Source organism: Campylobacter sp. IFREMER_LSEM_CL908 (genome assembly GCF_025771545.1).
Classification (GTDB): Bacteria; Campylobacterota; Campylobacteria; order Campylobacterales; family Campylobacteraceae; genus Campylobacter_D; species Campylobacter_D lari_D.
This window is the reverse complement of sequence record NZ_JAKMQK010000011.1, coordinates 1-57,671: the sequence shown is the minus strand read 5'-3', so window position 1 is coordinate 57,671 and position 57,671 is coordinate 1. Positions and strand designations below refer to the sequence as shown.

The 57,671-nt window shown below is 29.7% G+C and carries 63 protein-coding genes and 1 tRNA gene (1 of these 64 running past the window's edge); 40 read left to right on the top strand and 24 right to left on the bottom strand.

Translation table 11 applies throughout. The features are described from left to right. Positions 1-483, bottom strand: partial view of a DUF305 domain-containing protein gene (locus L8U04_RS05790; protein WP_214115518.1) — the 5' portion only. It extends 138 nt beyond the left edge of the window; 483 of the gene's 621 nt are visible here — the first part of the coding sequence; its start codon is at positions 481-483; its stop codon lies off the left edge, out of view. A 121-nt stretch (positions 484-604) separates the two neighbouring features. Here L8U04_RS05790 and L8U04_RS05785 point away from each other — a divergent pair, with 121 nt between their 5' ends. Next, a complete protein-coding gene (locus L8U04_RS05785) occupies positions 605-1,237 on the top strand; it encodes a hypothetical protein (protein WP_133319079.1) in 633 nt (210 codons plus the stop codon). A 2-nt stretch (positions 1,238-1,239) separates the two neighbouring features. Here the strand turns inward: L8U04_RS05785 and ruvC are convergent, their stop codons facing one another. Next, a complete protein-coding gene (gene ruvC / locus L8U04_RS05780) occupies positions 1,240-1,716 on the bottom strand; it encodes a crossover junction endodeoxyribonuclease RuvC (RefSeq protein ID WP_039627288.1) in 477 nt (158 codons plus the stop codon). Positions 1,717-1,838: 122 nt separating this feature from the next. On the opposite strand from ruvC, the gene dnaA reads away from it, so the two are divergent. The 13 genes from dnaA to L8U04_RS05715 all read left to right on the top strand — a co-directional run bounded on the left by dnaA (position 1,839) and on the right by L8U04_RS05715 (position 13,430). After that, positions 1,839-3,167, top strand: coding sequence for a chromosomal replication initiator protein DnaA (dnaA, locus tag L8U04_RS05775; RefSeq protein ID WP_220566951.1), 1,329 nt, complete (start codon positions 1,839-1,841; stop codon positions 3,165-3,167). A 131-nt stretch (positions 3,168-3,298) separates the two neighbouring features. After that, entirely contained in the window at positions 3,299-4,366 is a 1,068-nt protein-coding gene (gene dnaN / locus L8U04_RS05770; RefSeq protein ID WP_263681052.1) for a DNA polymerase III subunit beta, read from the top strand. A 9-nt stretch (positions 4,367-4,375) separates the two neighbouring features. Then, positions 4,376-6,694, top strand: coding sequence for a DNA topoisomerase (ATP-hydrolyzing) subunit B (gene gyrB, locus L8U04_RS05765; protein ID WP_263671557.1), 2,319 nt, complete (start codon positions 4,376-4,378; stop codon positions 6,692-6,694). 275 nt (positions 6,695-6,969) lie between these two features. Then, positions 6,970-7,149, top strand: a complete 180-nt coding sequence (locus L8U04_RS05760; protein ID WP_263665300.1) for a hypothetical protein — start codon at positions 6,970-6,972, stop codon at positions 7,147-7,149. A 64-nt stretch (positions 7,150-7,213) separates the two neighbouring features. Continuing rightward, positions 7,214-7,885 (top strand): urease subunit beta, encoded by a 672-nt coding sequence (gene ureB, locus L8U04_RS05755; protein ID WP_263709610.1) that lies wholly within the window; start codon positions 7,214-7,216, stop codon positions 7,883-7,885. After that, positions 7,882-9,579, top strand: coding sequence for an urease subunit alpha (ureC, locus tag L8U04_RS05750; protein ID WP_133319085.1), 1,698 nt, complete (start codon positions 7,882-7,884; stop codon positions 9,577-9,579). Before ureB ends, ureC begins: the two co-directional genes overlap by 4 nt. Then, positions 9,579-10,046 carry an urease accessory protein UreE gene (locus L8U04_RS05745; protein WP_263709608.1) on the top strand — a complete coding sequence of 156 codons (468 nt, stop codon included), beginning with the start codon at positions 9,579-9,581 and terminating at the stop codon, positions 10,044-10,046. The genes ureC and L8U04_RS05745 overlap by 1 nt, the downstream gene beginning before the upstream one ends. Before the next feature lie 2 nt (positions 10,047-10,048). Beyond that, positions 10,049-10,717 (top strand): urease accessory protein UreF, encoded by a 669-nt coding sequence (locus L8U04_RS05740; RefSeq protein WP_263709607.1) that lies wholly within the window; start codon positions 10,049-10,051, stop codon positions 10,715-10,717. A 10-nt stretch (positions 10,718-10,727) separates the two neighbouring features. Continuing rightward, the gene (gene ureG / locus L8U04_RS05735) at positions 10,728-11,327 is read left to right on the top strand and encodes an urease accessory protein UreG (RefSeq protein WP_039617044.1); all 600 of its coding nucleotides are present in this window, start codon (positions 10,728-10,730) and stop codon (positions 11,325-11,327) included. 1 nt (position 11,328) lies between these two features. Further along, the gene (locus tag L8U04_RS05730; protein ID WP_220566958.1) at positions 11,329-12,081 is read left to right on the top strand and encodes an urease accessory protein UreD; all 753 of its coding nucleotides are present in this window, start codon (positions 11,329-11,331) and stop codon (positions 12,079-12,081) included. Positions 12,082-12,127: 46 nt separating this feature from the next. Beyond that, entirely contained in the window at positions 12,128-12,514 is a 387-nt protein-coding gene (gene queF, locus L8U04_RS05725; protein WP_039617048.1) for a preQ(1) synthase, read from the top strand. A 52-nt stretch (positions 12,515-12,566) separates the two neighbouring features. Beyond that, complete coding sequence (locus L8U04_RS05720; protein WP_263660416.1) at positions 12,567-13,211, top strand: porin family protein; 645 nt, start codon at positions 12,567-12,569, stop codon at positions 13,209-13,211. Between the two features lie 9 nt (positions 13,212-13,220). Beyond that, positions 13,221-13,430 (top strand): alkylphosphonate utilization protein, encoded by a 210-nt coding sequence (locus L8U04_RS05715; RefSeq protein ID WP_263709606.1) that lies wholly within the window; start codon positions 13,221-13,223, stop codon positions 13,428-13,430. A gap of 14 nt (positions 13,431-13,444) precedes the next feature. Here L8U04_RS05715 and thyX read toward each other — a convergent pair whose 3' ends face one another. After that, positions 13,445-14,077, bottom strand: coding sequence for an FAD-dependent thymidylate synthase (gene thyX / locus L8U04_RS05710; protein ID WP_039617054.1), 633 nt, complete (start codon positions 14,075-14,077; stop codon positions 13,445-13,447). Between the two features lie 100 nt (positions 14,078-14,177). Between thyX and L8U04_RS05705 the strand changes: the two genes are divergently transcribed. The 3 genes from L8U04_RS05705 (at position 14,178) to L8U04_RS05695 (ending at position 18,023) form a co-directional block, all read left to right on the top strand. Next, a complete protein-coding gene (locus L8U04_RS05705) occupies positions 14,178-15,815 on the top strand; it encodes a CTP synthase (protein WP_263661397.1) in 1,638 nt (545 codons plus the stop codon). Continuing rightward, positions 15,805-17,376, top strand: coding sequence for a single-stranded-DNA-specific exonuclease RecJ (gene recJ / locus L8U04_RS05700; RefSeq protein WP_263659219.1), 1,572 nt, complete (start codon positions 15,805-15,807; stop codon positions 17,374-17,376). The genes L8U04_RS05705 and recJ overlap by 11 nt, the downstream gene beginning before the upstream one ends. Before the next feature lie 68 nt (positions 17,377-17,444). Next, the gene (locus tag L8U04_RS05695; protein ID WP_263709605.1) at positions 17,445-18,023 is read left to right on the top strand and encodes a lytic transglycosylase domain-containing protein; all 579 of its coding nucleotides are present in this window, start codon (positions 17,445-17,447) and stop codon (positions 18,021-18,023) included. 8 nt (positions 18,024-18,031) lie between these two features. Here L8U04_RS05695 and prfA read toward each other — a convergent pair whose 3' ends face one another. From prfA to rsmA, 5 genes are all read right to left on the bottom strand, one after another. After that, positions 18,032-19,099 (bottom strand): peptide chain release factor 1, encoded by a 1,068-nt coding sequence (gene prfA, locus L8U04_RS05690; RefSeq protein ID WP_263666489.1) that lies wholly within the window; start codon positions 19,097-19,099, stop codon positions 18,032-18,034. 3 nt (positions 19,100-19,102) lie between these two features. Beyond that, complete coding sequence (gene rpsT, locus L8U04_RS05685) at positions 19,103-19,366, bottom strand: 30S ribosomal protein S20 (protein WP_039617063.1); 264 nt, start codon at positions 19,364-19,366, stop codon at positions 19,103-19,105. An 89-nt stretch (positions 19,367-19,455) separates the two neighbouring features. Then, the gene (locus tag L8U04_RS05680) at positions 19,456-20,217 is read right to left on the bottom strand and encodes a pseudouridine synthase (RefSeq protein ID WP_263709604.1); all 762 of its coding nucleotides are present in this window, start codon (positions 20,215-20,217) and stop codon (positions 19,456-19,458) included. 9 nt (positions 20,218-20,226) lie between these two features. Then, positions 20,227-22,185: a ribonuclease J gene (locus L8U04_RS05675; RefSeq protein WP_263728425.1), complete on the bottom strand. Its 1,959-nt coding sequence runs from the start codon at positions 22,183-22,185 to the stop codon at positions 20,227-20,229. Continuing rightward, positions 22,151-22,972, bottom strand: coding sequence for a 16S rRNA (adenine(1518)-N(6)/adenine(1519)-N(6))-dimethyltransferase RsmA (gene rsmA / locus L8U04_RS05670; RefSeq protein ID WP_263709603.1), 822 nt, complete (start codon positions 22,970-22,972; stop codon positions 22,151-22,153). Before rsmA ends, L8U04_RS05675 begins: the two co-directional genes overlap by 35 nt. A gap of 90 nt (positions 22,973-23,062) precedes the next feature. Here rsmA and L8U04_RS05665 point away from each other — a divergent pair, with 90 nt between their 5' ends. The 4 genes from L8U04_RS05665 (at position 23,063) to L8U04_RS05650 (ending at position 25,791) form a co-directional block, all read left to right on the top strand. Beyond that, positions 23,063-23,596: a purine-nucleoside phosphorylase gene (locus tag L8U04_RS05665; protein ID WP_263660411.1), complete on the top strand. Its 534-nt coding sequence runs from the start codon at positions 23,063-23,065 to the stop codon at positions 23,594-23,596. 8 nt (positions 23,597-23,604) lie between these two features. After that, positions 23,605-24,675 (top strand): 23S rRNA (adenine(2503)-C(2))-methyltransferase RlmN, encoded by a 1,071-nt coding sequence (gene rlmN, locus L8U04_RS05660; protein ID WP_263661401.1) that lies wholly within the window; start codon positions 23,605-23,607, stop codon positions 24,673-24,675. Beyond that, positions 24,672-24,782, top strand: coding sequence for a hypothetical protein (locus L8U04_RS05655; RefSeq protein WP_087699086.1), 111 nt, complete (start codon positions 24,672-24,674; stop codon positions 24,780-24,782). Before rlmN ends, L8U04_RS05655 begins: the two co-directional genes overlap by 4 nt. 304 nt (positions 24,783-25,086) lie before the next feature. Then, positions 25,087-25,791: a hypothetical protein gene (locus L8U04_RS05650; RefSeq protein WP_263709602.1), complete on the top strand. Its 705-nt coding sequence runs from the start codon at positions 25,087-25,089 to the stop codon at positions 25,789-25,791. On the opposite strand, the gene L8U04_RS05645 is transcribed toward L8U04_RS05650, so the two are convergent. After that, positions 25,788-26,690 (bottom strand): RluA family pseudouridine synthase, encoded by a 903-nt coding sequence (locus tag L8U04_RS05645; protein WP_263709601.1) that lies wholly within the window; start codon positions 26,688-26,690, stop codon positions 25,788-25,790. The two genes, L8U04_RS05650 and L8U04_RS05645, sit on opposite strands and share 4 nt — an antisense overlap. 79 nt (positions 26,691-26,769) lie before the next feature. Here L8U04_RS05645 and purB point away from each other — a divergent pair, with 79 nt between their 5' ends. From purB to L8U04_RS05610, 7 genes are all read left to right on the top strand, one after another. Then, positions 26,770-28,098, top strand: coding sequence for an adenylosuccinate lyase (purB, locus tag L8U04_RS05640; RefSeq protein ID WP_258107746.1), 1,329 nt, complete (start codon positions 26,770-26,772; stop codon positions 28,096-28,098). Positions 28,099-28,115: 17 nt separating this feature from the next. After that, on the top strand, positions 28,116-30,491 hold the full coding sequence (locus L8U04_RS05635) for a ribonucleoside-diphosphate reductase subunit alpha (protein WP_263709600.1): 2,376 nt from the start codon (positions 28,116-28,118) through the stop codon (positions 30,489-30,491). Between the two features lie 15 nt (positions 30,492-30,506). Next, a complete protein-coding gene (locus tag L8U04_RS05630; RefSeq protein WP_220566972.1) occupies positions 30,507-32,492 on the top strand; it encodes an OPT family oligopeptide transporter in 1,986 nt (661 codons plus the stop codon). Beyond that, entirely contained in the window at positions 32,489-33,295 is an 807-nt protein-coding gene (locus L8U04_RS05625; protein WP_220566973.1) for an undecaprenyl-diphosphate phosphatase, read from the top strand. Before L8U04_RS05630 ends, L8U04_RS05625 begins: the two co-directional genes overlap by 4 nt. 106 nt (positions 33,296-33,401) lie before the next feature. Next, entirely contained in the window at positions 33,402-35,213 is a 1,812-nt protein-coding gene (gene thrS, locus L8U04_RS05620; protein WP_263709599.1) for a threonine--tRNA ligase, read from the top strand. Further along, entirely contained in the window at positions 35,210-35,731 is a 522-nt protein-coding gene (infC, locus tag L8U04_RS05615; RefSeq protein ID WP_039617082.1) for a translation initiation factor IF-3, read from the top strand. The genes thrS and infC overlap by 4 nt, the downstream gene beginning before the upstream one ends. Before the next feature lie 34 nt (positions 35,732-35,765). Then, positions 35,766-36,857, top strand: coding sequence for a DNA adenine methylase (locus L8U04_RS05610; RefSeq protein ID WP_263709598.1), 1,092 nt, complete (start codon positions 35,766-35,768; stop codon positions 36,855-36,857). Here the strand turns inward: L8U04_RS05610 and L8U04_RS05605 are convergent. The 7 genes from L8U04_RS05605 to L8U04_RS05575 form a co-directional block, all read right to left on the bottom strand. Continuing rightward, positions 36,854-37,720, bottom strand: coding sequence for a helix-turn-helix transcriptional regulator (locus tag L8U04_RS05605; RefSeq protein WP_263709597.1), 867 nt, complete (start codon positions 37,718-37,720; stop codon positions 36,854-36,856). The genes L8U04_RS05610 and L8U04_RS05605 overlap by 4 nt on opposite strands. Before the next feature lie 22 nt (positions 37,721-37,742). After that, positions 37,743-38,048 (bottom strand): hypothetical protein, encoded by a 306-nt coding sequence (locus L8U04_RS05600; RefSeq protein ID WP_039625032.1) that lies wholly within the window; start codon positions 38,046-38,048, stop codon positions 37,743-37,745. 3 nt (positions 38,049-38,051) lie between these two features. Then, on the bottom strand, positions 38,052-38,477 hold the full coding sequence (locus tag L8U04_RS05595; RefSeq protein WP_214135730.1) for a hypothetical protein: 426 nt from the start codon (positions 38,475-38,477) through the stop codon (positions 38,052-38,054). A gap of 10 nt (positions 38,478-38,487) precedes the next feature. Beyond that, positions 38,488-40,398: a hypothetical protein gene (locus L8U04_RS05590; protein ID WP_263709596.1), complete on the bottom strand. Its 1,911-nt coding sequence runs from the start codon at positions 40,396-40,398 to the stop codon at positions 38,488-38,490. A gap of 35 nt (positions 40,399-40,433) precedes the next feature. Next, on the bottom strand, positions 40,434-41,432 hold the full coding sequence (locus tag L8U04_RS05585) for a hypothetical protein (protein WP_263672947.1): 999 nt from the start codon (positions 41,430-41,432) through the stop codon (positions 40,434-40,436). 1 nt (position 41,433) lies between these two features. Then, entirely contained in the window at positions 41,434-41,739 is a 306-nt protein-coding gene (locus tag L8U04_RS05580; protein ID WP_139471045.1) for a YkgJ family cysteine cluster protein, read from the bottom strand. 67 nt (positions 41,740-41,806) lie between these two features. Continuing rightward, complete coding sequence (locus tag L8U04_RS05575; RefSeq protein ID WP_263672948.1) at positions 41,807-42,028, bottom strand: hypothetical protein; 222 nt, start codon at positions 42,026-42,028, stop codon at positions 41,807-41,809. A 147-nt stretch (positions 42,029-42,175) separates the two neighbouring features. Here L8U04_RS05575 and rpmI point away from each other — a divergent pair, with 147 nt between their 5' ends. From rpmI to L8U04_RS05560, 3 genes are all read left to right on the top strand, one after another. Continuing rightward, positions 42,176-42,367, top strand: a complete 192-nt coding sequence (gene rpmI / locus L8U04_RS05570; RefSeq protein ID WP_039617094.1) for a 50S ribosomal protein L35 — start codon at positions 42,176-42,178, stop codon at positions 42,365-42,367. Positions 42,368-42,464: 97 nt separating this feature from the next. Then, positions 42,465-42,818: a 50S ribosomal protein L20 gene (gene rplT, locus L8U04_RS05565; protein ID WP_039617097.1), complete on the top strand. Its 354-nt coding sequence runs from the start codon at positions 42,465-42,467 to the stop codon at positions 42,816-42,818. After that, on the top strand, positions 42,796-43,695 hold the full coding sequence (locus L8U04_RS05560; RefSeq protein ID WP_412175296.1) for a DNA ligase: 900 nt from the start codon (positions 42,796-42,798) through the stop codon (positions 43,693-43,695). Before rplT ends, L8U04_RS05560 begins: the two co-directional genes overlap by 23 nt. Here the strand turns inward: L8U04_RS05560 and L8U04_RS05555 are convergent. From L8U04_RS05555 to L8U04_RS05540, 4 genes are read right to left on the bottom strand one after another with little or no spacing between them, the layout of a single operon-like run. Further along, positions 43,672-44,487, bottom strand: a complete 816-nt coding sequence (locus tag L8U04_RS05555) for a metal ABC transporter permease (RefSeq protein ID WP_263659196.1) — start codon at positions 44,485-44,487, stop codon at positions 43,672-43,674. The two genes, L8U04_RS05560 and L8U04_RS05555, sit on opposite strands and share 24 nt — an antisense overlap. Continuing rightward, positions 44,480-45,229 (bottom strand): metal ABC transporter ATP-binding protein, encoded by a 750-nt coding sequence (locus L8U04_RS05550; protein ID WP_263660398.1) that lies wholly within the window; start codon positions 45,227-45,229, stop codon positions 44,480-44,482. Before L8U04_RS05550 ends, L8U04_RS05555 begins: the two co-directional genes overlap by 8 nt. Further along, positions 45,229-46,557, bottom strand: a complete 1,329-nt coding sequence (locus L8U04_RS05545; RefSeq protein ID WP_263660397.1) for a DUF1007 family protein — start codon at positions 46,555-46,557, stop codon at positions 45,229-45,231. The genes L8U04_RS05550 and L8U04_RS05545 overlap by 1 nt, the downstream gene beginning before the upstream one ends. Then, a complete protein-coding gene (locus L8U04_RS05540) occupies positions 46,554-47,399 on the bottom strand; it encodes a metal ABC transporter solute-binding protein, Zn/Mn family (protein WP_263659193.1) in 846 nt (281 codons plus the stop codon). Before L8U04_RS05540 ends, L8U04_RS05545 begins: the two co-directional genes overlap by 4 nt. Positions 47,400-47,526: 127 nt before the next feature. Here L8U04_RS05540 and L8U04_RS05535 point away from each other — a divergent pair, with 127 nt between their 5' ends. Together L8U04_RS05535 and L8U04_RS05530 are read left to right on the top strand one after the other, a co-directional pair. Beyond that, entirely contained in the window at positions 47,527-47,874 is a 348-nt protein-coding gene (locus L8U04_RS05535) for a Fur family transcriptional regulator (protein ID WP_220566989.1), read from the top strand. Beyond that, positions 47,874-48,572, top strand: a complete 699-nt coding sequence (locus tag L8U04_RS05530) for a class I SAM-dependent methyltransferase (RefSeq protein ID WP_263662707.1) — start codon at positions 47,874-47,876, stop codon at positions 48,570-48,572. The genes L8U04_RS05535 and L8U04_RS05530 overlap by 1 nt, the downstream gene beginning before the upstream one ends. A gap of 9 nt (positions 48,573-48,581) precedes the next feature. Here L8U04_RS05530 and pyrC read toward each other — a convergent pair whose 3' ends face one another. The 4 genes from pyrC to L8U04_RS05510 are packed head-to-tail and all read right to left on the bottom strand — an operon-like array spanning position 48,582 to position 51,716. After that, a complete protein-coding gene (pyrC, locus tag L8U04_RS05525; protein ID WP_263709593.1) occupies positions 48,582-49,574 on the bottom strand; it encodes a dihydroorotase in 993 nt (330 codons plus the stop codon). Between the two features lie 8 nt (positions 49,575-49,582). Beyond that, positions 49,583-49,813, bottom strand: a complete 231-nt coding sequence (locus tag L8U04_RS05520; RefSeq protein ID WP_012660796.1) for a helix-turn-helix domain-containing protein — start codon at positions 49,811-49,813, stop codon at positions 49,583-49,585. After that, positions 49,798-50,169: a diacylglycerol kinase gene (locus L8U04_RS05515; protein WP_263709592.1), complete on the bottom strand. Its 372-nt coding sequence runs from the start codon at positions 50,167-50,169 to the stop codon at positions 49,798-49,800. The genes L8U04_RS05520 and L8U04_RS05515 overlap by 16 nt, the downstream gene beginning before the upstream one ends. Next, positions 50,169-51,716 carry a phosphoethanolamine transferase gene (locus tag L8U04_RS05510; RefSeq protein ID WP_263709591.1) on the bottom strand — a complete coding sequence of 516 codons (1,548 nt, stop codon included), beginning with the start codon at positions 51,714-51,716 and terminating at the stop codon, positions 50,169-50,171. Before L8U04_RS05510 ends, L8U04_RS05515 begins: the two co-directional genes overlap by 1 nt. A 99-nt stretch (positions 51,717-51,815) precedes the next feature. Here L8U04_RS05510 and L8U04_RS05505 point away from each other — a divergent pair, with 99 nt between their 5' ends. The 7 genes from L8U04_RS05505 to L8U04_RS05475 all read left to right on the top strand — a co-directional run. After that, the gene (locus L8U04_RS05505; protein WP_039617114.1) at positions 51,816-52,574 is read left to right on the top strand and encodes an exodeoxyribonuclease III; all 759 of its coding nucleotides are present in this window, start codon (positions 51,816-51,818) and stop codon (positions 52,572-52,574) included. A 69-nt stretch (positions 52,575-52,643) separates the two neighbouring features. Beyond that, positions 52,644-52,718 (top strand) — tRNA-Glu (locus L8U04_RS05500). A gap of 217 nt (positions 52,719-52,935) precedes the next feature. Then, complete coding sequence (locus L8U04_RS05495; protein ID WP_133319126.1) at positions 52,936-53,550, top strand: BspA family leucine-rich repeat surface protein; 615 nt, start codon at positions 52,936-52,938, stop codon at positions 53,548-53,550. Positions 53,551-53,682: 132 nt separating this feature from the next. After that, a complete protein-coding gene (locus L8U04_RS05490; RefSeq protein ID WP_263709590.1) occupies positions 53,683-55,962 on the top strand; it encodes an anaerobic ribonucleoside triphosphate reductase in 2,280 nt (759 codons plus the stop codon). Beyond that, positions 55,934-56,443 (top strand): anaerobic ribonucleoside-triphosphate reductase activating protein, encoded by a 510-nt coding sequence (gene nrdG, locus L8U04_RS05485; protein ID WP_165955263.1) that lies wholly within the window; start codon positions 55,934-55,936, stop codon positions 56,441-56,443. The genes L8U04_RS05490 and nrdG overlap by 29 nt, the downstream gene beginning before the upstream one ends. 68 nt (positions 56,444-56,511) lie before the next feature. Then, positions 56,512-57,165: a superoxide dismutase [Fe] gene (gene sodB / locus L8U04_RS05480; RefSeq protein WP_263662701.1), complete on the top strand. Its 654-nt coding sequence runs from the start codon at positions 56,512-56,514 to the stop codon at positions 57,163-57,165. A 297-nt stretch (positions 57,166-57,462) separates the two neighbouring features. Beyond that, the coding region (locus L8U04_RS05475; RefSeq protein WP_263709588.1) for a hypothetical protein at positions 57,463-57,671 on the top strand (209 nt) is incomplete at its 3' end.

Genomic DNA, 57,671 nt, shown 5'->3' with positions numbered 1-57,671 from the left:
ATGTGCTATCATCGCTTCTAAAAAGTCTTTATTGATGTTTTTGCTTTCTTTAACCGAACTCATTAAAATCATCATTTTTTGCATTAACTCTTTCTCTTCTTGAACGAATTTTTTATAAGTTTCTTCATCAATTTGAGTTTTTGTATAAAGATTTTTATCTAGAATTTCTTGAAATTCTTGGATTTCTTTTTCTTGAGCTTTTATGATATTTTGAGCGATTTTTTTCATCTCTTCACTTTTTGTATGTTCTAACAAAATCTTAGATGAATCAATAGCACCTTGGTGATGTGGAATCATATTAGCTAAAAAATCTCTTTCTATGTCATTGCTTTGTACTAAAGGATTTTTCATCATAGGTTCATGCATACTCATCATGATTTGTGATGAAATACTTCCAGAAGCTCCATGATGAGCATGATGAGAATTTGCAGCAAATAAAGCACTTGCTAAAACTAAACTTGAAACTATAGTTTTAATTTTCATTTTTTTCCTTTTTTTAAAATAACTTTGGAATGTTATAAAAATTATATAAACTAAAATTAACAAAGAAAAAAACATTTTTTTGTTATAATCTATAATACTAAAAAAATAATAAGGATGTTATATGCTAAAAGAACTACTTGAAATAAAAAAAGAAATGGAACCTATAATTCATGATTGTTCAGTAAAAATTCAAGTAGCCGCAAGAGAAGTGATCGTAAGGAAAAGAGAATATGAAATCTATGGTCCTATGATAGATAGAGTATATCTTGATAATGCTATATATATAAAAGTTTTTGGTAGTGGGCGTGATACTAAAAGCACTAAAGTAGATATTAAAAATGGACTTTATATGGTTTATGTAGCACCTGATAAACCTACTAATCAAGAAATTATGAATAAACTAAAAATAGCATTTGAAAGTATAGATAATAAATTCATCTCAAGAATTTTAGAACTCAATAGAAGAATGAAAGAAGTGATTAACAAAACTCAAGCAACCCTAGCAAAAGCATCAAATATGAATGTTTTGATAGAAACAAATCTAGGCGAAGCTACCGCGGCACATAAATTTGTAATAACTATTAAATATTTAAAAGATAATCAAAAATTAGAATTAAAAAATTCAAAATCTGCAGGAAGTTTTAGAGATACCAAAAATCATATCAACCTAGTAGTAGAAAAAAATACTGATTCTGCTGTATGTGAAAAACTTCTACATGATGTTGAAATTTATTTTATAGGAAATGGAAAGTAAAATCACTTTTTTACTCTCAAATTTGCTAAATGCGTCAAAGCTACTGCGATAGCATCGGTAATATCAAGTGGCTTGATGTCTTTTGAAATTCCAAGTAATCTTTTTACCATAAAAGCTACTTGCTCTTTAGTAGCTTTTGCTTTACCTGTTACGGTTTTTTTCACTTGTAAAGGTGTGTATTCTGCAAATTCTCCATGAATTTGTAAGATTTTTAAACTCAAAGCTCCACGAAATTGTGCTAGTTTTAGAACCGTTTTTGGATTATAAGCAAAAAATATATCTTCTATAGCTACCTCATCAAACTGATGATTTTTAAAGATTAGATCAAGTCCTTCACATAATTCTGTAATTTGATACTGTAAATCATTGGGTTTGATTTTGATAAGTCCTGCTTCTATGAGTTGATTTTTATTATTTATTCTTTCTACAATAGCATATCCACAATATCTAGAACCAGGATCTATCCCTAAAACTTTCAAACTTTTCACCTTTTTATTCACATAGATGTGAAATTTAAATTTTTATGTGAATAATTTTAACCATTTTTTATAAAAAATAAGCTAGAATTTTAAGTTTTACATCATAATTTATAAGAATAATAATGAATATAAAAGATTTTTTATTTGAATTTAAAACTGAAATTAGCAATAACGAATACAATACTTACATTTCTCACTTACAATTTAGTGAAAAATTAAGTAAAAATAATATCTTAGTATTTATCGCACCAAATCATTTTTTGGCTAAATTTATACAAACAAAATACGCACAAAAACTAGCTTATTTTTATGAAGTAAAAACAGGGATTAACCCTCAAGTTAAAATCATAACAAATGATCAAAAGATAGAGAAAAAACATTTTTCTACAGATATTTCACAGATTAAATTTCAAAGTACTATTTTAAATCCTTCTTTTACTTTTGAAAGCTTTGTTGTAGGAGATTCTAATCAATTTGCCTATGCAACTTGCAAAGCCATTACCGATAAAAGCAAACTTGGAAAATTATACAACCCTATCTTTATCTATGGCCCTACAGGACTTGGAAAAACTCACTTGCTTCAAGCTGTCGGAAATGTGTGCTTGGATAATGGATATAAGGTTATTTATGCTACAAGTGATAATTTTATCAATGATTTTACCATGCATTTAAATAACAAAACCATGAGTAAATTCCATGAAAAATACAAAAATTGCGATGTTTTACTCATCGATGATGTGCAGTTTTTAGGTAAAACAGACAAAATTCAAGAAGAATTTTTCTTTACTTTTAATGAAATCAAAGAAAAATTTGGACAAATCATCATGACAAGTGATAATCCTCCAAATATGCTAAAAGGCATAACAGAACGCTTAAAAAGTCGTTTTGCAAATGGGATTATCGCAGATATCACTCCACCTCAGCTTGATACAAAAATCGCAATTATCAAGAAAAAATGCGAATTTAATGCTATTTATCTCAAACCTGAAGTCATAAGCTACATCGCTACTTCAATGGGAGATAATATCCGAGAAATAGAAGGTATGATTACAAATTTAAATGCTCAAGCAAGGCTTTTTAACCAAGAAATCACTTTAGAAATCGTTAAAAGCTTTATGAAAGATCACATTAAAGAAACAAAAGAAAATATTAGTGTTGAAGATATACTTGCTGATGTTTCAAAAAGCTATAATCTTAAATCAAATGATATAAAATCAAACAAAAAAACACAAAATATCGTTATGGCAAGAAGGGTTGTGATATATTTAGCAAGAGAGCTTACAACTATGTCTATGCCTCAACTTGCTAGATTTTTTAATATGAAAGATCACACTGCCATTTCACATAATATTAAAAAAATTCAAGAGTTAATGAGCGAAAATGAAAACCTAAAAGCCATAGTAGAAGAATTAAGAAATAAAATTTTAACAAAAATAAAAAGCACCCTGTGAATAAAAGTGAAAAATAAAAAATTTTATTCTATGAGTAAAATTTCTATAAAAAAAGGCTTTTAAAAAGCATTTCACATTTTCACATTGCTTATTATTATGATAAAATAAATTTAAAAAACAAAGGAAGTAAAATGAAAATTAGCATTAATAAAAACACTTTAGAATCTGCCATAGTTTTAACTAACTCTTATGTAGACAAAAAAGACTCAAGCAACATCGCTTCTCACTTACTTTTTGAAGTAGTTGAAGATAAATTAATCATAAGGGCAAGTGATTATGAAATAGGTATTAACTATAAAATCAAAAAAATTAAAGTTGAAAGTACAGGTTTTGCAACTGCTAATGCTAAAAGTATTTTAGATATCATTAAAAGTTTAAATAATGAAGATGTAGTTTTAGAAACTATAGAAAATTTCCTTTTTATTAGACAAAAAGGAACTAAATATAAACTTCCTATGTTTAATTATGAAGATTTTCCAAATTTCCCAAGCACCGAAGGAAAAGATAAATTTGATATTGATTCGAGTGATTTAAGTAGATCTTTGAAAAAAATCCTACCTGCAGTTGATACAAATAATCCAAAGTATTCTTTAAATGGTGCTTTACTTGATATAAAAACAACCCACATTAGCTTTGTAGGAACAGATACTAAACGCTTAGCGGTTTTTACACTAAATAAAACAAACGAAAAAGAATTTAATCTTTGTATCCCTAAAAAAGCTATTTTAGAAATGCAAAAAATCTTTTTTGAAAAAATTGAAATTTATTATGATGAAAATATATTGATTGCAAAAAATGATAATTTTGAGTTTTTTACAAAACTTATTAATGATAAATTCCCTGATTATGAAAGAGTAATTCCAAAAAATATCACAAAAGAATTTATTTTTAAAACAGAAGAATTTATGGATGCATTGAAAAAAATCAATGTAATCACTGAAAAAATGAAATTAAATTTTCATAAAGATAAACTTGTATTTGAAGGTATTAGTTTAGATAATATGGAAGCAAAAACTGAACTTGAAATGGAACTTAATATAGATGAAGAATTTAATCTTTGCATTAAAAATAAATTCATCACTGACTTTTTAAATTCTATTGAAAGTGAAACATTCAAACTTAGCATAAATGAACCTCATATGGCATTCTTAGTTTCAAGTGAAGAATTACAAACTGTAATTATGCCAGTTATTTTATAAGGAAAATAAATGCAAGAAAATCAAAATTATGGCGCAGGAAATATTAAAGTTTTAAAAGGCTTAGAAGCTGTTAGAAAACGCCCTGGTATGTACATAGGTGATACCAACATAGGCGGTCTTCATCATATGATTTATGAAGTAGTGGATAATTCTATTGATGAAGCTATGGCAGGTTTTTGTGATACGATTAATGTAGAAATTACTACAGAAGGCTCTTGTATAGTAAGTGATAATGGTAGAGGAATTCCTGTGGGAATTCACCCTACTGAAAATATCCCTACTTTAACTGTAGTTTTAACCGTGCTTCATGCAGGTGGAAAATTTGATAAAGATACTTATAAAGTTTCAGGTGGTTTACACGGGGTTGGTGTAAGCGTTGTAAATGCTTTATCAAGAAAATTAGTTGCTACAGTGCATAGAGATGGAGAAATTTATCGCCAAGAATTTTCAGAAGGTAAAGTTACAAGTAATTTTGAAACCATAGGTAAAAGTAAAAAAACAGGAACAATCATAGAATTTTGGCCAGATGATCAAATTTTTGAAGTGACTGATTTTGATTATGAAATTTTAGCTAAAAGATTTCGTGAACTTGCATATTTAAATCCAAAAATTACTATAAATTTTAAAGATAATCGTGTAGGAAAAGCAGAAAGCTTTCATTTTGAAGGTGGTATAAGTCAATTTGTTACAGATTTAAATAAAAAACAAGCTCTAACTAAGGCAATATTTTTCAATGTAGATGAAGAAGATGTAAATGTTGAAGTAGCATTGCTTTATAATGATAGTTATAGTGAAAATTTACTTTCTTTTGTTAATAATATAAAAACTCCAGATGGTGGAACGCACGAAGCAGGTTTTAGAATGGGTTTAACTCGTGTTATTAGCAATTACATTGAAGCAAATGCTAGTGCTAGAGAGAAAGACTCTAAAATCACAGGTGATGATGTAAGAGAAGGTTTAATAGCAGTTGTAAGTGTTAAAGTACCTGAGCCACAATTTGAAGGACAAACTAAAGGAAAATTAGGTTCAAGCTATGTTAGACCTATAGTTTCTAAGGCTTCTTTTGAATATTTGACAAAATATTTTGAAGAAAATCCTATCGAAGCAAAAGCTATCATGAATAAAGCTTTAATGGCAGCTCGTGGTAGAGAAGCAGCTAAAAAAGCTAGAGAATTAACCCGTAAAAAAGAAAGTTCAAGTGTAGGGACTTTACCAGGAAAATTAGCTGATTGTCAAAGTAAAGATCCAAGTGAAAGCGAAATTTATTTAGTTGAGGGTGATAGTGCAGGAGGTTCTGCAAAACAAGGTAGAGAAAGAACTTTCCAAGCGATTTTACCTTTAAGAGGTAAAATACTCAATGTTGAAAAAGCAAGACTAGATAAAATTTTAAAAAGTGAACAAATTCAAAATATGATCACAGCTTTTGGTTGTGGGATCGGTGATGAGTTTGATATAGAAAAACTAAGATATCATAAAATCATCATTATGACAGATGCTGATGTAGATGGTTCTCACATACAAACTTTGCTTTTGACATTTTTCTTCCGTTTTATGAATGATCTTGTAACAAATGGACATATTTATTTAGCTCAACCACCTTTATATCGTTATAAAAAAGGTCAGAAAAAAGAAATTTATCTAAAAGATGAAAAAGCTTTAAATGATTATTTGATCGAAACAGGTATAGAAAGTTCTACTTATGAGGGCATAGGATTAAATGATTTAAAAGATTTTCTAAAAATCGTTGCAGCTTATAGAAGTGTTTTAAAAGAATTAGAAAAAAGATTTAATGTAATTTCAGTGATTAGGTATTTGATAGAAAATCCTGATTTGATAAAAGCTTCTAATGAAGAATTATTTAAAGTCATAAAAGAATTTTTAGAAAAACAAAATCACAATATCTTAAATTCATATATCAATGAAAATGAAATTCGTGTTTATGTGCAAACTGAAAATGGTTTAGAAGAGCTTATCATCAATGATGATTTGTTTGCTAATCCTTTATATGAAGAGGCAAATTATATTTATCAAAAAATTAAAGATAGAGATTTAAAATTTGATAAAGATATTTTAGAAATTTTAGATGAAGTTGAAAAAAATGCTAAAAAAGGTGCTTATATACAACGCTATAAAGGTCTTGGTGAGATGAATCCTGAACAACTTTGGGAAACAACTATGGATCCAAGTAATCGTCGTTTGTTAAAGATCACCATAGAAGATGCTCAAAGAGCAAATGATACTTTCAACCTTTTCATGGGTGATGATGTAGAACCACGCCGTGAGTATATACAAGCTCATGCTAAAGATGTTAAACATTTGGATGTTTAATTTTTAAATGATTTTTTTAACTGGAGGGCAAGGTCATAGTGGAAAGACCTTGCTTGCTCAAAGACTTCTTGAAAAATTGTCCTTTTAGAGTAGATGAGGATGAAAAAATAACTGATTTTTTATTTCCTATTGTAGATGGTATGATTTAAATTTGTATAGAAAATAAACAAAATTTAATCATTGAAGGATTTTATCTTACTCCAAAAAAGTTACAAAAATTTCAAAATCATTCTGATATTAAAATACTTTATATCGTTTTTTCAAAAGAATATATTTTGCAAAATTATGAATTAATCTATCAAAATGAAAATGTTATAGAAAAGCGTTTATTTAGTGAAAAAGAAGAAATAAACACTCTTATTTTAAATCATCAAAAATTTAAAGCTCAATGTGAAAATTTAAATCCTCCTTTTATAGAAATCCAAAAAGACTATAAAATAGAATTAAAAATGTAATAGAATTTTTGCTTAAAAGCAAGCAAATAGTTATATAATATCTAAAAAATTTATAAGGATTAAAATGCATTTTACTCAGCAGCAATTGCAACGATTAATGCTTCATTATGCAGGGAAAATCGCTAAAGATAGAAAAGAGCAAAAAATAAAATTAAATTATAATGAAGCTTTAGCTTATATATGTTATGAATTAATGGAACTTGCAAGAAAAAATTTAAGTGTGAGTGAATTGATGAGCATAGGGAAAACTTTACTTACAAGTGAAGATGTGATTGATGGTGTTGCAAGTATGCTTGAAGAAATTCAAATAGAACTTCCTTTTGAAGATGGCACAAAATTAGTTACTATACATGAGCCTATAGCAAATGATGATAAAATAAAAGCTGGAGAGATATTTTTATCATCAGAATTTATTGTGCTTAATGAAAATAAAACTTCTATAGAAATTAAAGTAAGCAATAAAAGTGATCGTCCTATACAAGTTGGTTCGCATTTTCATTTCTTTGAAGTTAATCGCTTTTTGTCTTTTGACAGAGAAAAAGCTTATGGTAAAAGGTTAAATATCGCTTCAGGAACAAGTGTGAGATTTGAACCAGGTGAAGAAAAAACAGTAAGTTTAATAGAATTTGGTGGTTTAAAAAAGGTTTTAGGTTTTAATAATCTTTGTGATGATTTTATCAATGATGAAAATAAAACTAAAGCTTTATCAAAAGCAAAAGAGAAAGGATTTCTTTGATTAAGATTAGCAAAAAAGACTATGTGAATATGTATGGTCCAACAACTAATGATAGAGTAAGATTAGCAGATACAGATTTGATTTTAAGAGTAGAAAAAGATTATACTTTATATGGCGAAGAAGTTAAATTTGGTGGTGGTAAAAATATTAGAGATGGTATGGCTCAAAGTGTAAGTGAGGGAGAATTTCCGGATTTAGTTTTAACTAATGCTTTGATTGTTGATTATACCGGTATTTATAAAGCAGATATTGGGATAAAAAATGGCTATATAGTAGGTATAGGAAAAGCAGGCAATCCTGATATACAAGATGGAGTTGATCCTAGCTTAGTTATAGGCACAAGTACAGATATTATCGGTGCAGAAGGTTTAATAGTAACTGCAGGTGGTATTGATACTCATATACATTTTATCTCCCCAACTCAAATTGAATGTGCCTTATATAGTGGTGTTACTACTATGATAGGAGGTGGCATAGGACCAAGTGAGGGAACAAATGCTACAACTTGCACAAGTGGGGCTTATCATATACATTCTATGTTAAAAGCTACGCAAAATTACCCTATGAATTTTGGCTTTTTAGGTAAAGGAAATTCAAGTAATAAAAATGCTTTAAAAGAGCAAATCATAGCCGGTGCATGCGGCTTAAAAATTCATGAAGATTGGGGTGCTACTTCTAGTGTGATTGATGCTAGTTTAAATATAGCTGATGAAATGGATATACAAGTAGCTATCCATACAGATACTTTAAATGAAGCAGGTTTTGTAGAAGATACGATTAAAGCTATTAATGGTAGAGTTATCCATACTTTTCATACTGAAGGTGCAGGTGGTGGCCATGCTCCTGATATTATTAAAATGGCAGGTTTTGAAAATGTTTTACCTGCAAGTACTAATCCTACTATGCCTTTTACTAAAAATACCATTGATGAACATTTAGATATGCTTATGGTTTGTCATCATTTAGATAATAAAATCAAAGAAGATGTTGAATTTGCAGATAGTAGAATTCGTCCTGAAACTATAGCAGCAGAAGATAAACTTCATGATATGGGTGTTTTTAGCATTATGAGTAGTGATTCTCAAGCTATGGGACGCGTAGGTGAGGTGATTTTAAGAACATGGCAAAGTGCTGATAAATGTAAAAAAGAATTTGGTGCCTTGAAGGAAGATAATGATTTAGATGATAATTTCCGTATTAAACGCTACATAGCAAAATATACTATAAATCCTGCTATTGCACATGGGATTGATAGTTATGTTGGTTCTATTGAAGTAGGAAAATTTGCTGATTTAGTACTTTGGCAACCTAAATTTTTTGGAGTAAAACCAAAGCTTATTTTAAAAGGTGGCTTGATAGTAGGTGCAAAAATAGGCGATGCTAATGCTTCTATCCCAACACCTGAGCCTATTATCTATGAAAAAATGTTTGGTGCAAATTTAAATGAAAATGCTTTACATTTTGTTTCTAAAGCTTCTTTAGAAGCTAATATGCCTGAAAAATTAAGCTTAAAAAGAAAATGTGTTGCAGTAAAAAATTGTAGAAATATCACTAAAAAAGACTTAAAATTTAATGATAAAGTTCAAGATATAGAAGTAAATCCACAAACTTATGAAGTAAAAATAAATGGTGAGCTTATTAGCTCTAAGAGCGTTGATTCTTTAGCTTTAGCTAGAAAATATTTTATGATTTAATGATTTTACTTCAAAATAAAATAACGCATTATGATTTAAACAAAGAATGCGATTTTTTAGAGCTTAGTTGGTTTGATACTTTTAAAAAGATATTAAGAATAACGACTTTAAAAGGACTAGATGTCGCTATAAAAATGCCTGATAATAAAGGTTTAAATCATAATGATTGTTTATATGATGAGGATTTTTTGATTTTAGTGAAGATTAAACCTGAAAAGGTTTTAAAAATTCACATAGAAAATGAATACAACCTTGCTTTAATAAGTTATCAAGTGGGTAATATGCACTTAAATTTATTTTATAAAGATCATAAACTTCTTACTTTAGAACAAAACTCTATCATAAGGTTTTTAGAAAAATTTAATATAAAATACGAAAAATGTGAGGAAATTTTAGAGCCAAAATATATGCTTGATATGCCAAGTTTTATCCAAGTTGATCCAAATTTTAAACTTATCAAAGAGTAAAGATGAATAAATTAAATTTTTTACTTTTACAAATTAGTGATTCTTCTTTTCCTATAGGAGCTTTTTCACATTCTTTTGGTTTAGAATCTTATGTGAATTTTGCTTATATAAAAAATATAGAAGATGCTAAAAAAGTTTTAAAAACTCAGCTTTATTCTAATATTTTATATTTTGAGCTTTTAGCTTTGAAAATAGCTTATGAAAATGCAAATGATGTAAAAAATTTACTAGTCTTTCAAAGAAAATTTTTATCAAGTATAGTTGCAAAAGAACAAAGTCAAGCTTATGTTTTTTTAGCTAAACGCTTTGTAAAAAATGTCAGTCTTTATGGATTATCAAATCCTTTATTAAATCAATACATTAAAGAAAATCAAACTCCTATTTATCCTTTTGTGTATGCTTTATTTTGTAAAGATAATGAACTTGATTTTATGTATGAAAGTTTTTTATTTGCTTTAATGAGTAATTTTGTTAATATTCTTGTAAAAATCGTGCCTTTATCGCAAAATGAAGGGCAGATTTTACTTTTTCAATTACAGCAAGATTTTCAAAAGGTTCTTTCTAAATTACAAAATTTAACTTTAAAAGATTGGTGTGAAAATCACAATATCTTAAATGATTATTTGGGTATAAAACACCAAAATTTAGCATTTAAAATTTATATTTCTTAAAAGGGTTATAATGGTTAAAATAGGCATAGGTGGTCCTGTAGGTAGTGGTAAAACAGCTTTAGTATTAAATTTATGTCAAGCTTTAAAAGATGAGCTTTCTTTGGCTGTGATTACGAATGATATTTATACAAATGAAGATGCAAATTTTTTAATCAAACAAGGCGTTCTTGAAAAAGAAAGAATCATTGGAGTACAAACTGGAGGTTGTCCTCATACAGCCATTAGAGAAGATGCTTCTTGTAATCTTGAAGCTGTTGAACTTTTACAAGAGCGTTTTAGTGATTTAGATCTTATTTTTATAGAAAGTGGTGGAGATAATTTATCAATGACTTTTTCACCTGAACTTGTGGATTTTTTTATCTTTGTTATAGATGTTGCTCAAGGAGAAAAAATTCCACGCAAAGGTGGTCCTGCTATTTGTAGGTCTGATTTAATGATTATCAATAAAATAGACTTAGCTCCTTATGTAAATGCTTCTTTAAAAATCATGCAAGAAGATACTTTAAAAATGCGTGGAGATAGACCTTTTATCATGAGTAATCTTCAAACTAAAGAAGGTTTAGAAGAAATCATTACTTGGATTAAAAAATACACACTTTTAAAGGATTGATTTGTTTGCTCAAAAGAGTGTTTTTAAACTTACATTAGATACTATCAATGAAAAAACTATCATAAAAAATTCTTTTTTTACTCCTCCTTTTAAACTTATGAGGAATTTTTATGATAAAAAATTAACTAGTATATATGTTCTAAATTCTAGTGCCGGAATTTTTAAAGAGGATCATTTAAGTTTTGAAATCATATGTAAGAAAAGTACAAACACCGCTATACTCACACAAAGTTATGAAAAGGTATATGATACTAAAGATTCTTTTGCGAGTAAAAATATTGATTTTACTCTTGAAGAAAATGCAAGCTTTTTTTATATGCCAAAGCCACTTTTGCTTCAAGAAAATGCAAATTTTATACAAAATACAAAGATTAATCTAGCTTCTTTTTCAAGATTAGTTTATGTTGATTTTGTTATTTTTGGTAGAGTGGCTATGGATGAAAAATTTGCTTTTAAAAATTATGAGAGTTTAACTCAAATTTATAGAAATGATACTTTAATTTTAAATGATAAAATTAAAATCAATCCTTCTTATATGAAAGAAAATGATTTAAATTTTTTTGCAAATCATACGCATTATTTGAGTATTTATCTTTTTGGATATGATGAGTTTTATGAAGAATTAAAAGCTTCATTTGACGATATAAATCAACTTTTTTATGAGGGTTTGTGTATAAAAATTCTTAGTAATGAAAGTGAAAAATTACTTTCACTTCAAGATAAGCTTTTTAAATTTTGTCAAAATAAAATATAAAATATTGTGGTATTATAAAGTTTTAAAAACAAACTAAGGATTATAAATGCGATATGGTGAAAAAGAAATCAAAGAATTTAGTGTAGAAAATATGGAAGTTTGGCCAAATGATGCCAAAAATGATTATGTGATTAAAATCACTTTACCTGAATTTATGTGTTGTTGTCCGCGTAGTGGGTATCCTGATTTTGCTACAATTTACTTAGAATACATTCCAAATAAATTAGTAGTAGAACTTAAAGCAATCAAACTTTATATTAATACCTTTATGTATAGAAATGTTTCACATGAAGCAAGTATTAATGAAATTTATAATACTTTAAAAGAAAAACTTGATCCAAAATGGATAAAAGTAGTAGGTGATTTTAACCCTCGTGGTAATGTGCATACTGTGATTGAATGTAGATCTGATTTAGTGGTACCACAAAATTAAATTTTTATTAAAAATAAAAGGATATATTATATCTTATTTAAAGGAGGAAAATATGAAATTAAAATTATTTAGTTTAGTTGCAAGTATTGCTTTGGTTTCAAATTTAGCTTTAGCTGATGAAAATTCAGGAATATTATTAGGTATTGATGCTGGTTGGTTTCATACTAAGGTAAAATCTGATCTTGATCATACTAAAAATAATAAAAAATTTAATGGTGATTTAGAAGGAAATGTTCCTGTTTTTGGTTTAAGAGTTGGTTATCGTTTTAGTGAAAATCATAGAATTTATGGTGCTTATAATTATTCAAGCGAATTTAGTGATGTAATCAATACCACAAGATTAAAAATTGATGGAGAATTTACTACACATAAGTTTTTGCTTGGTTATGATTTTACTCCAAAAATCTTTGAAAAAACAAGAGCTGTTTTAGGTGTATATGGTGGCTATGCAAGAACGGATATTACTTTAAAAACAAGCTTTTTATCATTATCTCAAGATTTTGATGGTTATACTTATGGAGCAAAAATCGGTGCTTTATATGAGTTAAATCAAGCAAATGAAATTGAGTTTGGTTTTAAAGCCGAGCAAACTCATTATAATACAAGAAATTTCTACCAAAGCAAGGTAGGTTCAAACTTTTACGATCCTAAACAAACAAATTATGGTTTATATCTAGGATATACTTATAAATTCTAAGGAGAATATATGCCAAAAGATGCAAATGGAACTGAGCTTAATGCAGGTGATAGTGTAAGTGTTGTGAAAGATTTGAAAGTAAAAGGTGCAAGCACTACTTTAAAGCGCGGAACGACTATAAAAAATATTAAACTTACAAGCAAAGACACTGAAATTGAAGCTAAAGTAGATAAATTTGGTGTGATTGTTTTGAAAACTGAATTTCTTAAAAAAATATAAGTAAAAATTCCCAATTAATCTTGGGAATTTTCTTCTTGATAAACACAATGTTTAAAAATAAATTGATGTTCCTCAGGCAAGTTTTCAAATAAGGCATTTGCGAGTTGTCTTATCTCCCAAAGGGCTGATTTTGAGCTTCTTAGAGTGATAAAATTTTGCAAACTTCTTGCATTAATTGTTAAAGTTAATTCTGTTTTATAGCTTTCTGGTAAGCAGTATTTTGCTATGTCTAAACTAATGCTATTTTGCAAAATCAAACGCAGATTTTCTAAAGCTTTGATGCTTGCATTATCCACTACTTCATTTCCGGTTAATACTAAGTATCTTTTAGCATTTTCAAAGTCATTTTCTTTAAATTCGCTTTCATTTCTTAGTTCTTTTAAAGTATATCTTGTGCTTTTTACACTAGGACTAGTGTGGCGGTGTCTTGCAACTTCTTGTAAGCATGCTCTTGAAATACCTTGTATATAAAAAGTATAGTTTAAATGCTCTAAGGTTGAAGCATGTTTGAATTTATTTCCCACTCGATCGATTAATTCTTTGTCTTTCTCACCACCACAATCACCTTTGTCAAAACTTTGCCAACATGTTCTTGTTGCATGAGAGCATACAGAAAGTGGAGTATGATTTAATAATGTGATTTTCATCGAAAATTTCCTTCAAAAATAATTGAATTTTACACAAATGTTTATAAAAATAAAATTTTTTATTCGTTATAATTTTAAAAAAAGAAATTAAGGTTATTTTATGAAATTAAAACAAACTAAATATATTTTTGTAACCGGTGGTGTTTTAAGCTCATTAGGAAAAGGTATAGCAGCAGCATCTATTGCTACTATTTTAAAAAATTCAGGTTTAAAAGTAAGTATTTTAAAAGCAGATCCTTATATTAATGTAGATCCTGGCACGATGAGTCCTTTGGAGCATGGGGAAGTTTTTGTAACTGAAGATGGAGCTGAGACAGATTTAGACTTAGGACATTATGAGAGATTTTTAAATGAGAATTTAACTCAAGATAATAACTTTACCACAGGAAGAGTTTATCAAAGTGTTATAGAAAAAGAAAGAAGAGGAGATTACTTAGGAAAAACTATACAAGTAATCCCTCATATAGTTGATGAGATAAAAGATCGTATTAAAAAGGCTGGAGTTGATAAAGATATTTTAATTGTTGAAATAGGTGGTACGGTAGGAGATATAGAAGGCTTACCATTTTTAGAAGCTATTAGAGCTTTAAAACTTGAAGTGGGTAAATACAATGCTATTAATATTCACTTGACTTTAGTGCCATTTATCAAAGCAGCAGGAGAACTTAAAACAAAACCAACTCAACATAGTGTGGGAGAATTACGCCGTATAGGTATAAGCCCTGATATGATCATTTGCAGAAGTGAAAAATCTTTAGATAGAGAGTTAAAAGACAAAATCGCAATTTCATGCGGAGTTGAAAAAAACTGCGTTATAGAAAGTGTGGATGCAGCTAGTATTTATCAAATTCCACTAAATTTTTTAAAACAAGATATTTTAAATTCTATTGCAAGTTTATTAGATCTTCAAAATTTAAAGCCAAATATGAACGAATGGGATTCTTTAGTAAAAAGAGTCATCGCTCCAAGTAATGAACTTAGCATTGCTTTTGTAGGAAAATATGTAGATTTAAAAGAAAGCTATAAAAGCTTAACAGAGGCCATTATCCATGCAGGTGCAGCACTTGATGCAAGAGTAAATTTAAAATGGATTGATAGTGAAAAATTAGAAAATGCAAATGTCGAAGAAAGCTTTAAAGATGTAAATGGGATTTTAGTAGCAGGTGGTTTTGGCTACCGTGGAGTAGAAGGAAAAATCAAAGCCATACAATATGCAAGAGAAAATAAAATTCCATTTTTAGGAATTTGTTTGGGTATGCAGCTTTCTTTAGTGGAATTTGCACGCAATGTTTTAAAACTAGAAGATGCAAATTCTCATGAATTCAATCCAAATTGTAAAAATCCTATCATCTTTTTGATTGATGAATTTATTGACGCAAGTGGAGAAAAGCAAATTAGAACAAGTAAAACTCCACTTGGTGGAACTATGCGTCTTGGAGCTTATGAGTGTCATATCAAGCCAAATACACTTTTAAGTAAGGTTTATGATAATCAAAAAAGCGTAAAAGAACGCCACCGCCACCGCTATGAAGCTAATCCAAAATATAAAGAAATGTTTGAAAAAAATGGGCTTATTATAAGCGGGGAAAATGAAGGTTTAGTTGAGGCTGTAGAGCTTAAAGATCATCCATTTTTCTTAGCAGTGCAGTTTCACCCTGAATTTACTTCACGCTTAGTTAGGGTTAATCCGGCTATTTTTTCTTTTATCAAGGCATCTTTAACAAATCATGCTAAATAAAGCCAAAATAAAAGAAATTTTACACCAGCGTTTTATCAATGATACACATGTAAAGCTTTGTGATTTACCTATGCCATCTTGTTTAAAAGATGTCTATAAGGGTGCTTTGCGTATTAAAGAAGCGATTGAAAAAAATCAAAAGCTTGCTATTGTTGGAGATTATGATGTAGATGGGGTGATTTCTTGTGTGATTTTATCTGAATTTTTTGATGATATCGGATATGACTATGTGGTAAAAATTCCAAATCGTTTTAAAGATGGATATGGTCTAAATGAAGAAATCATCAATGAACTTAATGGGGTAGATTTAATCATCACTGTAGATAATGGTATAGCAGCTTTTGATGCAGCAGAGCTTTGTTTGCAAAAAGGAATTGATTTAATTATTACCGATCATCATATGCCTCCAGCTACTTTACCAAAAGCTTATGCGATCATTAATCCTAAACAACAAGATTGTGAATTTCCTGATATTGAAATTTGTGGTGCTCAAGTGGCTTGGTATTTAGTTGCTGCTATAAAAGAAGTATGTAAGATTAATTATAATATGTGTAAATTTATAGAGCTTTTATCTATCGCAATTATCGCAGATATGATGGAGCTTAGAGATTTAAATAGAGCCTTAGTTAGAAAAGGCATAGAGTGTATTAATGATTCAAAACGAGTTGCATTTAAAGCTATCAAACAGTATTTTGGTAAGGATAAATTTGAACTTGATAATATTAGTTTTTTAATTGCACCTTTGATTAATAGTGCAGGTAGAATGGATGATGCGATTATTTCTTATAAATTTTTGCATTCTAAAAATATTAATGAGGTTATGGGTTATTTAGAACAAATCATTACTTATAATAATAGCCGTAAAGATGAAGAGCGCGAGCTTTTTAAACAATGTTTAGAACAAGTTGATGAAAATGATCCTGTGATTATTGTCAATGGCCAAAATTGGCATGAGGGTGTTTTGGGTATAGTTGCAAGTCGTTTAGCAAAGCATTTTAACAAGCCTGCCTTTGTTTTTTCAGAATGTGAGCAAAAGGCTAAAGCTAGCGTTAGAAGCGTGGGTAGGATAGATATTTTAAATGTTATAGAACAAGCTAAAGAATTTGTTTTAAGCTATGGTGGACATAAAGGTGCAGCTGGAGTTTTAGTCGAGCTTGAAAAATTTGGTATTTTTAAAAATAAGCTTTATGAAATTTGTCAAAATATCCCTAAAGATGATTTTTACAATACTGATGAGGTTTTAGGTAGTATTGATCCAAATGAAGTTGATTTTGAACTTTTAGAGATATTGGAATTTTTTGAACCTTTTGGGCATAAAAACCCAAGGCCATATTTTAAATTTGATAAGCTTTTTGTAAAAAACAAAAAAAGACTTGGTAAAGATGAAAATCATATAAAACTTATTTTAACACAAGGAAATAAGACTTTAGAAGCTTTATTTTTTAATTTTGACTATGAGCCAGAAATTGGTGAAAATATTGATTTTATAGCTAGTATTTCTAAAAATAATTTTAGAGGATTAATCACCCCTCAACTTACTATAAAAGAAATTCTTAGATAATTTATTAACTTATTTGCATAATTTTTATTTATAAATTTGCTATAGCATAAGTACTATAAAGGAGTAAAATGTTAAAAAGGATTTTATTATTAGCAATATTTTTTAATTTTACTTTTGCTTTTGATACAAAAATTTTTATAGGTGATACTTATATACCTGAAAATTTTTATAAATATGATAAAGATTTTAAAATCGCGGCTAGAAAGTATAACATACCCATGGCATTACTTAAAGCCATAGCTTTGACAGAGAATGCAGCTTATGAACATAATATCATTGGTAGAAATAAAAATCAAACAAGAGATTATGGTTTAATGCAAATTAATAGCATTCATTTAAAGCGTTATGGTGTTAGCGAAAAAGAGATTGTAAAAGTTAGTGCAAATATAGACATAGCAGCAAGATTACTTTATGAAATTATACAACGATACGGGTTTAATTGGAATGCTATTGGAAGATATCATTCAGCAAATGATAAATATAAAAATATTTGGCTTGATAAAGTAATGAAAAATTTAGTTGCTATAGTTTTAAAAGATAGTAAAGATCTTTTTGTAATGGAAAAATTTAGAGTTTTTAAATTAGTTTCGCTTTTGATAAATGTTGATAAAGAACAATATAGAATTTTATTAGCAAGCAATAATTAAAACAAGAATTATAAATTTTCTTGTTTTAAAGCCTCTGCTTGATAATAAGCGATTAATGGCTCGATGATTTCATCAAAAAGTCCACCTTCTAAAATCGCATCAAGTCTATATAAAGTAAGATTTATTCTATGATCACTAATTCTATTTTGAGGGAAATTATAAGTGCGTATGCGTTCGCTTCTATCACCACTTCCAACTTGTGATTTTCTTGCCTCGCTTTCTTTAGCTAAGCGTTCTTGTTCTTGCATTTCAAAAAGTCTTGCCTTTAAGACTTTCATGGCACTTTCTTTGTTTTTATGTTGGCTTTTGCCATCTTGATTTACTACAACTATACCTGTTGGAATGTGAGTGATTCTTACAGCACTATCTGTGGTATTTACGCTTTGACCACCATGACCGCTACTACGCATTACATCGATTTTTAAATCATTTGGATTGATTTGAATTTCAACATCATCAACTTCAGGCATAATAGCCACTGTAATAGCTGAAGTATGAACTCTACCTTGAGATTCTGTTTCAGGTACTCTTTGAACTCTATGTGTGCCACCTTCGTATTTTAGCCTTGAATAAGCTCCATTTCCTTTGATAAGAATGATGATTTCTTTAAATCCACCTACGCTACCTTCACTTGAACTTACAATTTCATATTTGTAATCACGATTTTCAGCATAGCGTATATAAGCTTTTACTAAATCCCCAACAAATAAAGAAGCTTCATCACCACCTGTGCCTGCACGAATTTCTAAAAAGATATTCTTATCATCGTTTGGATCTTTAGGTAATAAGAGAATTTTTAATTTTTCTTCAAGTTGTGGCTTTAAAACTTCGAGATTTTTAAGTTCTTCTTTTGCAAGTTCACCTAGTTCAGGATCAGATAAAAGAAGTTTATTTTCTTCTATATCATCTAAGGTTTTGAGATATTCTTTTGCTTTTTCTACTATGGGTTCTAAATTTTTTTGCTCTTTAGATAGAGCTGTCATTTTAGAAATATCATTAGAGATATTAACATCACTAAGAAGAGTATTTAACTCATCAAAGCGTGCTAAAAAAGGTTTGAGTTTATCAGCTAACATTAATTATGCTAATTTGTTTACCAATAATGCTAATCTGCTAACACGGCGTGATGCAGTTTGTTTTTTCAAAAATCCGCGACTTACCATAGCGTGAATGCTTTTATTAGCTACTTTTAATGCATTTTGTGCAGCTTCTTTATCGTTATTTGCCGCTGCTTCACGAACCGCTTTTGTAATGTTTTTTAATCTTGTTCTATAAAATCTATTTCTTTCAGTTCTTTTGATAGTTTGTCTTGCTCTTTTTTCAGCAGATTTATGGTTTGCCATAATTTTCCTTTTTTATATAAATTAAATTGCTAATTATACAAAATTAAAATTAAATTTTAATTAATTTAAGTATTTTTAAAGTATTAATTTTAATACCTAATATCATTTATTTTTAAAAAATCGCGCAGTTTTTCATACTCACCATTTTCCAAATAACGATATTTGCCAGCTTTTAACATACCAAGATCTAATGCTCCAAATGCCACTCTTTTAAGATCCATCACTTCTAAATCAAAATGTCCAAAAAAGCGTCTTAGCTCCCTATTTTTACCTTCATTAATGATTACTTTTAGTTTCGTATAGCCTCCGCTTGAGCCAAAAATTTCAAAGCCTAAAAATGGAGCAAAACTCATTGAGGTTATTTTAGTTTTGGCGTGAGCCCCTTTTTTTTCATTTTGAATTTCTAAGCCATTTTGCATAGCTTCGATGACATTTTTATCTATATTACCTTTTACTTTTAAGTAATATTCTCTTTCTAAATCACTATGCATAAGTGCATCTGCTATTACAGGTGAATCAGTTAGTAAAAGTAATCCCTCACTTGCAAAGTCAAGCCTTCCTACGCTAAGCCAAGTGCTAAACTGTTTTGGTAAAGTATGATAGATGGTTTTTCTACCTCTATCATCTTTTTTGCCAACTATTTCGCCTTTTTGCTTGTGATAAATGATGACTGAAAATTGTGTTTTTTTATGGAGTTTTTTACCATTGATAAAAACTTTATCTTCAGTATTTACACTATCATTTAGCAAGGCTGTTTTTTTATTGATTTTTACTAAGCCTTGCTTGATTAGCTCATCAGCCTCACGGCGAGAATATTTGCTATTGTGTGAGATGAATTTATTAATTCTCATAATTTTACTTTACATCACAAAAATAGTTGGTACTATGGTTGGATATTTTTTGATTTTTCTAAAAATATGCTTTCTTAGTACTTGTCTAATTTGAGCTTCTAAAACTTTTGGATTATCTAAAATTTCATCTTTTACATTTGGGAAAAATTGACTTAAAACATCACTCATTTCTTTTGAGAATGCTCCATCTTGTTTATCAGCTACCAAGCCATAACTAAATACTCTTGGTTTATTAATTAGTGTTTTACTTGCTTTATCAAGCTGGGCGATGATGACAACTATACCGCTATCTGCTAGTTTTTGTCTATCAATTACCACATCATCTGCGATTTGTTTGTTGATTTGATTATCCACAAAGACTTTTCCTGTTTTAACTGTTTTTACACGTTTGATGTATTTTTGACAAAGCTCTACTTGATCCCCATCACTCATTAAGTAGATGTTTCTTTCAGGTATACCACATTTTAGAGCAGTTTCTTTGTGTTTATTGATATGATTATACTCTCCATGCACTGGTAAGAAAAATTTAGGTTTTACTAAAGTTAGCATGAGTTTTTGTTCTTCTATACTAGCATGTCCGCTTACATGAATTTCACTAAATTCTTGATAAGCTACTTTAGCTCCTGCTTTTAAAAGAAAATCAAGTACAGCAGAAACATTTGCTTCATTACCTGGTATTGCTTTAGCTGAAATGATAACTTGATCGCTAGGTTTGATTTTGATAAATTTATGCTCATCAGTTGCCATTCTATATAAAGCACTCATGGTCTCGCCTTGACTTCCTGTAGTGACAATTAGTACTTCGTTGTCTTTGTATTTGCTTACTTCATCAGCGTCAATGAAAATTTTCCTATCAAGTTTGATATAGCCAAGTTCCATAGTAGTATAGAGATTTCTTTCCATAGAACGCCCTATAACACACACTTTTCTGCCGTATTTTAAACCATAACTAATAGCTTGATATACGCGGTGGATATTAGAGCTAAAGGTGCTCATGATTACCCTGCCTTTAGTTTTGGCAAAAATTTGATCAAAAGTAGGTCCTACGGAGCTTTCACTTTTTGTATAACCTTCTTTATATGAGTTTGTACTATCACTTAAAAGACAAAGTACGCCTTCTTCGCCATATTGAGCTAAACGACTTAAATCTGTTGGATAGCCATCAATTGGTGTTTGATCTATTTTAAAATCGCCAGTGTGTATGATGGTTCCTGCTTTAGTTTTAATAGCCAAAGCACAAGCATCGATGATAGAGTGGGTTATGTGAATCCATTCTAAATTAAATTCACCTATTTCATAAATTTGTCTTTTTGTTATAGGTCTAAACCATTTACGCTCAGCCTTTAAACCATGCTCTTCAAATTTATTTGAAATCATACCTAGTGCTAAAGGTGTTGCGTAGATAGGAAATTGAAATTCTTTGAAAAAATATGGCACAGCACCGATGTGATCTTCATGAGCATGAGTGATGATGATAGCGCGAATTTTGTTTTTAATCTTTCTTACATAGTCAAAATCAGGTATGATAATATCTACTCCATGCATGGTTCCATCTGGAAAACTCATACCTATATCAACGATAATTGCATCGTTGTTGGTTTCAAAAACAGTGATATTTCCACCGATTTCCCCAAGCCCACCCAAAGGTGTAATACGAATTTTATGTTCGCTTGAGTTGTTGTGTTTTAAAGGGTGAAGTCTTAGCTCGTGCATGATTTTATTAGCTTCTATACTTTTGGCAAGTTCTATTTGCCATTCTTCATTACCGCTTAATTTAGATGGTAAATTTCTATTTTTTTTCTTTTTCTTTTTTTCTTCGCTAGCTTCAGTTTGAGCATTTTCTACTTTTGTTTCATTTTTAATTTCACTATTTTGCTCTTGATTTTGTGAATCTTTTTTTCTTTTGTTTCTAAATTTATTAAATCTTTTAGTTTTATTTTGTTCTTGAGTTTTGTTTTCTTCGCTCATAGTCATCCTTTAAATAGTCATAAATTTTAAGGTATGAATCAACGCTAATTTCATGAGCTCTTGAGGTAGAAGAGATGTTTAGTGCTTCAAATGCTTTTAGAATTTTTTCTTTTTTATTTTTAAAATTAGATAAGAGTTGTTTTCTAGGATTTTGAAAACAAGCTCTAAGAAATTCTTTAAAAGCTTCTATATTTTCACATTTTTGCTGATAATGAGTAGTTTTTATTAACTTCATTACAGCTGAAGTAACTTTTGGTGGAGGATTAAAGCTTTGTGGTTGTATATCAAAAAGCATTTGTCTTTGGCATATTAATGCACAAAGCACCCCTAAGGCCGAAAAATTACTTTCTTTTTCATTCGCACAAAATTTCTGTGCCACTTCTTTTTGCACCATTACTATAAGCCCAAGGCAATTTTGATCTTCTAGGGCTTTTAAAATCAAATTTGTAGCAATATAATATGGTAAATTTGCTACTAAAAAGTACTCTTTATCGCTTAAACTTCCTTGATCAAAAGCATCACTTGCATTTTGATGAATAAGCTCAAAATTTCCACCTTCAATCTCATTTTGAAATTTTTTATTTAAAATAGGAATCAAATCTTTATCAATCTCATAAGCTCTAATATAAGCTTGTGGAATTTTCAAAAGTTCTTGCGTTAAATCACCTAAGCCAGGCCCAATCTCAACTATATTTTTAGTATCTTTGGGTATGGCTTGGATGATTTTATCTACCACGCTTTTATCACATAAAAAATTTTGCCCAAAATGTTTTTTTGCTTTTATCATAAATTTATTTTATCTAAAAAATATTAATTATAGCATTATTTTAAGCGCTAATTAGATAAAATTTGAATTATTTTTTATAAAGGTTAATTTTTGAAAAATCTTATAGTGTGTGCAGGAGGAAATGAGGATTTTAAATTTGCACAAAGTATAGGCATAGGTTTAGTTAATTCTGCTTTTTATCTAGGTAAAATTTTAAGTCAAATAAAAGCAGATAGAGTGATTTTTATAGGTACATGTGGAATTTACCAAGAAGGAAAAATTTTAGACATTTATGAAAGTTCTAATGCTGCAAATTTAGAATACGCAGATTTATTTGATAGTTTTTATACACCTATAGCAAATGAGATTAGATTAAATGTTTCACATGAAACTATGATTAATTCTTCAAATTATATTTGCAAAGATGAAAATATTGCCCAAGAATTTTTTAAAAAAGGCGTACATATAGAAAATATGGAAGCATACGCTGTGCTTTCTTGTGCAAAAATGCAAGGAATAGAAGGAATTTGTTATTTATGTGCTACAAATTTTTGTAATGAATTTGCACATGAAGATTTTTTAAAAAATCATCAAGAAGCAAAAGAATTATTAAAAGATTTTTTATTAGATAAGAAACTTATATAGGAAAAAAATTGAGTGAATTAAAAAATATATTAGATTTTACTAAAGAAGAATTAGAAAATTTAGTCCAACCAAAATTTAGAGCAAAGCAAATTTTTGAATGGTTATATAAAAAATATGCAGACGATTTTTTACAAATGTCATCTTTACCAAAAGACTTTAGAGTGTATTTACAAGAAAATTTTCATTTTTCACCTTTAAAATGTGTGAAAGATGAAAAAAGCAAAGATGGTAGTATTAAATATCTTTTTGAGCTTTTAGATGGTAAAAAAATAGAAGCTGTTTTGCTACCTATGAAAGAAGAGCTTGTAGATGAAAATGGAAAAATCATCAAACATGCAAGATATACTATTTGTGTTTCCTCTCAAGTGGGGTGTAAAAGTGGGTGCAGTTTTTGTCTGACTGCTAAAGGCGGTTTGAAAAGAAATTTGACTGCAGGAGAAATAGTAGGACAAATTTTATGGATTAAAAAACATAACAACATACCTTATGAAAGAAGGGTTAATATAGTCTATATGGGTATGGGAGAGCCTTTGGATAATCTTAAAAATGTTTCTAAGGCAGTTAAAATTTTAGCTGATAATGATGCTTTAGCGATAAGCCCTAGAAGACAAACTATAAGCACAAGTGGTTTGGCAAAACAGATCAAAGAGCTTGGAGAAATGAATTTAGGTGTGCTTTTGGCTATTTCGCTCCATGCTGTAAATGATGAGCTTAGAAGTGAATTAATGCCTATTAATAAAGCTTATAATATAGCAAGCATTATGGAAGCGGTGAGAAATTTTCCTATAGATCAGCGTAAAAGAGTGATGTTTGAATACCTTTTAATCGATGGTATAAATGATAAAATAGAACATGCAAAAGAATTAGTCAAGCTCTTAAATGGTATAAAAGCCAAAGTAAATTTAATACTTTTTAATCCACACGAAGGAAGTTTATATAAAAGACCAAGTGTTGAAAATGCGGTTAAATTTCAAGATTATTTAAGTGCAAAAGGTGTTACTTGTACGATAAGAGAAAGCAAGGGACTTGATATTTCAGCTGCATGCGGACAGCTTAAAGAAAGGCAGAGTAAACAATGACTTTTTTAGATATAGCTCAACTTATTTTTATAAGTATAGTAGTGATCATAGGACTTGGTGGAATTATTTATGTATTAAAAAATGAAGGAAAAAATAATGATAGATAAAAAACAATTGTTAGAAAACCAATTATTCAAAATAGATATATAAGGCCAAATATTTCTTGGTATTTTTCGTATTTAAATGGTAAAAGAGAAATTGCTAGAATTTTTAAAGTTCCTTATGCTGCTTTGATGAAAAAATTTTTATTTGAAAAAATACTTCGAAAAGAGAGTTTTAGAAAGTAAGGTGGATATTCCCTATTTAGAATTAGTTTTAACTACAAGATGTACTTTGCGTTGTGAATCATGTAATAATTTGATGTAGTATTTTTCACCATCAAATCAATATACCTGTACTTTAGAGGGCATTATGGAATCATTAGATCTACTTTTATCTAAAGTAGATTCTATTGCAAGAGTTAGAATTATAGGCGGAGAACCCCTGTTGTTTAAAGATTTACCACAATTGATTGATTATTTAGATGCTCAAAAGAAAATACTAACTTTTTCTTTAGTTACTAATGCAACTATTGATTTTAAAGATGAATTGATGAAAAAGTTAAAAAAATCTAATAAGGTTAGAAAAATTACAATTTCAGACTACAAAAGATCGCCAAATTTAAAAATTCCACTAAAACAAGAAAGCATTCTAAGAAAATTAAAAGAAAATAAAATTCCATTTTCTATGAACTCTAGTGACGAAAATTCTACTTGGAGTGATCCTGAAAAAATTTATAAACGCGGTAGAAGTAAAGAAGATATAATCAAAAATTATCGTAATTGTCAAATGCCATGTGTAAGTTTGATGACATCTGAGGGCTTAGAAAATAAACAATTAGCACCTAAAGGAGCTATTTTTGTTTGTCCTATATCAAGTTCCTTGTCACGCTTAAAAGGACTTGAAGAATTTAATGGTGATTTTTTAAATTTAGAGGATTCTAAAGAAAGATTTTTTGAATTTTATTCTCAAGATTTTTATAAATCTTGTGATTATTGTAGAGATTATGGTGAGCCAGCTAAGCAAATTGCAGTTGCAGTCCAAACTGATAAAGTTTTAAAGTTAGAAAAAGATTAAGGTAGATTTTTCAAAAATTCATCCTTTATGTTTTTTTGAGATTGTATCAAAAATTTTTGATTTTTATATGTAAATTCTAAGCTAAAAGAGTGTAAAAGCAATCTTTTGGCGCCTGTAATTTGAGCTCTTTTTATACCACTCATTTTTCCATCTAATATTTGCTCTATTTGTGTTTTTTCTAAACCATATAAAGGTTCACCTAAAATTTTATGTTTCACATGAAATAAATGTAATCTTATTTGGTGTTGTCTTCCTGTTAGAGGTTTAGCTAAAACTAAACTGGCATCTAAATTTTCAAAATATTCTAAAGTGTAAAATTGCGTTAAGGCTTCTTTACCATTTTCACAAATATGCATTCTAGTTTTTACTGTATCATAGTCTTTAGCTAAATCCATGCTTTTATCTACTATAAATTCTTTTTTAGTTTTTCCTTTTACTAGAGCGAGATAGCTTTTTTGCACTAATCTTTTTTCAAACATAGTTTTTAACTCAATTTGTGCATTTTTATGTTTTGCTATGAGTAAAAGTCCGCTTGTTTCTTTATCTAGTCTATGAGCCACGCAAGTTTTTTCACCCCATAAATGCCAAATTTCATCACAAAGACTATAAGCACAATTGCGCCCATTAGGATGAGTTAGCACTCCACTTGGTTTTTCTACGATGGCAAAATCTTCATTTTCAAAAACTATTTCTAATCCTTTGGGATTGTTTTCATATATGATTAATTCTACTAAACCATTTAAAAATTTATTTTTTTCTTCTACCAAATTTCCATCACAAAATAATCTTTTTTTATCAATGAGTTTTTGTGCTTCACGCATAGAAATTTTCAACTCATCCATAAGTAGTCTAAATGCCTTTTTTCCATTATTTGCTAGTTTCTTTTTTATATATGCCATTTAATAACTTTCTTAGGTAATTTATAATAAAATTCAAGCTATTTTTTCATAAAAAATTATATAAAAAAAGGTCTTGAAAATGGTTGAAAGATATAGTAGAGAAATCATGGCTAAAAAATGGGACATGCAAGCAAAATATGATGCATGGCTAAAAGTAGAATTAGCTGCTGTGAAAGCATGGAATAAACTTGGTCTTATTAAAGACGATGATTGTGAAAAAATTATAAAAAATGCAAAATTTGATATAGCAAGAATAGATGAAATAGAAAAAACTACCAAACATGATGTTATCGCTTTTTTAACTAGTGTAAGTGAAAGCTTAGGTGAGGAAAGTCGTTTTGTACATTATGCAATGACAAGTTCAGATTGTATTGATACTGCAGTTGCTTTGCAGATTAAAGATAGTTTGGAACTAATCTTGCAAGATTTAGATCAAGTTTTAGCAGCGATTAAAACAAGAGCATATGAGCATAAAAATACCTTAATGGTAGGAAGAAGTCATGGAATTCATGGAGAGCCTATAACTTTTGGTTTAGTTTTGGCTATTTGGTATGATTCGCTAGTTCATGCAAAAGATTTAATTATTCATGCAAAAGAAGTGATTAGCTATGGAAAAATCAGCGGTGCTATGGGAAATTTTGCTCATGCTCCACTTGAATTTGAAGAAGAAGTTTGTAAAAATTTAGATCTTAAACCAGCACCAGTTTCAAACCAAGTTATACAAAGAGATCGTTACGCACAAGTTATCTCGGCTTTAGCTATTTTAGCTTCAAGTTGTGAGCAAATTGCTGTTGCTATCCGCCATTTTCAAAGAACAGAAGTATATGAAGCTGAAGAATATTTTTCTCAAGGACAAAAAGGAAGTTCAGCTATGCCTCATAAAAGAAATCCTGTTTTGAGTGAAAATATTACCGGTCTTTGCAGGATGATAAGAGCTTATGTAACACCTGCTTTAGAAAATGTAGCATTGTGGCATGAAAGAGATATATCACATTCTAGTGTAGAAAGATTTGTATTACCTGATGCTTTTATCACGACTGATTTTATGCTTTCAAGATTATGCGGTGTGATAGAAAAGCTTTTGGTATATCCAGAAAATATGATGAAAAATTTAAATTTAACTGGAGGGCTTGTATTTTCTCAAAGAGTATTGCTTGAACTTCCATTTAAAGGTATAAGCAGAGAAGAAGCTTACAAGATTGTTCAAAGAAATGCTATGAAAGTTTGGGCTGATTTACAAAATGGTAAGCCTGCTTTAAATGAAAAAGGTGAGAGTTTGTTTTTATTAGCTTTATTGGCTGATGAGGATTTGAAAAATTCTTTAAGTGAAGCAGATATTAGAAATTGCTTTGATTATAACTACTATACTAAAAATGTAGATAAAATTTTTGAAAGAACTTTTAAATAATAAACTAGGGGTTGTGAGTGAAAGTATTAAAAAGAAATGGAAGAACTGAAGAGTTAGATGTTTCTAAGATTAAAAAATATACTACCGACGCGGTGGCAAATTTAGAAAATGTAAGTCAAAGTGAGCTTGAAGTAGATGCAAAAATTCAATTTCGTGATGGTATAACAACAGAAGAAATCCAACAAACTCTTATAAAAACAGCAGTAGATAAAATAGATATTGATAGGCCTAATTGGACCTTTGTTGCTGCAAGATTGTTTTTGTATGATTTATATAAAAAAGTAAGTGGTTATAATGGGTATAAGCATTTAAGAGAATACCTTGAAAAAGGCGAAAAAGAAGGTAGGATTTTAATCGGCCTAAAAGAAAAATATGATTTAGATGATCTTAATGCTTATATCAAGCCAGAGCGTGATTTGCAGTTTACTTATCTTGGTATAAAAACTTTGTATGATAGGTATTTGATTAAAGATTCTAAAGGTATGCCTATAGAATTACCACAACAAATGTTTATGGCTATTGCGATGTTTTTAGCACAAAATGAATTAGATTCTCAAACTTGGGCTAAAAAATTTTATGATTTGATCTCAACTTTTGAAGTAATGCTTGCAACTCCAACCCTTTCAAATGCAAGAACTACAAGACACCAATTAAGCTCATGTTATATAGGAAGCACACCTGATAATATAGAAGGGATTTTTGATTCCTATCAAGAAATGGCACTCTTATCTAAATTTGGCGGTGGTATAGGCTGGGATTGGTCTAAGGTGCGTGCTATGGGTGGAAGTATAGATGGGCATAAAAACGCAGCAGGCGGGATCATACCATTTTTAAAAATCACTAATGACATAGCCGTTGCTGTTGATCAACTTGGTACTAGAAAAGGGGCGATTGCTGTATATATTGAACCTTGGCATATGGATATTAATGACTTTTTAGATTTGCGTAAAAATTCTGGCGAAGAAAGAAGAAGAGCGCATGAACTTTTCCCTGCTTTGTGGATTAATGATTTATTTATGAAAAGAGTAAGGATAAATGGTAAATGGACGCTTTTTGATCCTGCTGATACTGCAAGTTTATGCGATTTATATGGTGAAGAATTTGAGAAAAAATACGAAGAATTTGAAAAAGATGAAAGCATAGCTAAAGAAATTATAGATGCAAAAGAGCTTTGGAAAAAAATACTTTTATCTTATTTTGAAACAGGTATGCCATTTTTATGTTTTAAAGATAGTGCAAACAAAACAAATCCAAATTCCCACGCAGGGATTATAAGAAGTTCAAATTTATGTACAGAAATTTTTCAAAATACAGATCCAAATTATTATCAAATCAAAATCGTATTTGATGATAAAACAGAGCTTCATTTAGATGAGGATGAAGAGCTTGCAATAGATGGAGGGTATAAAAAGCTTGCTAAGAAAGTTTCTACTTTAGATAGTATTAATGGTAAAAAAGTCTATATAGTAGAAAAATATAAAAACGAAGGAAAAACCGCAGTTTGTAATCTTGCAAGTATAAACTTAAGTAAAATCAACACCAAAGAAGACATCCAAAGAGTAGTGCCAACGGCAATAAGAATGCTTGATAATGTGATTGATTTGAATTTTTATCCCCATGTAAAGGTTAAAAATACCAACTTAAAATCACGCGCTATAGGACTTGGTGTAATGGGTGAAGCGCAAATGCTGGCTGAAGCTCAAATTTATTGGGGTTCTAATGAGCATTTTGAAAAAATTGATCGTATTATGGAGATGATTAGCTATGAGGCGATTTTAGCTAGCTCAAATTTAGCTTTAGAAAAAGGAAACTATCCTGACTTTGAAGGATCAAATTGGAGTAAAGGTATAGTGCCAATTGATGTAGCAAATGAAAATGCTAAAAAACTTACCGCAAGTGAAGGTTTGTTTGATCAAAGCGAGTGTGATTGGGAAAAATTAAGAGAAAAACTAAAAAGAGATGGTATAAGAAATGGTTATTTAATGGCTATAGCACCAACTTCTTCTATCTCGATTTTAGTGGGTACTACTCAAACAATTGAGCCTGTGTATAAAAGAAAATGGTTTGAGCAAAACTTAAGTGGTATGATACCAACTGTGGTGCCAAATTTAAGCGCTAATACTTGGCAGTATTATACTCCTGCTTATGAGCTTGATCAAAAAATCTTAGTAAAAGCAGCAGCGATTCGTGGTAAATGGATTGATCAAGGTCAATCATTAAATATCTTTGTTTCTTTAGATAAAGCAAGCGGTGGATATTTAAATGAAATTTATCAACTTGCTTGGGAATTAGGTGTTAAATCAACTTACTATCTAAGAAGCGAAAGCCCTGATAGTCAAAAAGTAAATGATGATGTGGTTGATAGAACTATAGAATGTGAAGGTTGTCAATAAAAATGGAGAAACAAAATGTATACAAAAAACTCACTACCGGAGCTTACGCTTAGGGGTATAATACTAGGAAGTATTTTAACGATTATTTTTACTGCCTCAAATGTATATTTGGGGCTTAAAGTTGGTCTTACTTTTTCTACTTCTATTCCTGCTGTTGTAATTGCAATGGCTGTTTTAAAAATGTTTAAAGATTCTAATATTTTAGAAAATAATATGGTTCAAACTCAAGTTTCAGCTGCAGGTACGCTCTCGGCTGTGATTTTTGTTATACCAGGTCTTTTTATATGTGGGTATTGGTTTGAATTTCCACTTTGGCTTACCTTTATGCTCTGTCTTTGCGGAGGTGGATTAGGCGTGCTTTTTACTATACCTTTGCGTAGAGCTATGGTAGTAGAGAGTAAATTGGCTTATCCTGAAGGAAGGGCCGCTGCTGAAATTTTAAAAGTGGCCAATAAAGATCAAGCTGATAAAAAAGGAAAGGTGGGCTTAAAAGAAATCACACTTGGTGTAGTATTAGCTTCTATTGTAAGCCTTTTTTCAAGTGGCTTTAAACTACTTTCAAGTGGAAGTAGTTTTGCATTTATTTGGCAAAAAATGACTTTTGGATTTTCTATGGGCTATTCAGTGGCACTTTTGGGTGCTGGATACTTAGTAGGTATAGCTGGAGGTGTTGCATTGCTTGTGGGTATGGTGCTTGCTTGGATGGTTTTTGTGCCATATTTTTCTGCTAAAGAAAGTTTTGATGTAAGCTTAAGTGCGCTTGATATAGCTAATCAAATTTGGGCTCAAAAAGTACGCTTAATAGGTACAGGAGCTATTGCCATAGCAGCATTATGGACTTTAATAGAACTTGCAAAGCCTGTATATGATGGCATGAAAAATATGCTTAAAAAAACCTCATTAAACCTCTCACAAGATCCTAAAGATATGGATTTATCTTTAAAAGCTATGCTAGGTTTATTTGTGCTTATGTGTATAGGTTTGTTTATTTCATTTTATGCTTTTGTGGCCGATTCAAATTTAGCAAGTGGCTATCAAATTCTTTTTGCTTTGGTAGGAACTTTAGTAGCTATTTTTATAGGCTTTTTTGTAGCTTCTGCTTGTGGATATATGGCAGGTTTAGTGGGTTCATCATCTTCTCCTATTTCAGGTATAGGACTAATTGGGATTATGATTTCTTCTTTGATTATTTTACTTTTGGGTTATCAAGTAGATTTATTTAGCGATCCTTTAATGTCTAAATTTGCTATTGCTTTTGCTATATTTACTACCAGTGTTATTTTGGCAACTGCTGCTATTTCTAATGATAATTTACAAGATTTAAAAACTGGTTATTTAGTAGGTGCAACTCCTTGGAAACAACAAGTTTCTTTGATTATAGGTTGTGTGTTTGGAGCTTTAGCTATAGCTCCTGTTTTAAATTTGTTATACCAAGCTTATGGTTTTGTGGGTGCAATGCCAAGAGAAGGAATGGATGAGGCAAATGCACTTGCTGCACCACAAGCAAATTTAATGAGCACTATAGCTCAAGGTATTTTTAACGCCAACATTGATTGGAGTTATATTATAGCAGGAGCTTTTGTGGGTGTTGGCATAATCATTGTAGATCGTTTATTAAGAAAGAAAAATATGTCTTTACCACCTTTAGCTGTGGGTATAGGTATATATTTACCACCTGCTGTTAATATGCCTTTGTTTATAGGTGGATTATTGGCATATTTAATTAAAAAGCGTTTGGATCAAAGATATGCTAAAAATGCTCATAAAAAAGAACTTATTCAAGAGCATGAGCAAAAAGGAACCTTATTTGCCTCTGGTTTGATAGTGGGTGAGAGTATATTTGGAGTATTAATAGCTGGTTTAACTGTGCTTTCTATTAGTAGAGGTGGAGCTGAAGATCCGCTTGCTATTGCAACTTCATTTAAAGATGATGGGATTATAGGTTTTGTAGTATTTATAGCGATTATGCTAATTTTTGCAAGAAGAGTGCTTAAAAAATGAATTTAGATTATTATTATGCTTTGATTTTAGGAATCATTGAGGGTCTGACAGAATTTTTACCTGTTTCGTCTACTGGGCATATGATCTTGGGTGCTGAAATTTTGGGTTTAAATATAGATGATTTTTGGAGAAGTTTTTTTATTATCATTCAGCTTGGTTCTATACTAGCGGTGATTTTTATTTTTAAAGAAAAACTAACTCAAAAACTTGATATTTGGTTAAAACTTGCTGTGGGCTTTTTGCCTGCAGGTGGAGTGGGTTTTATAGCATATAAGTTTTTAAAAGAGATATTTAATGGCTATACCGTGGCTACTATGTTAATCATTGGTGGGATTATTTTTATCATTATAGAACTTAAACATAGAAAAAAAGACTATACAATTCACTCTTTAGATGAGGTAGGTTATAAACAGGCTTTTTTGATAGGTTTAACCCAAGCTCTTGCTATCATACCAGGTACTTCAAGAAGTGGATCAAGTATCATAGGTGGCTTATTGCTCGGACTTGATCGCAAAGTGGCTTCTGAATTTTCGTTTTTGCTTGCAATTCCTACTATGATTATCGCAACAGCTTATAGTATTTATAAAGAACCGCAGGTTTTAAGCAATATGAATAATTTCATTCCTTTAGCCATAGGTTTTGTAACAGCTTTTATAGTGGCTTTTGTGGTAATTAAAATATTTTTAAAATTAATTAGCAAGATAAACTTCATACCTTTTGGAATTTATAGGATAATTTTAGGTTTTGTATTTTTATACCTTTTTATGAGTGGTGCTTTAGATATATCAAGAACGGGTGTTTGAAATATAAAAATATCCTTTATTTAAAAAAAGTTTAAGTTTTTCATAGCTAAAATTAGTCTTATATTTTAATTTAAGCTCACAAGGTTAGTGAGTGTTAAGGGTAGAAATGACAAAAGATATAATTGCATATGCAAATAATGAAACTTTGATAGATACTCAAAGTTTTAACAATGACACAAATTTAACTCCGATTTATTTTGATAACTCTAAAGAAAGTTTAGAAGTTATCCGCCACTCTTGTGCGCATTTAATGGCTCAAGCGATTAAAAGTCTATATCCAGAGGCTAAATTTTTCGTAGGACCTGTGATAGAAGATGGGTTTTATTATGATTTTAGAGTTGATAGTAAGATTTCAGAAGAAGACTTAAGCAAAATCGAAAAGAAAATGAAAGAACTAGCAGAAGCAAAGCTAGACATCATAAAATACGAACTCTCAAAGGCTGAGGTTAAAGAAAAATTTGCTAATGATGATTTAAAACAAGAGGTTTTGCTGAGAATTCCTGATGGAAAAGTAAGTATTTATAAGCAAGGCGAATTTGAAGATTTATGCCGTGGACCTCATGTACCAAACACTAGATATTTAAGATTTTTCAAGCTTACTCGTGTAGCGGGAGCGTATTTGGGTGGTGATGAAAAAAGAGAAATGCTCACAAGAATTTATGGTACTGCCTTTGCAGATAAAGAAAGTTTAAATGAATACTTAAAAATCATTGAAGAAGCTAAAAAAAGAGATCATAGAAAACTTGGTAATGAAATGAAACTTTTTGCTTTTGATGATGAAATAGGCGGCGGGCTTCCTATATGGCTTAGCAATGGTGCAAAATTAAGAAGTAAATTAGAACATTTATTATATAAAGCACATAGATTAAGAGGTTATGAGCCTGTGCGTGGGCCTGAACTTTTAAAAGCTGATGCGTGGAAAATTAGTGGGCATTATGCAAACTATAAAGAAAATATGTATTTTACGCAAATTGATGAGCAAGAATATGGCATTAAGCCGATGAATTGTGTAGGACATATTAAAATTTATCAAAGTGATGTTAGAAGTTATCGCGATTTACCTTTGAAATTTTTTGAATACGGCGTGGTGCACCGCCATGAAAAAAGTGGAGTTTTACACGGGCTTTTTAGGGTAAGAGAATTCACTCAAGATGATGCGCATATTTTTTGTATGCCAAGTCAGATAAAAGAACAAGTTTTAGAAATTTTAAGCTTTGTTGATACTTTGATGAAGGCTTTTGAGTTTGATTATGAAATGGAAATTTCAACACGTCCAGCAAAAGCAATAGGCGATGATGAAATTTGGGATATAGCTACAAAGGCTTTAAAAGAAGCTTTAGACGAGCAAGGTTTAAAATATGGCATTGATGAGGGTGGTGGAGCTTTCTATGGTCCAAAAATCGATATTAAAATCACTGATGCGCTAAAAAGAAAATGGCAGTGTGGAACTATACAAGTAGATTTTAACTTACCAAGCCGTTTTAAACTCGAATACACAGACGCAGATAATGAGAAAAAACAACCTGTAATGCTTCACCGTGCTATTTTGGGTTCTTTTGAAAGATTTATAGGAATTTTAGTAGAGCATTGTGCGGGCGAGTTGCCATTTTTCATAGCGCCAACTCAAGTAGCTATAGTACCTATTTCGCAAAATCATCATGATTATGCAAAAGAAATAGCAAGAAAACTTTTAGAACTTGGCATTGATAGTGAAGTGTATAATAAAAATGAAAGCTTAAATAAAAAAATTCGCACAGCCGAAAAAGCACATGTGCCTATGATACTTGTTTTAGGCGATGAAGAAGTAGCAAACAAAAGTGTGGCTTTAAGAGATAGAAGAGCAAAAGAACAAAAAACAATGACTTTAGATGAATTTATAACCCTAACAAAGGAGAAATTAAGTGAGGTACGCTTTTGAGTAAAGAAAAAGAAGTATTGCTAAATGAAGAAATTCAAGCAGATGAGATCAGATGTATAGGTGATGATGGCAAGGTTTATGGCATTATTAGTAGTGATGAAGCACTAGATATAGCAAATAGACTAGGGCTTGATTTGGTGATGATAGCCCCTGAAGCCAAACCACCTGTATGTAAGATAATGGATTATGGAAAATTTCGTTATCAACAAGAAAAGAAACAAAAAGAAGCAAAGAAAAAACAAAAAGTTATTGATATAAAAGAAATCAAACTTTCTGTGAAAATCGCTCAAAATGACATTAATTATAAAGTCAAACATGCAAGCGAGTTTTTAGAGCAAGGCAAGCATGTGAAATTTAGAGTGTTTTTAAAAGGTCGTGAGATGGGCTCTCCTGAAGCAGGGGTAGCTTTGCTTGAAAAAATTTGGCAAATGGTTGAAGATATAGCAGATAGAGACAAAGAGCCTTTACTCGAAGGACGCTATGTAAATATGCTAGTAACTCCTAAAAAGAAAAAATAATCGCAAGCCTTTTTAAGGCTTGTATTTTAAACTTATGCTAGAAGAAAATCCACAATTTTTAAAAGAACAAATCATAACTTATCTTGGTAATAAAAGATCTTTGCTTGAGTTTTTAAATCAAGGCTTCAAATTCGCACAAAATGAGCTTAAAAAAGACAAATTTAGTTTTTGTGATGTATTTAGTGGCTCTGGGGTAGTTTCGCGTTTTGTGAGGTCTTATGCGAGTTTTATCATGGCAAATGATTTGGAAGATTATTCTAAAATCATCAATGAGTGTTATTTAAGCAATCAAAACGCAAAATTTTTACAAGAATTACAAAAACATTATGCTTTTTTAACTTCTGATTTAAAACTCAAAAAAGGTTTTATAAGCAAACTTTATGCGCCAAATGATGATGAGTGTATCCAAAAGAATGAAAGAGTTTTCTACACGCTTAAAAATGCGATGTATTTAGACTCTATGCGAGAAAAAATTTCAAGCTTGCCAAGTAATATACAAAAATACTTTATCGCACCGCTTATCTATGAAGCAAGTGTGCATGCAAATACAAGCGGGGTTTTTAAAGGTTTTTATAAAGATAAAAATGGAGTGGGAAAATTTGGAGGAAATGGAGCAAACGCACTTAGTCGTATAAAGGGCGATATAGCTTTAAAAATGCCTATTTTTTCAAATTTTACTTGTGAATATGAGGTTTTTCAAAAAGATGCAAATGTTTTAGCTAAAGAGCTTGATAGCTTTGATGTGGCGTATTTAGACCCACCTTATAATCAACACCCTTATGGATCAAATTATTTTATGTTAAATTTAATCGCTAATTATAAAAAGCCAAAGGAAATCTCAAAGGTTTCTGGTATACCAAAAGACTGGAACCGCAGTGCTTTTAACAAAGAAAAAAAAGCCGAAGATGCTTTGTTTGATTTGATAAATGATTTAAAAGCTAAGATTGTATTGCTTTCTTATAATTGTGAGGGTTTTGTAAAAAAAGAAAATTTCACAAAAAGACTTCAAAGTCTTGGAGAATGCTTTGTGCTTGAGCAAAAGTATAATGCCTTTAGAGCTAGTAGAAACCTCTCTAAACGCTCTATGCATATACAAGAACAACTTTATGTGTTAAAAAAACGCTAATCTTGCATGTATGTATTTAACTGCTCAAAAAGCTTTTCTTTTAAAGCAATAGGTTTGTTTATTTTAATATATGGTATCCAATATCTTATCAAATTTAAAAGCTCATCATCATAGGTATAAAATGCTTTGATGTAAATAAAATTTTCATCCTCATCTATAAATTCGTATTTAGTAAGGGCATTTTTTCTTAAGAAATATTCTTTAGCTTTTTTATCAAGTTTTAAAATAGCTTCTTTATTTTCTTTACTAATCCAGTTGCTTTGATCTTTTTGAATTTGTTTTAAAAACTCTTCTTTTGGGGTAAAATTTTCTTTCTTTTCTACTCTTAGTTGCGTGATTTTAGAAAAAGTAAAGGTTTTTAAAGTATCGTTTTCATCTGCTAAAAGATACCATATGTGGTCAATATTAATGAGTTTGTATGGATTTGCTTTTCTGTGTTTTTCTTTGTAGTAAAAGCTAATGGGGTATTTTGCTATGACAGCTGCACTTAGTTCTTCAAAAATTTCTCTATCAAGTGTTTCATAGCTTTGAGTTTTGACTAAAAAGGCTTTGTTGATTTTTTCATTAAGCAAGTCGTTTAAAAACTCTTTATCTAAACTAGGATAAAGCCTACCTATACCGCTTAAAATAGCAAAATTTTGTATATCTTTAAAGCTTAATTTTCCTAAAACATAGCCTTCTAAAAAGTATTTTCCATTTTCTTTTTTTATAGGGATAAAAGCAAGGCGTTCATGCAAGTCTCTTTGTATGGTGCGAATGCTGACATTAAATTCTTGTGCAAGCTCTTCTAAGCTAAAACGCTCGCCATTGTTTAAACACTGCAGTATAGAAACTAAACGCGTAGAAAGCTTGTCTTTTTCCATATACAACCTTTTGTATTTTTGTTTATTTTAGCAAATCTTTGATGTTTTGTTTGATTGTTTTTGGATCGTTTTCATAGGTAGTTAAAAGCTCTTGAATAAGTTTTAAAAAATCATCAAAATCATCAGGGTTTTCTTTTTTAAATTTAAGCACTCTATCTAGGATGATAAAAGCGGCTTCTGTTTTGTCATTTTCTTTTTCATAAAGCTCTTTTAACTCTAAAGCAAACTTAGTGTAAGTATAAGCTTGCTTTGGCTTTGAGATGATATCAAAGATGTTTGATTTATAGCTAAAAAGCAATGAAAAAAGTTGAGGTAGTTTGTTTAGCATGGTTTATTGTTCAATATATCCGCAATCTCTACATTTTCTTTTTCCATTAATAGAGGCATCTTTATTTGTAAAAGGAATTTGTACCCAAGAATGCTGTATATCGCCCAAACGTTCTTTTCCACATTGAGAGCATTTTTCTATTATCTGACATCTTTCATTTTTTCTTACTTTTTCAAATTTGTGATATGTTCCAAATTCTCTGTGCTGACAATAAGTACATTCTTCATAACCTCTGCAAGAGTACGGATCTGTTATAACTCTTTCTGCAAAGTTGTGATTGTATTTACTGATATATTCATTACAGTCAGGGCATGTTTTTGAAAGATAGCATTGAGGTTTTCCTTCTTCATTGCTGTAAGTTCCTCCGTGCCACCCAATTCCACATTTTGCACTAATTGCTATAGATTTTAAAGTATCTAAAAATCCCATTTTATTCCTTTTATATTTTTAAATTTTCATTGCTAAACATAAAATCATCAAATTCTTTTCGTGTTTTAAATAAATCATCAACACCAAATTTTTCTGCAAGGTTTATAATAGATTGATTTGCTTGTGTATAGTTACTGTTATTTAAGGTGGTTTGTAATTCTTGAAAACTCATATTGCTAGTATTTTTTAAATCACGCATATAATCATCTATGAAAATTTCCAAAGATTCTTGGTTTTCTATCATTTTAGGCATGATTTTATCAAAAACCATTTCAACTTCTTCTCTTCTTGCTTTAGCTAAATTCGCCTTAGCAAAAATTGCAACAAAACTATTTATTGTTATTTCAACAGTTTTAGAAAATAAAACCACAGCTAATGAACAAATGAAAATGGATATTCCTATGGATAAAATTTGAGCTAATTGACTTCCACCTAATGCTTGACAAATTTGTTCTTCTAAGGCAATTGCAAATATAGTCATGATAGCTGAAAACAAAGATTTTAATATCACTTTTATAAGTTCATCAAAACTTTTAATTTTACCAGTTATATAAGCATATATTGCATTCCATATAGATTTTAAACTACTTCTTAAATTTTTCCACAAAGCTTTTAAGTGCCCACCAATTCTTTTAAAATATTGCGAAGCAATTCCAACAATAACATCTATAATACCATAGCTAGCTCCTCTTATAAAAGCATCTTTCCCGCTTTCAATTACTCTTGATAACAAACGCTTAAATCTTACTTCAAAATCCTCATGTTCTTTTTTTATAAATTCGCTTTTAAGTTCAGCTATAACACCGCTTGCAAATGTACTAAGAACAACAACACCAGCATCACTAGCTCCAGTTTGAAAAACATTTATGGCAGCTTGTTTTGCTTGAATAATATATACTTCTTTTAAGGCCTTATCTTTGTCTGTATGGTTTGTAGGTTCGTTTTTCTTTAAATGATTAAAAATCTCTTTCTTTGTCTCAAGTTCTTTTTTTAAAGACTCTTTTTCTTCTTCGGATGCTTTTTCTATAGTGCTTTCTAATTTTTCTATCTCTTTTTGTGCATTTTCGTATATTTTTTTATTGACTACAATATAATCTATTTCTCCATTTTTAATTTTATTAAAATCATCTTCATGTTTTTTGCTAAATATATCATCACTTTTTTTGATAGTAATAGTTTTATCTTTGCTTTCTTCTTGTGTATAGCCAGCTTTTTCTCTTTCACTACCTTGAGTAAGAAAAGAAAATTTGCTTTTATATTCTTGAAGTTTTTTTTCTAAAGTTGATTTTTTTTCTTCAGGCGCTTTTTCTATAGTGCTTTCTAATTTTTCTATCTCTTTTTGCGCCCTTTCGTAAGTTTCTTTATCAGTTTTAATATAGTCTAAATTTCCATTTTTAATCGCTTCAAAATATTTATTATATTCTTTTCCAAATATACTATCATTAACAGCTTTTAATTGTTCTGTTTTAGCTATTTCGCCTTTTTCGTTTAAAGTTACGGTATCTACTATAGTATGATTTGTTTTGGTTAAGTTGTCTAGATTGACATTGTTTGTCAAATTTTTAATTTCTTCATCGCTATAATTTGCCAAAATTGTCTCTTTTTTGTATAGATCAATATTTTCCCCTTTGAAGACTTTGCTTATTTCGGCAAGCTCATCTGTTGTGAAGCCTCTATTTTTATTTTTATTATATGCGTTGCTGATGTTTTCTTTACCAACTTCTAGTGTTTCATAAAATTGACCAAAACCATTTGGGTTGTTGCCATGTTGTTGCGTAGCTTTTTGCATATTTGTTGTAAGTTTTGCACTTTCCATATAGGCTTCATATGAGTTGACATTAAATATATTGATGGGTAATCTTGCTAAACTTTGTGTCCCTAGTTCTTCTAGTAATTCATCAAACAATGATACAGTATTCATGATATCTTCCTTATTTTAAAGCGGAAATTCCGCTTTTAAATAGTTTGTATTTCTTTATTTAAATTTTGTGCTATTTGGACAGCTTTTTTAAATTCTTTATTTACTATGCCATCTTCAGTTAGTACATTTACCTTACAAATACCACTAATTGCTTTCACTAAATTGACAATAAATTGAGTATATGCTTTTTCACCATTAGTGAATTTAGAATAATCATTTTCTCTTATAATCATTAATTTAAAAGTTTGTAATTCTTTAATTAAAATTCCATCTAAATTTTGTATAGCTATAAGAGATTCATTTACAATAGAACCGATTGCTGTTGTAGCAATTCTTGCAGTATCCATTTCACTTGCTGCTGCTTTTGCTTTATGTAGGTTACTTTTTGCTTCGTCCAAAGCTTGCTCTCCAACTTTAGAATATAAAAATCCTCCAACTGCTAAAACAGGCGCAGCTACTATACCACCTAAAACAGCCATTCCACCAGCCATTCCAAATCCACCTGCAGCTAAGCTACCTCCTCCAAGCCATGCTAAAGTAGCATTAGTAGCCGCTGCGCCACTCAGTGTAGAAATTAAAGTTCCGGTAGAAGCGCTTGCAAGTAATCCAACACTACCATAAGCTCCAATACCAGCTAAAGCCCCAGCACCAAGAGATGCTATCCCACCTGCTGTTAATTTTGTAAAGTCAATTACACTTTCTTTGGTAAATTCTATAAATTCATTAATATTAAATTTTAAATCATCTTTAGAAAAATCATCGCTTTCTACATTTTTAAGTTTAGAAAAAATATCAATAAACTCTTTAAAAGAATTTTGATGAATATGCAACTTTGCATGCCCTAAATTTTCCAAAGCTTGTTCAGCATTTTTTCTAGCTACGTCTAAATTTTCTTTTGCATAATTAAAAATAGCTTTAGCATTATTATCTAACTCTTCTGCTGCACACTTATCTTGATAACCATCGTATGCTTTTTTAGCACCAAATACACCTGTTGCTAAAGCTATTCCGCCTAAAATAAATGGAACTGCCATTTTAAATCTCCTTTGTTATTAAATTTATTTTGTATTTTTTATCTAGCTTCAATTTATCTTGCAATAAATTACATATTTTTATATTTTCGTTATAAAAATCCTTTTTACTCATAGTGTCTTTAAAATATTTATTGTAAAAATCTTCCACTCTGCATACTAAGGGTCTTTCGTTGTAAATTTTACAAGAGTTATCTTCTTGTAAATTAATGCAAACACCATTTATATTAAAGTGTTTCAACTCTTCAATGCCATTAATATTTTTACAACATGCTCCACATGAAGTGCAAGGAAAATTATGTTTTAATATTATTTAACCCTCCTTATTATTTTTTATGTCAATTATATCAATACCCCCCCCCGTATTGTCAAGGTTTTTAGTATTGTTTACTTTTAATTATCCTTGCAAGTATCATTACACCAGCTAAAATTAGCACGTAAGAAACCACTACATTTATAATTCCGTATTTTTCTATTAAAAATAAACTTGGTAATATAACGCACCACACTACAAACAAAAATAAAGCCCAAAAAGTACCACAAACTATAGCCCATATAGCAGTAGCTATCATAACTATAATACCAATTACTATTGCCATTTGACTCCTTTATTGGATTTTATAAAATTAATAAAATCATATTAAATCCTTGTGACAGGTTGTGTCATAAAAATTTAATTTTTCTAAAGCATAGTTATAGTAAAATGATAGCTTTCTTTTATGAAAAAATTTATCCAAAGGATACACATGCCAAAAATGAAAAGCGTTAAAAGTGCTGTTAAACGCTTCAAAGTAGGTAAAAATAAAATCAAAAGAGGCGCTGCTTATAGAAGCCACATTTTGACTAAAAAACCTGCTAAAAGAATGCGTGATCTTCGCACTTCTAAGTATGTTCACTCAACCAATGTTAAAGCGGTTGAAAAAATGTTAGGAATTTAAGCTCGCTTAAATTTAGTTTTTGACGAAAGTCATTCAAACTCCCCTTATTTAAAGGGCAAGATTCGTTTAACGAACGCCAATTTGTGAAAGGATAAATATGGCAAGAGTAAAAACAGGTGTTGTAAGACGCCGCAGACATAAAAAAGTTTTAAAACTTGCGCGTGGTTTTTATAGTGGTCGCCGCAAACACTTTAGAAAAGCTAAAGAACAATTAGAAAGAAGTTTGGTTTATGCGTATCGTGATAGACGCCGCAAAAAACGCGATTTCCGTCGTCTTTGGATAGTGCGTATCAATGCAGCTTGTAGACTAAATGATATTAGTTATTCAAGATTTATAAATGGTCTTAAAAAAGCAGGCATTGAGCTTGATAGAAAAATCTTAGCTGATTTAGCGATGAATGACGCAGCTGCTTTTGCAAAAATTGCAGATGCTGCTAAAAAAGCACTTTAATCTTACTGCAAGGCTTTTTATAAGCCTTGTTTTTCTTTCTACTCTCTTTTTAAATTCTCTTTTCGCAAAAGATATTTTGCTTTTTAAAGTTTATGATGAAAAAGCATTTAAAGATGTAAATTTAAGTCACTATCTCATGAGTGAAAAACTCGATGGTATAAGAGGTCTTTGGAATGGTAAGTCTATGCAAACAAGAGCAGGAAATACTATAAAACTTCCTTTATTTTTCACAAAAAACTTTCCTAAATTTGAATTAGATGGGGAACTTTGGATAAAAAGAGCTTCTTTTGAAGAAATTTCATCTTTAATACGCCAAGAAAATCCTGATGAAAAACTTTGGCAAAAAGTAAGTTATAATATCTTTGATGTGCCAAATGCTTGTGAGGAATTTAAGCTTGATCCTTGCACCTTAGAAGCAAGATTAGAAGTTTTGAAAAAGTATTTGGCTAAAAACTCAAATGATTTTATAAAAATTATTCCACAAGTTTCCATTAAAGATAAAAATCATTTAGAACAATTTTATCAAGATATCATTTTGCATAAGGGCGAGGGTATAATCATAAGATTAAACAATGCACCTTATGAAAAGAAAAGATCAAATAATGCTTTTAAACTAAAACCTTTTGATGATACAGAATGTGTTGTAAAAAAGCATTTTGAAGGTAAGGGAAAATTTGAAGGTAAAATGGGATCTTTGCTTTGTGAAGCAGTGATTGAGGGTAAAAAAGTGAGTTTTAAAATAGGTTCAGGTTTTAAAGAAAGCGATCGCTTAAATCCTCCGCCAATTGGTGCTATAATTACTTTTAAATACAATGGTTTAACCAAAAATGGCAAACCAAAATTTGCTAGTTTTTTAAGAACGAGGGAAGTTTTTTAAAGCATTAATTCCTAAAAATATAGCAAAAGCAACACATGAGATCATAATGATACTAGCACCACTTGAGATATTAAAATAATAACTCACCATCAAACCACTTAAGCAAAAACATAAACTCAAAATACTTGAATAAATCATCATCCAACCAAGTTTTTTACTAATACCTTCTGCTATAAAGCTTGGTATGCTTAATAAAGCCATGGCTAAAATTAATCCCACAAGTCTAATACCAATAACTACGCACAAGCTTATCATAAAAATCAAAAGATAATAAAATAAATTAGTGTTAATCCCTCTAGTTTGAGCAAATTCGCTATCAAAGCTTATGATTTCAAATTGTCTATAAAAGCATAATAAAATAATGATAAAAATGATATCTGCGCCAAGCATAAGCCAAATGTCTTCATTAGAAACGGTTAATATATTGCCAAATAAATATGCCATTAAGTCGTTATTGTATTTTGGGCTTAAGTCTATAAGTATGATTCCTATAGCCATACCAAACGCCCATATGACAGCTATAATGCTATCGCTTCTGTTTGGATAGTGTTTGCTTAAATAAGCCACTATAAAAGCTAAAATCAAAGTAAATAAACTTGTGCTAAGTAAAACGGGTAAAGAAAAGTAAAATGCTACTCCAATGCCACCAAATGCCCCATGTGTAATGCCACCAGCCATAGACATAAGCCTATTTACCATTACCAAACTTCCTATACAACCACATGCAATGCTTACTAGCACACAAGAAAATAAAGCATTTTGAAAAAAGTTAAAATTTAAAATTTCAAGCATTACATTCCTTACATAGGCAAGAATTTAAACTCATTTCAACATCGCAAAAATGAGAATGGTTTTGGTATAAGTGTTTTATATAGTTGATTTTATTTGGATCTTTAATGTTTTTGTGTATAAAAATTTCTTTGTTTAAATATGCGATTTTATCACTATATGCTAAAGTTATGTTAATGTCGTGACTAATGCATATAATACCTATGCCATTTTGATGAAGTTGTTTTAAAAGCTCAAAAATTTGTATAGCATTTTTAGTATCTACACTTGCTGTAGGCTCATCTAATATAAGCAATTTACACTCTCCTACTAAAGCTCTTGCTATGAGCACCCTTTGTCTTTGGCCGCCGCTTAAAGAATGGATAGTTTTATCCCAAAAATCTTGCATAGATACTTTTTTTAGAGCATCTAGAGCTAACTCTTTGTCTTTTTTGGTGTAAAAACCAAAAGTTTTATGATTTATCCTTCCCATAAGCACGACTTCTAAGACTCTAGTTGGAAAATTGGTATTAGTTAGAGTGTTTTGTGGGACATAGCCTATTTGACTTAAATTTATATTTTTAAATTCAATTATATTTTTACTTTTTAAAAGTCCAAATATGAGTTTTATAAGGGTTGATTTTCCACCACCATTTGGTCCTATGATAGATAAAAAATCATTATTATCATAGCTTAGATTGATATTTTTTAACACAAGTTCTTCATTATAAGAAAAATTTAAATTAGATATTCGAAATAATTCCACTAAAATACACCTTCTTTGGTATTGATGAATAAAAATAATCCAAATGATATCATAAATATCAAAGCTAGATACTCTAGTAAGGTTCTTATTTTTATAGTTTTGACATTTTGGTGAATTTTATTTGCCCCTATAGCAAATAAAAATAATACAAAACACATTCCCAATGTCACAAACACAGCAGAGCTTAAAGCATAAAAAAAGTTGAATTTATACGCAAAAATAAAAAGCAATATAACACCAGGACAAGGCACCAAAGAAGCTCCTAGTATGACTACCCATTCACTTGTTTTATGTGAGTGGCAAGAGCATGAGCAAGAGTTTTTATGAAGTATTTTTTTGCTTAGCATAAAAAGAGCTATAAAAACTATAAGTAAACTTGTAAATTTTGTAAGAATAAATCCAGCCATATTGATATCTTTGAGTAATTTCTCAAGGATAATTATACCAATGCTTACAAGTAAAAATGCACTCATTATATGCACTATGCCTATTTTTAATACAAAATAAAATATTTTAGAAAATGAGCTTTTGTGTGTTAAAAAATACGAACTTGTAAGCATTTTAGAATGACCTGGTGCACTAGCATGAAAAACGCCATATCCAAAAGATATGATTAATAATATTAAAAATGTTTGTATATTAAATTCTTGTTGAAGAAGTTGCTTGATATACAATAAAATATTTTCGTTAAAAATTTGCAATTTATTTAAAAGATCATCTATAAAATTTGGACTTTGCTTGATTTGAATTTCTGCAAAGGTTGTATTTGGTGTTTTGCCTTTTTGTGCTTGTAAAAATATGAGATTTAAATTGGGATTTGCACTTAGATAATAGTTTGAATTCAAAGTGATAAAATCTTGCGGTATAAATTTAAAACTAAAAAATCCTTCCTTATCTTCAAATCTTATGCTAAATGTGTTATTTTCTTTTATAGGGATGTTAAGATTTACTTCAAAAGTGAAAAATAGTTTCGTTTTATCTAAGATTAATTTGGCATTTAAAAATTTTTCTATGTAAATTTTTTCATCTAAATTGTAAAATTGAAATTGCATTAAAAATTGTCTTGGCTCTATATAATCTAAAAGAGTATATTTAATATCAGTAAGTTCGTCTTTGTCTAAAGTATTATTATAATTTATATCATAGTTTTGAAGTAGTATTTTTATAAAATCTTGCGAAAATTCCCAAGTTACATAAATTTTATTGATGTTATCATCACTTGCGTTAAAGTCTAATTTTACATTTGCCGTTGGAGTATAAGCTGCACACAAAGCACAGCTTAATACTTTTTGAAAGCATATAAAAGCTAGTATTAAAATGATTTTCATTCTAAAGCCATTTTTAATGCTTGTATGGTTTTTAAAAGTTCTTTATCCCAATCTTTAGCCAAATGATCGATAAAAACAATTTTTGCGTTTAATTCTTTAGATAATACTTTAGCCGAATTTTCACTAAAACCAGGTTGGACAAAAATAACCTTTATGTTTTTTTCTTTGGCTATTTTTATTAGTTTTTGCAAATCTTGAATTTTTGGCTCTTTTCCATCAATTTCCACAGGAATTTGGATGAGGTTGTATCTTTTTGCAAGATAATTCCAACTAGGATGATAGACTATAAATTCTCGGTGTTTGATGTCTTGTAAATTTGTTTTGATTACTGAATTTAAGTCATCCAATTCTTTAAGAAAATTTTCTAAATTTTTTGCATAAAAGTCTTTATTTTGTGGAAAAGTTTGACTTAAAGCTTTATAGATATTTTGTGCTTGTATTTTTACTAAAATAGGATCTAGCCAAGTATGAGGATCGTTTTTACCATGCTCATGTTCATCGTGGTCATGTTCATCAGTCTCATCATTTTCCAGTAATGATATGCCATCATTAATATTAACAATTTTGACATTTTTGAGTGTGTTTTTAAATTTGTTTTCTAGGATTTTTTCAAGTTCTAAATCGGCAAGAAAATAAATTTTGCTTTTTTCAAGATTTTTAATCATCATAGGTTTAAATTCTACATTATGTTCATTAGAATTAGGTGAAATCAAGATATTAATTTCAACACTATCTTTAGCAATCTTTTCTACAAAAAATGCTTGAGGTGGTATGCTAACACTCACAATAGGTTTTGAAAAAGCAAGTGCGCATGATAATAACAATAACAATATTTTTAACATTAATTCCTCCTGATTATCTAAAATTTATGTAATTATATATAATGCAACTTAGTTGCAACTTAAAAATTAAGTTGCATTTATAAAACTTTTTTTGTGGTAAAATACATTTATTTTCTAAGGTAGAATTATGGAAGCTATTGATTTATTAAAAAAACATGATATTTCTATGACAACTTTACGAGTGGAAATCTTGCAAATTTTATCTCTTGCTAAAACCCCATTAAGTTATGATCAATTTAATCTCAAAGCAAATAAAACTAGCTTTTATAGAAATATGGAGCTTTTTGAAAAAAAGGGTATTGTTAATAAAAGTCAACTTGATCGCAAAAGTTTTTATGAATTAGCAGATCATGCTAAAGCACATTTTATATGCGATGTATGTCATGAGATTAGTGATGTAAAAATGCCTGAAATTAAAGGGATTATAAAAAGTGTTGTGATTAAAGGAATTTGCCAAAAATGTGAGAATGAATAATGAATTTATGGAATAAAAAAGCAAAAAGCTATGCAAGATATAGTTCTAGCTTAAACGAAATTCAAAAAGCCACTTTTGCAAAACTTAGATCTTTACAAGGCAAAATCGTGGTGGATATAGGCTGTGGGAGCGGTGTTTGGACTTTGCATTTAGCACAAAAAGCAAAAAGTGTTTTAGGCATAGACAGCTCTAGTGCTATGCTTGAAATTTTACAAGAAGATGCAAAAACTCATGCTATATCAAATATAAAAACTTTAAATTTAGACTTTGAAAACTTTTATAAAAACAATAACACAAATTTTGATTTAGCCTTTTTGAGCATGTCTCCTGCTTTGCAAAATGAAAAAGACTATAAAGCTTTTTTAAGCTTAGCTTCTAAAAAAGTATATTTAGGCTGGGCGAGTAGGCGCAAAAGTAGCTTTTTAGATCCTATATTTGAGCATTTTAACACGCATTTTAAAGGTTTTTATGAAGAGGATTTGCAAAGTTTTTTAAATGCGCAAAATATTTCTTATGAGAGTGAAATTTTTAATGAAATTAGAGTAGTAAAAAGAGATAAAGATAGTGCGATAGAAAATGCTTTGTGGCATTTGAGTATGAATGGCATTAATGCAAACAAACAAGAGTTAGAAAGCTTTGTAAAAGATGAGGTAGAAGAGATTATAGAAGCTAAGATAAAACTTTTGATTATTGATTAAATTTCAAGGCTAAATAACCTTGAAATTTAAAGTTTTTCCTGCCATAAATGGCACCACATCACCGTATTTTTGCGCTACTTGCCATTCTTGTTTTTCTAAAGTGATGATTTTATCTTTTTCAAATTTAAGATTATGGATTTTACAAGCATTATCTGAAATAAATTTTTGTAAATTTGCTTCATTTGAGTGCTTTTCAAAAAGTTCAGCTAATACAGGTAAAATCACCGGTGCGCTAAATACGCCAGCTGCACACCCACAACATTCTTTAGTGTGTAATGGATGAGGTGCGCTATCACTTCCCAACATAGCCTTTTCATAGCCGCTAAAAGCAAGCTCACATAAAGCGTCTTTGTCTTCATAGCGTTTTGCAATAGGTTTGCAAAATAAATGTGGATCCATCTTACCACCCACTACATCATCAAGCGTTATCATTAAATGATGTAAAGTGATAGTTGCGTATAAATTTTCATAATCTTTTAATAAATCACACAAAACTTTAGTGGTGATATGCTCCATTACGATTTTTAATTTTGGAAAGTTTTTAGCTAATTTTTCATAAATTTTAGCAAAATTTGCTTCTCTATCCATTACAAAATCATTTGTTTCTCCATGTACAAGTAAAGGCAGACCAAGCTCACTCATAGCATTTAGTGTAGGTTTTAACTTTTCTATATCAAAGCTTGAAATTCCATTATCTGAATTTGTAGTTATGCCTGCAGGATAAAGTTTGATAGCAAAAATTTCATCTTTAGCTTTTTCTAAAAATTTCTCATCATAGTCTTTAAAAAATAAAGTCATCAAAGGCGTAAAATCTTCATTTTTACATGCTTTTAAAATGCGTTCTTTATAAGCTTTTAATGCGTTTATTTCAGTAAGCGGAGTGATTAAATTTGGCATGATAACTCCTGCTTTAAAGTCTTTTGCGCTAAATGGAGCTACAAGTTCAAGCATGCTTTCATCGCGTAAATGTAAATGCATATCCAAAGGGTTTTTAAGCGTCATTTTATCTCCTATTTGAGTTTATATAAGCCGTTTTTGAGCTTTTCAAGCAAAGCTTTTTCTTCTAAAAATTTAAAAGTAGAAATGATGGTTGGTTTGCTGATGTTTAACTTTTTAGAAAGTTCTTCGATATTTGCAAAGACAAAGCCATCTTCATTAGCATGAAGGGCTAAAAATTCTAAAATTTCAAAGCGTTTTTTACCAAAGATTTTTATGCATAGTGTTTTTACTTTATCATCCATTCTCTAGCCATATTAAAAAGAATAAAACTCCAAGTAATTATAGCCAAAACAACACTAAAAAATACCCCAGCACTCGCACAATCTTTTGCTTTTTTAGCTAAGATGTGAAATTCGCTCGTGTAAAGATCCACGCAAGCTTCTATGGCAGAATTTAATGCTTCTATAATTAAAATCAAAACTAATACTAAAATAAGTACAAAATGTTCTAAAAAACTCACAGGTAAAAATAAGCTTACAAAAATCAAAGGTAAGATAATGGCAAATTCTATTCTAAAAGCCATTTCATCTTTAAGCAAGAATTTAATGCCACTAAAGGCATAACTTGCATTTTTAAATAAAGAATACTTTGGCTTCATTAAGGATTTTCCTTTAAATTTTTACTATATAAGTCATAGTTTTCTTCATATTCTTTAGTTTGGACATTAAAATATCCTAATAAACTTGAAAAAATATTATCTTGAGATAATTTATAATCTTTCTTTTTTTGTAATTCTTGGATTAAATTATTATCTTTGCTCCAAAGAATCATAGGAACATGAGTTTGTTCTTTTGGTGCTATGAAATAGGGCATTCCATGAAGGTAAATTCCATTTTCTCCTAAACTTTCTCCATGGTCTGATACATACAACAATGAGGCATTTTGTGCAGGACTTTGCTTTAGTAAGTCAATAAGACTTTTGATGATAAAATCTGTATAAAGTAAAGTATTGTCATAGGTATTAGTTAATTCTTCTTGCGAGCATTGTTGTAATTCATTTGTATTGCAAGTTGGCGTAAATTTTTTAAACTCATTTGGATAGCGCTTAAAATAAGCTGGTCCATGAGAACCTTGCAAATGAACGACTATGATTTTACTTGAAGATGGATTTTGTAATTGTTCTTTTACAAGCTCAAGTAAACTCTCATCATAATCTTTTGAAATCAATTTATGTGCTATACGATCGCAGTTTCCTTTGCAACCTCCAGAATTATTTCCAAGCCAAACACTTTGAACTCCAACTCTTTGTAAAATATCTAAAGCATTTTCTTCATAAAGACTATTGTCAAAAGTAGCTCTTTTGTGTCTTGAAAATATACAAGGTAAACTTCTAGCAGTTGCTGTCCCACAAGAGCTTACATTGTCAAAATATATTAAATTAGGTTCGTTTTTGGTATAAAAATTAGTATCATTTTTGGTATAACCACCCAAAGAATAGTTATTTGCTCTAGCGGTTTCCCCTATGACTAAAATCATAGTTTTGTTTAAGTCTTTTTCCATTTTCGCATCTAAAGCTATCTTTTGAAGTTCTTTTTCTGGAATAACTTCTAATTTTATATATTTAATTGCTGAATAAATTTGATAAAAAGGAGTGTTATAAACTCTTACTTCATTATAAGTTCTTAAAAATGGTACAATACTTTTTGAAAAAATTCCAAGCAATCCAAAAGCAACAAATAAAGCAACAACTAAAGTGCCAAATTTAATGATTAAATGTTTTTTGATATTGTGATATTCTATTTTAGCTTTTATAACTAAAAATGCTGGAATCACAAAAGTAAAAAATATATAAACAAAAATATTAAAATTAATCAGATCGCGTACTTCTTTTTGATCAGTTTGCATAGCATTTCTAATCATATCATGATCTATAATAACACCATAATTGATCATAAAATAACTACTAATTGAACTCACACCTATTAAAAAAATCATTAAAATCTTGCTAAGATAAGGCAAAAATAATAAAGCGAAAATTCCAACTAATAGTGCAAAATATATAATTATATATAAAATAATGGAAATATCATTATTATGAGGATGTAAATTTTCGTGAATATAAGAAAACAATTTCAGATTGATACTAGTTATATAAAAAGCACTCAAAATAATAAATTTAAGCCACGATATATTAAAAAATTTCATGAAATCCTTTCAAAATTAAAGATTTAATTATAAATAAAAATGGTTAACTTAATATCTTTATGGTATGATTTTGCTTTTTGTAAGTTTAAGGATTAAATTATGAAATTATTATCATGGAATGTAAATGGCCTAAGGGCAATTTGTGATAAAAATGCACTTGATTGGATTGAAAAAGAAGAAATTGATTTTATAGGCTTTCAAGAAATCAAAGCACACGAGGATAAATTTCCAAAAAGAATTTATGAGTATCCTTTTAAACATATGTATTCAAATAGTGCTAAAAGAGCAGGGTATTCAGGTGTAATGAGCTTGTGTAATTTTGATTGTGAGGTAAAAAAATGTGAGTTTTTTGATGATGATGAGGGTAGAGTTTTAGAGCATAGCTTTAAAAATGTAGTTTTGTTTAATATTTACTTTCCAAATGGTCAAAAAGATGAAGAGCGTTTGAATTTTAAAATGAAATTTTATAATGACTTTTTAGTGTATTTAGATAAACTTTTAAAAGAAGGTAAAGAAATTATCATCTGTGGAGATGTTAATACCGCACATCGTGAGATAGACTTAACCCACCCAAAAGCTAATGAAAAAACTTCAGGTTTTCTACCGATTGAGCGTGCTTGGATAGATGATTTATTAAAATTAGGTTTTATAGATACTTTTAGGCATATAAATGGCGATGTTAAAGAAAAGTATTCGTGGTGGAGTTATAGAATGAAAGCAAGAGAAAGAAATGTAGGCTGGAGGATTGATTATTTTTTCATTTCTAATGGCTTAAAAGATAAACTTAAAAATGCTTTTATAAGAGATGATATTTTTGGCTCAGATCATGCTCCTGTAGGGATAGAAATCGATATTTAAGGTATTTTTTAATGCCTTAAATAATTATTAAGTAAAAATTGTTATAATTTCATCTTAAAACTGCAAAATGGCCCATTCGTCTAGCGGTTAGGACATCGCCCTTTCACGGCGGTAACACGAGTTCGAGTCTCGTATGGGTCACCACTTACTATTTTATATCCGCTTTTTTTGATAATCATTGTCATATTTTACAAAAAGTTACATTGTTCGATTTAAATATTTTTTATTTGTTTTATCTTATTTAAATTAAGTTTATTTTAAAATACTTATTATTAATATATTGAAAGTTATTATTAATAATTTGTAAATTTTTACATTGACTTCACACTTGTTTTTTAAAATATACAAAAAGGAGGACAAAATGTATAGACCTAAAAGCAAAAATGAGTTAATGAATTTGGTGCATAATGAAAGAATTTCTCTAAGGGATATTGAAGTATCTTTGATTGATGATTTTTCTTATGTATTTTATTATTCTAAAAGATTGGATTTTTTAGGTATTGAACATTGGGATGTATCAAATGCTAAAGATATGTCTTATATGTTTTATTGTTGCGAAAGTTTTAATGCAAATTTGTCACGCTGGAATGTTTCTAAAGTTGAAAATATGGCAAGTATGTTTTTTAACTGCAAAAATTTTAATCAAGATTTATCAAAATGGGATACTCAAAATTTAAAAGATATGTCTTATATGTTTTTTAATTGTGTTAATTTCAATCATTCTTTATTGCATTGGAAAACTTCAAATACTACCAGAATGGCACATTGTTTTGAAAACTGTCATGCGTATGAGCATAGTGTTGTGAATTGGGATGTGCAAAATGTAATTACTATGGCATATCTTTTTCACAATTGCAAAAATTTCCATCATGAGCTAGATGAGTGGAATATCCAAAAGGATTGTAATACTGAAAAAATGTTTGGAAATCGTGGTATTGATAAACTTTATGCAGTAAAAGGTATAGAGTTAGAATAAACAAAATTCACACAATTTTTGTGTGAATTTTTCTTTTGTCTTTTTAAGTTTTTCATCAAGTTTTTGTACTAAACTTATCTTCATAAAGCGTTATTTTTTAGCTTCTAGAGATTATTTTTTAGGAAAATTTACATGAAAATAAAATTTATTACAAAAAGAGATAAAAGTCAAGTTGCATTTGATATTTTTAAAATTAAAAATGCTATTTTTAGAGCCAATATAAACTCTACTGATAAAAAATTAGAAAATGATGAATTAGGTAGGCTTTGTGATGAGGTTGTAGCTTTGCTTGATGAAAATCATGCACAGGTAGAACAAATTCAAGATAAAGTTGAAGAGGTTTTAATAAAAAATGCTTTAATCAATACTGCAAAATCTTATATATTATACCGCCAAAAAAGAACACAAATCCGCAATGGTAGCTATGATTTGCTAAATTTGTATGATGATTTAACCTTCAAAGATTCCAAAGAAGCTGATTTAAAAAGAGAAAATGCCAATATCAACTCAGATAGTGCTATGGGTATGATGTTAAAATATGGTTCAGAAGGAGCAAAATACTATGTAGATGAGTGTATTTTACCAAAACATATCGCAAATGCACATAAAAATGGCGATATACATATACACGATAAAGACTTTTATATGCTAACACAAACTTGTTGTCAAATAGACTTGTTAAAGCTTTTTGAAAATGGTTTTAGCACTGGACATGGAAGTTTGCGTGAGCCAAATGATATCAGATCTTATGCTTCTTTAGCTTGCATTGCTTTACAGGCTAATCAAAATGAAATGCATGGAGGTCAATCTATACCAAATTTTGATTTTGCTATGGCAAAGGGTGTGGCAAAGACTTTTCAAAAAGAGTATAAAAAGGCTATAAATGCTTTTTTTGAAATAAAATTAGAGCAAAACTTAGATGAGCAATGCTTTAAAAATGCTAATTTTCAAGTTTCAAGCGAAAAAGAATGCTTTAAAGAGCTTTTAAAGCTTGATTTAAATAGTGATGAGAATTTTTTAAAACAAGCAAATGCTTATGCTTACAAAAGAGCATTAAAGCAAACCCAAGATGCGACTTTTCAAGCTATGGAAGCTTTGGTGCATAATCTTAATACTATGAACTCAAGAGCAGGAGCTCAAGTGCCTTTTAGCACGCTAAATTATGGCACCGATACTTCTTTTGAAGGGCAAATGGTAATAGAAAATTTACTCAAAGCCACGATGAAAGGCTTAGGAAATGGTGAAACACCAATTTTTCCTGTGCAAATTTTTAAAGTAAAAGAAGGTATTAATTATAATGAAAAAGATCCAAACTACAAGCTTTTTAAACTCGCTATAGAATGTGCTTCTAAAAGACTTTTTCCAAATTTTAGCTTTTTAGATGCAAGCTTTAATGCAAAATACTATAAAAAAAATGATTACAATAGTGAAGTAGCTTATATGGGTTGTAGAACTAGGGTTATGGCAAATGTTTATGATGAGAGCAAAGAAATCACAAGCGGCAGGGGAAATTTAAGCTTTACAAGTATAAATCTTGTGCGTTTAGCCATAGAAGCCAAAGGAAATTTAGAGCTTTTTTACTCACTTTTAAAAGAAAAATTGGAGCTTGTGTATGAGCAATTACTTCATAGATATAAAATTCAAAGTCTAAAAAAGGTTAAAAATTTCCCATTTTTAATGGGCGAGGGAATTTGGATAGATTCAGACACTTTAAAAGAAAATGATAGCGTAGAAAAAATCATAGCACACGGGACTTTAGCTATAGGTTATATAGGACTTTGTGAGAGTTTAATAGCTTTAGTAGGTTCTCATCATGGACAAAGTCAAGAAGCAAGGGATTTAGGTTTGCAAATCGTGCGTTTTATGCGTGAATTTGTCGATGAAAAAGCACTCAAAGATAAGCTTAATTTTTCACTCATAGCTACCCCAGCTGAGGGTTTAAGTGGAAGGTTTTTAAAGCTAGATCAAAAAAAATACGGCATTTTAAAAGGCATAACTGATAAAGATTTTTATACTAATTCTTTTCATATTCCTGTGGATTTTCCTATTAGTATATATGAAAAAATTCAAATAGAAGCCCCATATCATGAGCTAAATAATGGTGGGCATATTACTTATGTAGAATTAAACGGCGATGTGAGTAAGAATTTAGAAAGTTTTGAACGCATTATAAAATGTATGAAAGAAAGCAATATAGGCTATGGCTCGATTAATTTCCCACTAGATAGAGATCCGGTATGTGGTTATAGTGGTGTGATAGATGAGTTTTGTCCAAAGTGTCATAGAAAAGAAGATGATATTAAATTTGAACGCATAAGAAGAATCACAGGCTATTTAGTAGGAACGCTTGATCGTTTTAATGACGCTAAAAAAGCTGAAGTTCATGCAAGAATTAAACACGATTTTTCTTAGATTAGCCGGTGTCATAAAAGAATCCATAGTCGATGGCTATGGTTTGCGTTATGTGATTTTTACTCAAGGCTGCCCTCATCATTGCAAAGGTTGTCATAATCCACAAACACATGATTTTAACAAAGGATATTTGCAAGATTTAGCAAGTTTGTATGATGATATTTGTAAAAATCCTTTGCTCCAAGGTGTTACTTTTAGTGGCGGGGAGCCTTTTATGCAAGCAAAAAATTTAAGTATTCTAGCAAAACACATTAAGGCTTTAGGGCTTGATCTTACTATATATACAGGTTTTACTTATGAAGAGCTATTACAAGAGCAAGCTATGAAAGAATTGCTTATCTTAGCTGATGTTTTGATAGATGGGAAGTTTATTTTAGAGCAAAAAGACCTATCTTTAAAATTTAAAGGTAGTAAAAACCAACGCATTATTGATGTAGCAAAAAGCTTAGAGCAAGGCAAAGTAATACTTTTTGAAAAATAAAGACTCATTTAGTCTTTTTTAACTTAACTATGTTAGAATGTTATAAAATTTAAAAAAAGGAGAACAATATGTTTGAATTAAGAAAACTACCTTATGAAGCAGACGCTTTTGGAGACTTTTTGAGTGCAGAAACTTTTGCATTTCATCATGGCAAACACCACCAAACTTATGTAAATAACCTAAACAATCTTATCAAAGATACTGAATTTGCAGGAAAAGATTTAGTTTATATCATACAAAACTCAAATGGCGGAATTTTTAACAACGCTGCTCAAGTGTATAATCATGACTTTTATTTTGACTGCATTAAGCCAAAAACATGCTGTGGTTGTGGCTGTTCTTTAAGTGATGAGTTTAAAGCAGCGGTTGAAAAAGACTTTGGTTCTATGGAAAATTTAAAAGAAGAATTCATCAAAGGAGCTACAGGAGTATTTGGTTCTGGTTGGTTTTGGCTAGTTTATAACACTCAAAATCAAAAATTAGAATTAGTAGCTACAAGCAATGCTGCTACACCTATCACTGAAGGTAAAGTTCCACTTTTAGTAGTTGATGTGTGGGAGCATGCTTACTATGTAGATCACCGTAATGCACGCCCTGCGTATTTAGAAAAATTCTACGCACACATTAACTGGGAATTTGTAGTAAAAGCTTATGAATGGGCTATCAAAGAAGGTATGAATTCAGTAAGCTTTTATGCAAATGAACTTCATCCTATAAAATAAGAAAAAAGTCTCTTATTTTTAAGAGGCTTTTTTTAATCAAAGCTAAATTATCTTAAGAATAACAACAATAAAAATATCCTAATTTACACAAATAATTAACAAAAGCACTATCATATTTAAAAAATATTAATAATTATTTTTTATCATTACAAAAAATTTTAATAAATCAAGGAGTTTTAATGTCTTATTTTATGGGGGGGGGTATGTGAAAATAATCCCACTTTAAAATCATCTTATTCAAACAATAATCTTTCTTTTGTTAAAAAAACTTTCTTATCTTTAGCGACTATATCTTTTTTGGCAACCTGTACCAATGCTAGTATAGTAACTATAAATGATCAAAATTCTAATAGTAGTGTTAAAAACACTAAAACCAAACAAGTAAAAAATTCAAAAAATATTAGTGGTGGTAATTGTAGTGGTACAGAGTGTACTATTAATGATAGCAAGACAGGAATAGTAACTATAGGTAATGGCGGTGGTACTTTAACTATCACAGATAAAGG

Excerpts from the sequence above, each read along its gene's own strand:
- L8U04_RS05785 (WP_133319079.1), top strand. The coding sequence starts at position 605 with ATGCTAAAAGAACTACTTGAAATAAAAAAAGAAATGGAACCTATAATT.
- dnaA (WP_220566951.1), top strand. The coding sequence starts at position 1,839 with ATGAATATAAAAGATTTTTTATTTGAATTTAAAACTGAAATTAGCAAT.
- dnaN (WP_263681052.1), top strand. The coding sequence starts at position 3,299 with ATGAAAATTAGCATTAATAAAAACACTTTAGAATCTGCCATAGTTTTA.
- gyrB (WP_263671557.1), top strand. The coding sequence starts at position 4,376 with ATGCAAGAAAATCAAAATTATGGCGCAGGAAATATTAAAGTTTTAAAA.
- ureB (WP_263709610.1), top strand. The coding sequence starts at position 7,214 with ATGCATTTTACTCAGCAGCAATTGCAACGATTAATGCTTCATTATGCA.
- L8U04_RS05745 (WP_263709608.1), top strand. The coding sequence starts at position 9,579 with ATGATTTTACTTCAAAATAAAATAACGCATTATGATTTAAACAAAGAA.
- L8U04_RS05740 (WP_263709607.1), top strand. The coding sequence starts at position 10,049 with ATGAATAAATTAAATTTTTTACTTTTACAAATTAGTGATTCTTCTTTT.
- ureG (WP_039617044.1), top strand. The coding sequence starts at position 10,728 with ATGGTTAAAATAGGCATAGGTGGTCCTGTAGGTAGTGGTAAAACAGCT.
- queF (WP_039617048.1), top strand. The coding sequence starts at position 12,128 with ATGCGATATGGTGAAAAAGAAATCAAAGAATTTAGTGTAGAAAATATG.
- L8U04_RS05720 (WP_263660416.1), top strand. The coding sequence starts at position 12,567 with ATGAAATTAAAATTATTTAGTTTAGTTGCAAGTATTGCTTTGGTTTCA.
- L8U04_RS05715 (WP_263709606.1), top strand. The coding sequence starts at position 13,221 with ATGCCAAAAGATGCAAATGGAACTGAGCTTAATGCAGGTGATAGTGTA.
- thyX (WP_039617054.1), bottom strand. The coding sequence starts at position 14,077 with ATGAAAATCACATTATTAAATCATACTCCACTTTCTGTATGCTCTCAT.
- L8U04_RS05705 (WP_263661397.1), top strand. The coding sequence starts at position 14,178 with ATGAAATTAAAACAAACTAAATATATTTTTGTAACCGGTGGTGTTTTA.
- recJ (WP_263659219.1), top strand. The coding sequence starts at position 15,805 with ATGCTAAATAAAGCCAAAATAAAAGAAATTTTACACCAGCGTTTTATC.
- L8U04_RS05695 (WP_263709605.1), top strand. The coding sequence starts at position 17,445 with ATGTTAAAAAGGATTTTATTATTAGCAATATTTTTTAATTTTACTTTT.
- prfA (WP_263666489.1), bottom strand. The coding sequence starts at position 19,099 with ATGTTAGCTGATAAACTCAAACCTTTTTTAGCACGCTTTGATGAGTTA.
- rpsT (WP_039617063.1), bottom strand. The coding sequence starts at position 19,366 with ATGGCAAACCATAAATCTGCTGAAAAAAGAGCAAGACAAACTATCAAA.
- L8U04_RS05680 (WP_263709604.1), bottom strand. The coding sequence starts at position 20,217 with ATGAGAATTAATAAATTCATCTCACACAATAGCAAATATTCTCGCCGT.
- L8U04_RS05675 (WP_263728425.1), bottom strand. The coding sequence starts at position 22,185 with ATGAGCGAAGAAAACAAAACTCAAGAACAAAATAAAACTAAAAGATTT.
- rsmA (WP_263709603.1), bottom strand. The coding sequence starts at position 22,972 with ATGATAAAAGCAAAAAAACATTTTGGGCAAAATTTTTTATGTGATAAA.
- L8U04_RS05655 (WP_087699086.1), top strand. The coding sequence starts at position 24,672 with ATGACTTTTTTAGATATAGCTCAACTTATTTTTATAAGTATAGTAGTG.
- L8U04_RS05650 (WP_263709602.1), top strand. The coding sequence starts at position 25,087 with ATGGAATCATTAGATCTACTTTTATCTAAAGTAGATTCTATTGCAAGA.
- L8U04_RS05645 (WP_263709601.1), bottom strand. The coding sequence starts at position 26,690 with ATGGCATATATAAAAAAGAAACTAGCAAATAATGGAAAAAAGGCATTT.
- purB (WP_258107746.1), top strand. The coding sequence starts at position 26,770 with ATGGTTGAAAGATATAGTAGAGAAATCATGGCTAAAAAATGGGACATG.
- L8U04_RS05630 (WP_220566972.1), top strand. The coding sequence starts at position 30,507 with ATGTATACAAAAAACTCACTACCGGAGCTTACGCTTAGGGGTATAATA.
- L8U04_RS05625 (WP_220566973.1), top strand. The coding sequence starts at position 32,489 with ATGAATTTAGATTATTATTATGCTTTGATTTTAGGAATCATTGAGGGT.
- thrS (WP_263709599.1), top strand. The coding sequence starts at position 33,402 with ATGACAAAAGATATAATTGCATATGCAAATAATGAAACTTTGATAGAT.
- L8U04_RS05610 (WP_263709598.1), top strand. The coding sequence starts at position 35,766 with ATGCTAGAAGAAAATCCACAATTTTTAAAAGAACAAATCATAACTTAT.
- L8U04_RS05605 (WP_263709597.1), bottom strand. The coding sequence starts at position 37,720 with ATGGAAAAAGACAAGCTTTCTACGCGTTTAGTTTCTATACTGCAGTGT.
- L8U04_RS05600 (WP_039625032.1), bottom strand. The coding sequence starts at position 38,048 with ATGCTAAACAAACTACCTCAACTTTTTTCATTGCTTTTTAGCTATAAA.
- L8U04_RS05595 (WP_214135730.1), bottom strand. The coding sequence starts at position 38,477 with ATGGGATTTTTAGATACTTTAAAATCTATAGCAATTAGTGCAAAATGT.
- L8U04_RS05590 (WP_263709596.1), bottom strand. The coding sequence starts at position 40,398 with ATGAATACTGTATCATTGTTTGATGAATTACTAGAAGAACTAGGGACA.
- L8U04_RS05585 (WP_263672947.1), bottom strand. The coding sequence starts at position 41,432 with ATGGCAGTTCCATTTATTTTAGGCGGAATAGCTTTAGCAACAGGTGTA.
- L8U04_RS05575 (WP_263672948.1), bottom strand. The coding sequence starts at position 42,028 with ATGGCAATAGTAATTGGTATTATAGTTATGATAGCTACTGCTATATGG.
- rpmI (WP_039617094.1), top strand. The coding sequence starts at position 42,176 with ATGCCAAAAATGAAAAGCGTTAAAAGTGCTGTTAAACGCTTCAAAGTA.
- rplT (WP_039617097.1), top strand. The coding sequence starts at position 42,465 with ATGGCAAGAGTAAAAACAGGTGTTGTAAGACGCCGCAGACATAAAAAA.
- L8U04_RS05560 (WP_412175296.1), top strand. The coding sequence starts at position 42,796 with ATGCTGCTAAAAAAGCACTTTAATCTTACTGCAAGGCTTTTTATAAGC.
- L8U04_RS05555 (WP_263659196.1), bottom strand. The coding sequence starts at position 44,487 with ATGCTTGAAATTTTAAATTTTAACTTTTTTCAAAATGCTTTATTTTCT.
- L8U04_RS05545 (WP_263660397.1), bottom strand. The coding sequence starts at position 46,557 with ATGAAAATCATTTTAATACTAGCTTTTATATGCTTTCAAAAAGTATTA.
- L8U04_RS05540 (WP_263659193.1), bottom strand. The coding sequence starts at position 47,399 with ATGTTAAAAATATTGTTATTGTTATTATCATGCGCACTTGCTTTTTCA.
- L8U04_RS05535 (WP_220566989.1), top strand. The coding sequence starts at position 47,527 with ATGGAAGCTATTGATTTATTAAAAAAACATGATATTTCTATGACAACT.
- L8U04_RS05530 (WP_263662707.1), top strand. The coding sequence starts at position 47,874 with ATGAATTTATGGAATAAAAAAGCAAAAAGCTATGCAAGATATAGTTCT.
- pyrC (WP_263709593.1), bottom strand. The coding sequence starts at position 49,574 with ATGACGCTTAAAAACCCTTTGGATATGCATTTACATTTACGCGATGAA.
- L8U04_RS05520 (WP_012660796.1), bottom strand. The coding sequence starts at position 49,813 with ATGGATGATAAAGTAAAAACACTATGCATAAAAATCTTTGGTAAAAAA.
- L8U04_RS05515 (WP_263709592.1), bottom strand. The coding sequence starts at position 50,169 with ATGAAGCCAAAGTATTCTTTATTTAAAAATGCAAGTTATGCCTTTAGT.
- L8U04_RS05510 (WP_263709591.1), bottom strand. The coding sequence starts at position 51,716 with ATGAAATTTTTTAATATATCGTGGCTTAAATTTATTATTTTGAGTGCT.
- L8U04_RS05505 (WP_039617114.1), top strand. The coding sequence starts at position 51,816 with ATGAAATTATTATCATGGAATGTAAATGGCCTAAGGGCAATTTGTGAT.
- L8U04_RS05495 (WP_133319126.1), top strand. The coding sequence starts at position 52,936 with ATGTATAGACCTAAAAGCAAAAATGAGTTAATGAATTTGGTGCATAAT.
- L8U04_RS05490 (WP_263709590.1), top strand. The coding sequence starts at position 53,683 with ATGAAAATAAAATTTATTACAAAAAGAGATAAAAGTCAAGTTGCATTT.
- nrdG (WP_165955263.1), top strand. The coding sequence starts at position 55,934 with ATGCAAGAATTAAACACGATTTTTCTTAGATTAGCCGGTGTCATAAAA.
- sodB (WP_263662701.1), top strand. The coding sequence starts at position 56,512 with ATGTTTGAATTAAGAAAACTACCTTATGAAGCAGACGCTTTTGGAGAC.